The sequence below is a fragment of the Rhodoferax sp. SPJ4 genome, assembly GCF_058216275.1.
This window is the reverse complement of the sequence record NZ_JBYZMN010000001.1, coordinates 225124-281650: the sequence shown is the minus strand read 5'-3', so window position 1 is coordinate 281650 and position 56527 is coordinate 225124. Positions and strand designations below refer to the sequence as shown.

The window sequence follows — 56527 nt, the reverse complement described above, 5'->3', positions numbered from 1 at the left end:
GCCAGATCGCGGTGCTGGTGAAAGCCATTCAGACCGACACCCAGGACGCGGTGGCCGCCATGGAACGCTCCACCCGCGGTGTGGTCGAGGGGGCCAAGCTGTCCGACAACGCCGGTGCGGCGCTGTCGGAAATTGACGCCGTGTCACGCCGCCTGGCCGAGCTGATCGAACAGATTTCCAGCGCCACCGCCGAAGAGGCCAACTCGGCCAACGTGGTGGCCGGCAACATCCAGCACATTTTTGCGATGACCGAGCAAACCGGTGAAAGCACCCGCTCCACCGCCCAGCAGGTGCGTGACCTGGCCCGGGTGGCCGAGGAGCTGCGCCAGTCGGTCGCCCGGTTCAAGATCGTCTGACGCGGGTCCCCATGTTCACCCCTGCCGCCGACACCCCTTTGTCCACCGGACCCGACGCACACGACCTGGGCCCGCTGGCCTGGGTGCTGGACGAGCTGCGCAAGTCGCTGGACACGGCCACCAAGTCGCTGCGGCGCTTTGTGCGCGAAACCCACAGCCACGGTGCTTCCGACATCGAGGCCCTGGACCCCACCTCGCTGCGCCTGGCGCGGCAGCAGTTGCACCAGGCCGCCGGCGCGCTGACCATGGTGGGCCAGGCGGTACCGGCCATGGTGCTGGGCGCGATGGAGACCACGGTGCAGAAATGGGTGCAAGCCCCGCAGCTGTGCACCGAAGTCGCCGCCACCACCATCGAACAGGCCAGCTTTGCGCTGATCGAATACCTCGAGGGCGTGCTGGCCGGCCGGCCGGTCTCGCCGGTCGGGCTGTTCCCGCAGTACCGCGACGTGCAGGCCCTGGCCGGGGCCGACCGGGTCCACCCGGCCGACCTGTTTGCCACGCCCTGGGGCTGGGCCGACGCCAGCGCCCAATTGCCCGCCACCGCCCCCATCGCCTACAGCCCCGAGGCCAGGGCCCAGCTCGACCAGTCGGTGCTGCGCCTGGTGCGCGCCGACCCGCAGGCCGCCCGCCAGTTGTGTGAGCTGGCACTCGGCTTCGCCGCCGCCCAGCACAAGCCCGAGCCGCGCAGTTTCTGGCAACTGGCCGCCGGCATGGCCGAGGCCGTGGCCCTGGGTTTGTTGCCCATGGACGTCTACGCCAAACGCGCCGCCACCCGGCTGCTGTTGCAGTACGCCACGCTGGTGAAGGGCGACGACACGGTGTCCGATCGCCTGGCCCAGGACCTGCTGTTTTTCTGCGCCCAGTCCCAACCCGCGGCCGCCACCGACGCCCCGGTGCTGCAGGCGGTGCGCGCCGCCCACCAGGTGGCCGACACCGCCCCGGTGAACTACGCGGCGCCGGTGTTCGGCCGCTTCGACCCGACGCTGCTGATCCAGGCCCGCAAACGCATCGCCGCCGCCAAGGAGGCCTGGTCCCACCTGTCGGGGGGTGACGTGGCCAAACTGCGGCCGGTGGCCGACCAGTTCGGCCTGGTCGCCGATTCGCTGGTGCGGCTGCACCCGCCCAGCGCCAGCCTGGCCCAGACACTGACCTCGGCGATGGAAACCATCCTGCGCTCCGGTCAGCCGCCCAGCACCGAGCTGGCGATGGAAGTGGCCACCTCGGTGCTGTACCTGGAAGCCACCTTCGAAGACCTGGCCCCGCACACCACCCAGCTCACCGACCGCACCGCCCGGCTGGCCGAACGCCTGCAAGGCGTGCTGGCCGGCGGCGCCTCGCAGCCGCTGGAGCCCTGGATGGAGGAGCTGTACCGCCGCGTCAGCGACCGCCACACCATGGGCAGCGTGGTGGGCGAACTGCGCACCGCGATGTCGGAGCTGGAGGGTGCGCTCGACCAGTTTTTCCGCAACCCGCACGAAAAAGGCGGGCTGGCCCGGGTGCCAGCCCAGTTGACGCAGATGCGCGGCGTGCTGTCGGTGCTGGGCCTGGACCATGCCGGCCACGCGGTGCTGCGCATGCGCGACATGGTGGACGACATGCTGGCCACCGAGGTCGACCCGCAGCAAGCCAGCGCCCGCTTTGACCAGCTGGGCAACAACCTGGGTGCGCTGGGCTTTCTGATCGACATGCTGAACTACCAGCCCACGCTGGCCCGCAAGCTGTTTGTGTTTGACGAGGCCAGCGGCGAGCTGAAGCTGCTGATGGGACGGGCCGCCCCCGAGCACGAGACCCCGCCGCCCGCGCCAGCCGAAGCCCCGGCCGCCCTGGCCCGCGTGGCGCTGGCCACCGCCGCCCAGGCCGATGCGCCGGCCGCCACCCTCTCTGAACAACTCGGCAGCCTGGCCGCCCAGGCCAGACTGGCCGAACAACCGGCATTGGCCGCCGCCGCCCAGGCCGCGGCCCAAGCGGTGTCCGACCAGGGCGCGCAAGCCAGCGCCGCCGCGCTGCAGGAACTGGCCGCGGTGGCCGCCACCCCGCCTGCGGCCCCGGCCGCGCCGGTGGACGACGGCGTGGAAGAAGACGACCTGCGCGACATCTTTCTTGAAGAGGCCCGTGAGGTGCTGGCCCAGGGCCAGACGGCGGTGGCGGTCTTGCAAGCCAACCCGCAAGACCTGGACCAGCTGACCACGCTGCGCCGCAGCTTCCACACCCTCAAGGGCAGCTCGCGCATGGTGGGCCTGGGCGAGTTCGGCACCGCCGCCTGGCATTTGGAACAGCTGCTCAACACCTGGCTGGCCGACCAGCTGGCTGCCTCCCCGGCCTTGCTGACGGTGGCCGGCGAGAGCCTGAACGCCTTCGGCCACTGGGTCGACGCCATCGCCGCCGGCCAGGACGCCGGCTGGCAGGCCCAGCCCTTCCGTCTCAGCGCCGACGCGTTGCGCCTGCAAGGCCAGCAGCTGCCGCTGCTGGACGCGACACCGGCCGGCCAAACCGCCGGCGATGCCCCGCCCGCCGTGCCGGTGGCCGCGGCCCAATCTGGCGCGGTGCCCGACGACCTGCAGTTTGACCTGGGCGAGTTCGCACCAGCCACCGGCAGCGCGCCGCCGGCCGAGGCCCCGCCCGCCGCCACACCCGCGCTGGAACCCAGCGAAGACTTTGACCTCGACTTCGACGACGCGGTGGTCGCCCCTGACCTGGCCACCGCCGCCGAGCCGGCCGTCCTCAGCGAGCCGGATTTCGCCGCGCTGTTCGGCGAGCTGGACCTCAGCCTGCCCGCCCCTGCCGACGCCCCGCTGGTGATCGAGGACATCGACCTCGCCGGCCTGGCCGAGCTGGCGGCCGAGCCGGTGGTTTCCCTGCCACCCACGCCCGAAGCCGCCCCCGAAACCGCCCCTGAAACCATGCCTGAACCGGTGGCTGAAGTGGCTGCCGAAACGCAACCCGAGCCTGAAGAGACCGTGATGGCCGCGGCGGTTGACGACGGCCTGGACGACTTGCCGCTGCGCCAGGACGAACAGACCAAGGTCATCGACGGGCTGCGCATCAGCCTGCCGCTGTACAACGTCTACCTCAACGAGGCCGACGAGTGGTCGCGCCATTTGCTCACCGCGCTGGGCGAATGGGCGCTGGAGCTGCACCGGCCCATCCCGGCCGATGCGGTCGCCATGGCCCATTCGCTGGCCGGCAGCTCGGCCACCGTGGGTTTTGCCGCGCTCTCCGGCCTGGCCAAAACCCTGGAGCAGGCGCTGCAACACGCCCCGCCCGGCAGCCCGGGCAATGCCGCCCAGGCCCAGACCTATGTGGCGGCCGCCGAGGACATCCGGCGCCTGCTGCACCAGTTTGCCGCCGGCTTCCTGAAGGAACCCAACCCCGCCGTGCACGCGGCCCTGCGGGCGCTGGCCGAGGCCGTGCCCGCCGCCCCCGTGGCCGCGGTCGAACCCCTGCCCGACACCGCGCCGGCCGACCTGCCGGCTGTAGATGCCGCGCCGTCGGCGCTGGCCGATCGCCCCGCGCTGGAACCCCGCGCCGCCGTGCTGGACGCCGACGACGAACTGGACGCCACCGACGCGGTGGACATCGACCTCTTCCCCATCTTCGAGGAAGAGGCCATCGAGCTGCTGCCACAACTCAGCGCCGCGCTGCGCCAATGGACAGCCCGGCCCGACAACAGCAGCGCCCGCACCGAGGTGCTGCGGGTGTTGCACACGCTCAAGGGCAGTGCCCGGCTGGCCGGCGCGCTGCGCCTGGGCGAGCTGGCGCATTTGCTGGAGTCGGAAATCGAGTCGCTGGGCAGCGCCCCCGAAACCGAGGCCCTGCCGCCGCTGCTGCACCGCTTCGACACCTTGCAGGCCACCTTCGAGCAGCTGCGGGCGCAGGACGCCCAGCGCTACCAGGCCCTCAGCAGCGGCGAGCTGCCGGCCGCCGACAGCGAAGCCCTGTTGCCCGAGGCCGCGCCCCACCTGGGACCGGTCGCACCGCTGGGGGTGGAACTGCCGGCCGGTGCGGCCGCCAGCGCCCGCCAGGCCGCCTCGCACACGGTGCGAGTGCGGGCCCAGTTGCTGGAACGTTTGCTCAACCAGGCCGGCGAAATCATGCTCACCCGCACCCGCATGGCCGCGGAAATGGGCCAGCTGCGCGGTGCATTGAAAGAGCTGAGCGGCAACCTCGACCGGCTGCGCAGCCAGCTGCGCGACGTCGAGCTGCAGGCCGAAACCCAGATGGAGTCACGGCTGGCCCAGACCAAGGAGGCGCAGCAGGAATTCGACCCGCTGGAATTTGACCGCTACACCCGGGTCCAGGAACTCACCCGCATGATGGCCGAGTCGGTCAACGACGTCGGCACGGTGCAGCGCAACCTGCAACGCACGGTGGAGGTCAGCGAAGACGAGCTGGCCGCCCAGGCCCGCCAGACCCGCGAGCTGCAGCGCGACCTGCTGCGCACCCGCATGCTGGAATTTGAAGGCATCTCGGAGCGGCTGTACCGGGTGGTGCGGCAAACCTCCAAGGAAACCGGCAAACAGGTGGCGCTCGACATCGTCGGCGGCACCATCGAAATGGACCGTGCCGTGCTGGACCGCATGACGCCGGCTTTCGAGCACCTGCTGCGCAACGCGGTGGTGCATGGCATCGAGTCGCCCGAGCAGCGGCTGGCCAGCGGCAAGCCGGCCAACGGCCTGATCACCGTGCGCCTGCGCCAGGAAGGCAACGACGTCTCGGTGGAGTTCGAGGACGACGGCGCCGGCATCGACCTGGCCGCGGTGCGCCAGCGCGCCGAGGCGCTGGGACTGGCCCAGCCCGAGCACCTGGGCCAGCAGGACGCCGCGCTGCTGATTTTCCAGCCCGGCTTTTCCACCGCCCGCGAGGTCACCGAACTGGCCGGCCGCGGCATCGGCATGGACGTGGTGCGGGCCGAGGTCAACGCCCTGGGCGGCCGCATCGAAACCCACAGCCAGACCGGCCAGGGCACCCGCTTCCGGCTGGTGCTGCCACTGACCACCGCGGTGACGCAGGTGGTGATGCTGCGCATGGGCGCGCTGGCCCTGGGTGTACCGGCCGGCCTGATCGAGCTGGTGCGCCGCACCAACGCCGAAGAGCTGGCCGCGGCCTATGCCAGCGGCCAGATCGTGTTCGGTGGCGAGCAGGTGCCCTTCTTCTGGGGTGGCGCGCTGCTGCAAAGCTCGGCCCACAGCACCGAGGTGGGCAAAACCATTCCGGTGGTGGTGGTGCGAAGCGCTGGCCAGCGCGTCGCGCTGCATGTGGACGAGGTGCTGGGCAACCAGGAAGTGGTGGTGAAAAACCTCGGCGCCCAGTTGGCCCGTTTGCCCGGTTTGTCCGGCATGACGGTGCTGGCCTCGGGCACGGTGGCGCTGATCTACAACCCGGTGGCCCTGGCCACGGTCTACGGTGAGCAGGCCCGCCAGTGGATGGCCAGCATCGACACCCGCACCCCCGGCGACGCCGCGCCCGTCGTGGTACAGGCCCCGCTGGTGCTGGTGGTGGACGACTCCATCACCGTGCGCCGCGTGACCCAGCGTTTGCTGCAGCGCGAGGGCTACCGCGTGGCCCTGGCGGCCGACGGCATGCAGGCGCTGCGGGCACTGCAAGACGAGCGGCCGGTGATGGTGTTGTCCGACATCGAAATGCCACGCATGGACGGTTTCGATTTGCTGCGCGCCATCCGCAACGACGCCAGCCTGACCGGCCTGCCGGTGGTGATGATCACCTCGCGCATGGCGCAAAAGCACCGCGACCATGCCCGCGACCTGGGCGCCGACCACTACCTCGGCAAACCCTATGCCGAGGACGAGTTGCTGCGGCTGGTGAAGCGCTACAGCAGCGTGGAAAAAGTCGGCTGAACGGCCGGCAAACCCACCCCCCCAAAGGCCGTCAGTCGACGGCCTTTTTCACGACCGCGTAACGCCGCAAGGTCTCGGCCCGGGCCTCGGCATGGTCAACCAGCGGCCGCGGGTAGTCGCGGCCCAGCACCACACCGGCCGCCTGCAGGTCGATGGGCCGGGCGGTCCAGGGCGAATGCAGCGCGGTATTCGGCAGGCCGGCCAGCTGCGGCAGGTAGCGGCGGATGAACTTGCCGTCGGCGTCGAACTTCTCGCTCTGGCTGACCGGGTTGAAGATGCGGAAATAGGGCTGGGCGTCGCAGCCGCTGGAGCTGGCCCATTGCCAGCCACCGTTGTTGGCCGACAGATCAAAGTCGTTCAAATGGGTGGCAAAGTAGGCCTCCCCCCGGCGCCAGTCGATGCCAAGGTCTTTGACCAGAAAGCTGGCCACCACCATGCGCAACCGGTTGTGCATGTAGCCGGTCTGGTTGATCTGGGCCATGGCCGCGTCCACCAGCGGGTAGCCGGTGCGGCCCTCGCACCAGGCAGCGAAAAGCGCCTCGGCCTGCGGGCCCTGTTGCCACTGGATGGCGTCGTACTCGGGCTTGAAGGCGCGCTCGGTCACGTGCGGGAAATGGTGCAGGATCTGGAAATAAAAGTCCCGCCACACCAGCTCGCTGAGCCAGGTGCTGGCGCCGGCGCTGCCCTGCTGCACCCGCGCCCAGGCGGTGCGGGCCAGCTGGCGGATGGACACGGTGCCAAAACGCAGGTGCACGCTCAGGTAGCTGGGCCCCTTGATGGCCGGAAAGTCGCGGGTGTCCTGGTAGCGGTCCATGCGCTCGACGAACTCGGCCAGCAGCGCCTGACCGCCGGCCGCACCGGTGGGGATTTTCAGCTGGGCCAGGTTGGTGGGCTCGAAGCCCAATTCGGCCAGCGTGGGCACGGGCCGGCGCTCCCCCTCGGGCCGCGCCGCCAGCGCCGCCGCGTGGCGCGCCACCGGGTAGGCCTTCAGGTAAAACGGCGTGAGCTGTTTGAGCCAGTTGTTTTTGTACGGGGTGAACACGCCGTAAGGCCGGCCAGCCTGGGTCAGCACCTCGTCGCGCTCGAAGATGGTCTGGTCCTTGGTGGTGTGGAAAGCGATGCCGGTGGCGGCCAGCGCCTCCTTGACCTCGGCGTCGCGGGCCAAGGCCGGGGGCTCGTGGTCGTGGTTGGCAAACACCGCCTGCACGCCCAGCGCGCGGGCCAGCGCCGGCACGGCCTCGCGGGCCACCGCGTGGCGCACCAGCAGGCCAGCGCCCGGCTGGCCGGCCAGGGCCTGCAGCGAGCCGTCCAGGTCGACCAGCGACTCGCGGATGAATTCCACCCGGCGGTCGGCCCGCGGCAGCGCATCGAGGATGTCGCGGTCGAACACAAACACACAAAACACCTGCCGGCAGCGGCTCAGCGCCGCGTGCAAGCCAGCGTTGTCGTTGGCCCGCAGGTCGCGGCGGAACCACATCAGGCCCGTCGCCAGTTCTTTTTCCATGATCGCCCTTAAAATTCAGCCATGCCCGCCGATTCTGCCGCCATCAACCTGACGCATCATTTCCTGATCGCGATGCCCGGGCTGGAGGACGAGGCTTTCGCCCACAGCGTGGTCTATGTCTGCGAGCACACCGAGCGCGGCGCCCTGGGCCTGGTGATCAACAAGCCCAGCGACATCAAGCTGAAGAATTTGTTCGACCAGGTCGAGCTGCCCTTGCGCCGCGACGACCTCAGCGACAGCCCGGTCTACCAGGGCGGCCCGGTACAGACCGAGCGCGGTTTTGTGCTGCACGAGCCGCTGTCGCCGGTGACCACGCCGGCCACCGAATCGGCCTACGCCTCCACCATGGTGATTCCCGGCGGCCTGGAGATGACCACCTCGCGCGACGTGCTGGAAGCGCTGTCCACCGGTGCCGGCCCCAAGCGGGTGCTGGTCTCGCTGGGCTATTCGGCCTGGGGCGAAGGCCAGCTGGAATCCGAGTTGGCCGACAACAGCTGGCTGACCGTGGGCGCCGACGCCGCGGTGATCTTCGACACGCCGGTGGCCCAGCGCTACGACAAGGCGCTGGCCCTGCTGGGCCTGCAGCGCTGGATGCTGTCACCCGAGGCCGGGCACGCATGAGCGCCGCCGCGCCAGCCATTGCCAACGCCCCCGGGGTTCCCGACCACCTGCAAAGCTTTCTGGCGTTCGACTACGGGCTCAAACGCACCGGCGTGGCCAGTGGCAACCGGCTGCTGCGCAGCGCCACGCCGCAAGCCACCATCGCCGCCACGGGCGACGCCCGTTTTGCGCAGATCGAGGCCCGCATCCGCGAATGGCAGCCCGACGCGCTGGTGATCGGTGTGCCCTGCCACCCCGACGGTGCGGCCCATGAGAACACCGAGCGCGCCCGCAAGTTCGGCCGCCAGCTGCACGGCCGCTTCAAGCTGCCGGTGTTCGAGGTCGACGAGCGCTACAGCACCACCGAGGCCCTGGCCCAGGGCGCCCGCGACGCCGACGCCGCCTCGGCCTGCATCATTCTTGAACAGTTCTTGAGGACCCTGCCATGACCACCCCCTTGGCCCTGGACGCAGAGGCGCTGTATGCGGAACTGCTGAAGGGCGTGCGCACCTTGATGCGCCCCGACACCCGGCTGGTGGGCATCCATTCCGGCGGCGCCTGGCTGGCCGAGCGGCTGCAGCGCGACCTGGGCCTGCCCGGCCAGCCCGGCACCATCTCCTCGGCCATGCACCGCGACGACTTCGCCCGGCGCGGCCTGTCCGATGGCGGCCAGACCCAGCTGGGCTTTGAGGTCAATGGCGCCAACATCCTGCTGTTCGACGACGTGCTCTACACCGGCCGCACCATCCGCGCCACCCTCAACGAGCTGTTCGACTACGGCCGCCCGGCCAGCGTGAAGCTGGTGGTGCTGGTGGACCGCGGCGGCCGCGAGCTGCCCATCCAGGCCGACCTGGCGGCCGCCACCATGCCGCTGCCGGCCGGCCAGTCGCTGGACCTGGCGCGCGACGCCGACGGCCGTTTCAGCCTGCAGCTGCGAGACATCTGATGCTCTACAAACGCAACCCCCAACTCAACAAGCACGGCGAGCTGGTTCACCTGCTCTCCATCGAAGGCCTGCCCAAGGACATCCTGACCCACATCCTGGACACCGCGGCCAACTTCGTCAGCGTCAGCGACCGCGAGGTCAAAAAGGTGCCGCTGCTGCGCGGCAAAAGCGTGTTCAACCTGTTCTTCGAAAACAGCACCCGCACCCGCACCACCTTCGAGATTGCCGCCACCCGGCTCAGCGCCGACGTCATCAACCTGGACATCGCGCGCAGCTCGGCCAGCAAGGGCGAGTCGCTGCTGGACACGATTGCCAACCTCAGCGCCATGGCTGCCGACCTGTTCGTCGTGCGCCACAGCGAATCGGGCGCCCCCTACCTGATCGCCCAGCATGTGGCCCCCCATGTGCACGTGATCAACGCCGGTGACGGCCGCCACGCCCACCCCACCCAGGGCCTGCTGGACATGTACACCATCCGGCACTACAAAAAAGACTTTTCCAACCTCACCGTGGCCATCGTCGGCGACGTGTTGCATTCGCGGGTGGCCCGCTCCGACATCCATGCACTGACCACTTTGGGCTGCGCCGAGGTGCGGGTGGTCGGCCCCAAGACCCTGGTGCCCAGCGACATGGCACAGATGGGTGTGCGGGTCTGCCACACGCTGGAAGAAGGCATCAAAGGTTGTGATGTCATCATCATGCTGCGGCTGCAGAACGAGCGCATGAGCGGCGCGCTGCTGCCCTCGGCCCAAGAATTCTTCAAGCGCTTCGGCCTGACGCCGGAGAAACTGCAACTCGCCAAACCCGATGCCATCGTGATGCACCCGGGGCCCATCAACCGCGGCGTGGAGATCGACTCGGCGGTGGTCGACGGCCAGCAAAGCGTGATCCTGCCCCAGGTGACCTTCGGCATCGCGGTGCGCATGGCGGTGATGGGCATCGTGGCCGGCAATGCCGGCAACCCGCCGGTGGGCGCGGAGGTCACCCCATGAAAGTGCTGATCAAGGGCGGCCGGGTCATCGACCCCGCTTCCGGTTTCGACGCCGTGTGCGACCTGGCGCTGGCCGCCGGCCGCATCTTCGCCATCCAGCAAATCCCCGAGGGCTTTGTGCCCAACCGCACCATAGACGCCAGCGGCTGCGTGGTCGCGCCCGGCCTGGTGGACCTGGCGGCCCGGCTGCGCGAGCCCGGCCATGAACACGCCGGCATGCTGGAAAGCGAGATGGCCGCCGCGGTGGCCGGTGGCGTGACCAGCCTGGTCTGCCCGCCCGACACCCACCCGGTGCTGGACCAGCCCGGTCTGGTGGAAATGCTCAAGTTCCGCGCCGAAAAACTGCACCAGGCGCGGCTGTTCCCACTCGGCGCACTGACCCGCAAACTGCGCGGCGAAGAACTCACCGACATGGGCGAGCTCACGGAAGCCGGCTGTGTGGGTTTCAGCCAGGCCGAGGTGCCGCTGAGCAACACCCAGGTGACGCAGCGCGCGATGCAGTACGCCAGCACCTTTGGCTACACCGTGTGGCTGCGGCCGCAAGAAGTCTTCCTGGGCAAGGGCGTGGCCGCCAGCGGCCCGCTGGCCACCCGGCTGGGCCTGTCCGGCGTGCCGGTGGCGGCCGAAACCATTGCGCTGCACACCATTTTCGAGCTGATGAAAGCCACCGGCGCCCGGGTCCACCTGTGTCGCCTCAGCAGTGCCGCCGGCGTGGCCCTGGTGCGCCAGGCCAAGGCCGAGGGCCTGCCGGTGACCTGCGACGTGAGCATCAACTCGCTGCTGCTGACCGACGCCGACATCGGCTATTTCGACAGCCGGGCCCGGCTCAACCCGCCGCTGCGCCAGCAGCGTGACCGCGACGCCCTGCAGGCCGCGCTGGCCGACGGCACCATCGACGCGCTGGTGTCCGACCACACGCCGGTGGACGAAGACGCCAAGACCCTGCCCTTTGCCGAAGCCGAGCCCGGTGCCACCGGGCTGGAGCTGTTGCTGAGCCTGGCGCTCAAGTGGGCCGACGCCTCCACCACCGAGGGCCTGCACAAGGCCTTGCGGGTGCTGACCGTCGCCCCGGCCCGGGTGCTGGGCGAGTCCCTGGGCACCTTGCAGGCCAGCGCCGGCCGGCTGACGCCCGGCGGCATGGCCGACCTGTGCATCTTCGACCCGCGCGCCGAGTGGACAGTGACGCCGGCCGCGCTGCGCAGCCAGGGCAAGCACACCCCCTTTGGCGGCTACCAGCTGCCGGGCCGGGTGCGCTGCACCCTGGTGGGTGGCCACGTGGCCTTCGAGCGCTAAAGCCCGCCATGCAACCCACACCGGCGGCGGTGACCGCCCGGCCACCGATCTCGCGCTCGCCCCTGCGGGTGGCCCGCGCGCTGTGGCGTTTGCTGCGGGTGGGGCTGCACATCGGCCGGGGGCTGTGGACCATCAAGGTGCGCTTCCCCCAACTCACGCCGGTGGAAGAGCACCGCGAGGTGACGGCCTGGGCCCGGGCCCTGCTGGGCCATTTGGGCATCTCGCTGCAGGTGCATGGCCAGCCGGTAGAAACCGGGCCGGTGCTGCTGGCGGCCAACCACATCTCCTGGCTGGACATCGCGGTGGTGCATGCGGCACGCTACTGCCGCTTTGTGTCCAAGTCCGACGTCAAACACTGGCCGTTGATCGGCACCCTGGCCACCGCCGCCGGCACCTTGTATATCGAGCGTGAATCGCGCCGCGACGCGATGCGGGTGGTGCACCACATGACCGAGCGGCTGCAAGCCGGCGACGTGGTGGCGGTGTTCCCCGAGGGCACCACCAGCGACGGCATCACGCTGCTGCCCTTCCACGCCAACCTGTTGCAAGCAGCCATCTCGGCCCAGGCGCCGGTGCAGCCGGTGGCACTGCAGTTCACCGACAGTGCCACTGGCGCGCTGTCGCTGGCGCCCTGCTACATCGGCGACGACACGCTGGTGGTCTCGCTGTGGCGCACGCTCACGGCACCGGCCATCACCGCCCAGGTTTGGTTTGGCCAGCCCCAGCAGGCCGAGGGCCGCGACCGCCGGCAATGGGCAACCGACCTGCAGGCCGCGGTGGCCGCGCTGCGCCAGGGTTGAAAAACACCCGACCATGAAAAAAGGGGCCCGAGGGCCCCTTTGTCGTGTGGCGCCGGCGCTCAGAGGGGCGAGGCCAGACCCTGGGTCACCGAAGTCAGCAGCTGGGTGGGCAAGGCCGAGGCAATCGCCAGCGGGCCGGTGGAACCCATCAAGACATCGAGCGGCACCAGATCGGACAGCGCAGGCAGGGGTGGCAGTGCGGGCAAGCCACCGGCCGACTCACCGCCAGGAAGGGCCGGGGCGGCGCTGAGCAGGCCCGACAGGCTGCCCAGGTCACCGGCCGCCGGCAGGGCGTCCGCGCCGGGCAGAGCCGATTGGGAGGTCACGGGGTTGGCAGCCGACAGGCCACCCAGCAAACCAGCGAAGCCGCCCAATTCGGGCAGACCGGGCGCGGCGGGCAGGCCGGGCAAGGTGCCGGCATCGGCACCGGAGGGCAGGGGCAACCCACCCATGGCTGGCAAACCGCCGCTCAGCAAAGAAGTCAGCAGTTCGGTGCTGGGCAGGCCGGCAAGCAGGCCGCTCAACGCGTCCAGGCCGGGCAATGCCGAGGCGGCACCGCCCGCGTCAGCGGCGCCAGGCAGCGCAGGCAGGCCACCGCCGCCCAGGGCACCGGTCAAGCTGCCCAGGTCAGGCAGGCCGGGCAGGCCCGCGTCCGCACCTGGCAACGAAGGCACGCCGGGCAGGGTGGGCACCCCCCCCGTCAGCAGGCCGCCACCGTTGGCCACCAAGCCACCCAGGGCACCCAAGGGCCCCAGATCGTCGCTGGAGGAGGTGTACACATCGGGCTGGGAAGTCGGGGAGGAACTCATGTCGGGCGCTCTTGTCTTGAGTGAAGGGAGCAACCACTCTAGTTCAAAAGTATCGGTTTTTGATGAAGAGGCCCAATCCCCATGCCCGAACCATGTTGTAACACTCTTTGTGACAGCGAAGGCGGGATGTGAGTTAGGCGCTGAACAGGAAGTTCATCACATCGCCGTCCTTGACGATGTATTCCTTGCCTTCGCTGCGCATCTTGCCGGCATCTTTGGCGCCCTGCTCACCTTTGTACGCGATGTAGTCGTCAAAAGCGATGGTTTGCGCACGGATGTAGCCCTTCTCGAAATCGGTGTGGATCGCACCCGCCGCCTGCGGCCCGGTGTCGCCGACATGGATGGTCCAGGCCCGCACTTCCTTCACGCCAGCGGTGAAATAGGTTTGCAGGCCCAGCAGCTTGAAAGCAGAACGCACCAAGCGGTTCAGACCCGGCTCGGCCTGACCCAGTTCTTGCAGAAACATCTGCCGGTCTTCGTCGCTCATCTCAGACATTTCGGCTTCCAGCTTGGCACAGATGGCCACCACCGGCGCATGCTGCGCTTCGGCAAAGGCCTTCAGGCGGTCCAGTAGCGGGTTGTTCTCAAAGCCGTCTTCGGCCACGTTGGCCACGAACATCGCCGGCTTGGCGGTGATCAGGAAAAATTGCTGCAGCAGCGGCCGCTCTTCCTTGCTGAAGTCGATGGTTCGAACCGGTTTGGTGTCGTTCAGCGCGGTCTGGCATTTCTCCAGAATCGCCACCAGCTTGATGGATTCCTTGTCGCCCGAGCGCGCTGTTTTGGTGACCCGGTGAAGGGCTTTTTCAACCGCAGCCAGATCGGCCAGGCACAGCTCGGTCTGGATGACCTCGATGTCGGAAATCGGGTCGACCTTGCCGGCCACGTGGATCACGTTGGGGTCTTCAAAGCAGCGCACCACGTTGACGATGGCGTCGGTCTCGCGGATGTGCGCCAAAAACTTGTTGCCCAAGCCTTCGCCGGTGCTGGCACCGGCCACCAGGCCGGCGATGTCGACGAACTCCACAATGGCCGGCACCACCCGCTCGGGCTTGACGATGGCCGAGAGCTGGGCGAGCCGCGGGTCGGGCACCTCCACCACGCCCACATTGGGCTCGATGGTGCAAAAGGGGTAGTTCTCAGCCGCGATGCCGGCTTTCGTCAGCGCGTTGAACAGGGTGGATTTGCCAACGTTGGGCAGGCCAACGATGCCGCATTTCAAACTCATGGGAAGACTCCGGAACAGGTCGGCTAGTGTAAGTCAGGGCCTTGTGGCAACCAGCCCAGCCCGCCGACGGCCCGGTCCTGGGGACGGTGGTCCCTTGGCGGTCGTCCAGACCGGAAAGAAAAAAGCCGCTGGGGTGGGCCAGCGGCTGGGGGCTTGCCCTCGAAAGGGCAAAACAGAATCAGGCGCTCAGCGCGCGTAGGACTTGAGCGCAGGCTCGGCGTTCACCGCCGGGCTGAGCAGAATGCCGGGGCCGAAGCTGAAGCCGGCCATGCTGCCAAAGTTGATGGCAAACATCAGCGGGTCCACGCCGGGCATGAAGGGCTTGAAACAGACCGACAGGGGAATGCGCTTGGGATCGGCCGGACCGTCGTGGATGATGGCGTCCATGGCCAGCGCGTGAAACACCGCGTCCGAAGTACCAGCCAGCAGGTGGTCGGCGGTGTTCAGCGGGCAGACGTCCTGGCTGGCGATGCTGCGCACCTGCTTGGGGTCGACGCCAGGGCCGGCACGCAGGCTGGAGGTGCCGCTGGTGTCGAAGTTGGGGATCGCCACGTCGTCGGTGCGGGTGTAGAGCGCGGTGTAGGAGATGCCGGGGACGGTTTCAAAGTCCTTGTTCAGCGCGGTCATCCAGGCCGAGCCGGTGCGCAGCTGCCAGATGGCCGGGGCGCAATTGCCCTTGGCGCAGACCAGGTTGGCTTCCAGCGTGCCGTGGTTGACACCGGCCAGCGAGATCACGTCGTCGATCATCGGGCGAATGTCCGGCCAGAACTTGATCGACCAGCGCGGCAGGGCGCCGCCCATGCTGAAGCCGACGATTTGCACCTTGCGGTTGCCGGCCTTGGCATAGGTGGTGCGCACCGCGTGGGTCACGTATTCGGAGCCGATCTGCAGTTCCGACGAACCCAGCACCGGGATGTCGACCGCGCAATACGGGATGTTGGCCCGCTCCAGGAAGGGAATCCAGTTCCAGCCGTAGTTGCTCTTGACGGTCTGACCGGCACCGGCCACCAGCAGCACCGGGCTGCGGGTGGCGCGTTCGATGCCGCCACTGCAATGGATGCGCTCGTTGAGCGTCTGCTCCGGCGTTTCCAGCGGAAGGGGGGCGGCTTGAACAGCGGACAACCACAGCGCGCCGGTCAACGCGAACAAGGAGGCAAGGGTTTTCATGGTGGGTTCCCGGAGCATGGCGAATGCCAAAGCATTAACCATCTTACTCACGGGTCAATTTTATGACCACAGGGTAAACCAAAGGAACTCATCCTGGCCCCAACCCTGGCAAGGGGTCAAACCCGTAGCAGCCCTGTACCGGCTGTCCCACCCGCAGCCGGGTGGGACCAGGGCCCACCACGATGGCGTTCATGCCCCAGGTCAGCGCGCCCTGCATCCGGGTGTCGGCCCGGGACCGCATCAGCTGCGCCGTGACCGCGGGTGAGCGCTGGCCGGTGGCGGGGTTGATGTCGGGAATGCCGCAGCGCACACAGGGCTTGACCAGTTTCAGGCGGCTGCCGCCCTCGGTGTCAGGAAAGCTCAACCAGCTGATGTGGTCTTCGTCATGGGCGGGCACGCCGGCCAGTACCAGGTTGGGCCGGAACCGGTCCATGCCCACCGCGGCCTCGCCGGCGGCGGCCAGCCCTTGGTTCAACGCCTCCAGCGCGGCCACACTGCTCACCAGCACCGGGAAGCCATCGGCAAAGCGCGTCGAGGCCTCGGGGAAACCCGCCGTCCAGGTCGGGTTGCAAGGCCGGCGCCGCTGGTCATCGAAGCGCACCAGCCGCAAGGCCCCGTAGCGTCGCTGGAAATCCCCGGGCCCGTGGTCATGCCCCTGCGACAGCGCCTCGGTGAACCAATGCCCGGCCGCCGCCCCCATGTCCCAGGCCCCCACCGCGTCGTCCCAAACCCGCACCCGGACCGCGGGCCCGGTGGCCGCCAGTGGCACCGACAGCGGTGGCATGCCGGGCGCGTGCAAGTGCATCGCGTCGGGCCCCAGTTCGGGCCGCACCAGCGCCATCCGGGGCAGTTCTCGCTGCGAGACAAACTCGCCGCGCGCGTCAACCACCATCCAGGCCCGGTCCAGCGCCAAACCGGTGGGCCTCAGGACCGCACTGTCCAGCGCCAGGCCGGCACAGGATTTGATGGGGTAAACAAACAGCTGGGCGATGGTGGCCTCAAGGTCCACCAGGCCATCGTCGGGGGTTGGGGTCATGGCGCGCAATCAGGCTCGAAAGCCCAGGATGCTACCCGCGCCCAGATACCGCCGGCCCATAAAAAAACCGGGGCAAGCCCCGGTGGGTGCCGCACCGCGAACGGTGGCGACCAAAAAAATATCAGCTCAGCAACCGCCGGTGGCGTAGCACTTCAGTTCGGGCTCGGTGGCCGCCTTGGGAGCGAAGGCGATCGAATTGGCGAAAGACGTCATCATCTTGCCGGCAAAGTCGAGCGGGAAGCTGGTCATGTTGACGCCAGGCATCACCGGCTGCAAACACAGACCCAGGCCCTGGGCCTTGACGCGCGACGCCTTGGCCGTGCCAGGGTTGCGCAAGGCGTCCAGCACCAAGGCATAGGTCACCGGATCGGACGAGCCCAGAATGAAGTGGTCGGCCGTGTTCAGCGGACAGATGTCCTGGGTGGCGATGTTGACGCGGTTGCCGTTGCCCGTGCGCAGCGGGGACACGCCGATCTCTTCACTGACCGCGGGAACGGCGATGTCGTCGGTCCGGGTGTAGATGGTGGTGTAGTCGATGCCGGCAAAGGTTTCCCCGCCATCGTTCAGCGCCGCCAGCCACTTCGAGCCGACCTTGATTTGCTGCAGCGAGGTGGCGCAGGGCGTGGCGCAGACGCCGTTCAATTCGATCAGCCCATGGTTGGACGGGGCCAGAGCGATCAGCTCTTCCACCATGCCACGGGTTTCAGGGAAATACTTGAGCGACCAGCGCGGCATCGCACCGCCCTGACTGAAACCCACGATGGCGATCTTGGTCTGCGTGATGCCAAACATCTTGCGGATGGCATGGGTGATGTATTCGGACGAATTTTGCAGTTCGTTGGTGTTGTTGAACGGCAAGGTCACTGCACACCAGGGCTGACCGATCTTGTCGAACGCGGGAATGTAGCTCCAGCTGTACTCCGATGCCGGGGTCTGCGTGGCGCCTGGCACCAACAACACGGCGCGGCCGGCGTTGGGGCCGAAGTTGCCGCTGCAGGTGAGTGCGGCCTCCAGCAAATTGGGGTCGGTTTCCAGCGCGCGCGGCGCGGGTGTCGCCGGGGTGGTGGGCGCAGCCGCAGCCACCGTGACCGAGGCTGCCGTCGTCTTGCTGGAACCGGCCGTGGGTGCACCCCCGCCGTCACCACCACCACCGCAGGCCACCAACACCACACCGGCCACCAAAGCAAGGGCTGAATGTTTCAACATAACGAATCCTTAAGTTTTAAAAATAGTCCGACCGTTGGCAATTTTTCCATCATTGGTATTATTTTTTCTCGCGGGTTTATCCCTGAATCCAGCGAAATATCTGGGCAATTTCTGACAAATCGATGCCAATCTTGCCAGCTCACCGTGTCACGCTGGAGGGCCTTTGCGATCCAAAAAACCAGCCTTGTGGGGCTGGTTTTGGTGGCAATGGCGAGCCTCACTCGCGGTGAGGCATCACTTGGCGTAGTCGCGCAAGGCCGGCTCAGTGGTGCTCTTGGGCATCAGGCTGACCGAAGTGGCAAAGGTGAACATGGTCTTGGTGGCAAAGTTCAGCGGCAGCGTGCTCAGCTCCACGCCGGGAGCGGCCAGTTGCAAACACAGGTTCAGGCCCTGGGCTTTGACCCGCGCGGTGCTGGCCGGGCCGCTGTGCTGCAGGGCGTCCAGCGCGATCGCGAAAGGTACGGCGTCGTAGGAAATGGCCTGGAAATGGTCGGCGGTGTTGAGCGGGCAGACATCCTGGGTGGCGATGTTGGCGCGGGCACCGCCACCGGTGCGCAGGCTGGACACGCCGCTGGCCTCGTCAAAGTTGGGCACGGCCACGTCGTCGGTGCGGGTGTAGACCGAGGTGTAGTCAATGCCAGCAAAGGTTTCGCCACCGGCGTTCAGGGCGTCGATCCACTTGGCCCCCACCGCGATCTGGGTGAACGAGGTGATGCAACCCACCGCCGGCGTGGCGCACAACAGGTTGGTTTCAATCAGGCCGTGGTGTGAGGCGGCCACACCGATGTAGTCCTCCACCATGGCCCGGGTGTCAGGGAAGTACTTCAGCGGCCAGCGGCCCAGCGCACCGCCCTGGCTGAAGGAGATGATGGCGATTTTGGTCTTCGTCGTGTCGTGCATCTTGCGGATCGCATAGGTCACGTACTCGGACGCATTCTGCAACTCGCCGGTGTTCTTCAGCGGCAGTTCCACCGAACACCAGGGAATGCCCAGCCGGTCCAGCGACGGGATGTAGGTCCAGCTCAGTTCGCTTTCGGGCGTCATGGTGGCGGCCGGAATCAGCAGCACCGCACGGCCGCTGTCCTTGCCAAAGCCACCGCTGCAGCGCAACGCCGACAGCAGCTGGTTCTCGTCATTCAACAGGCCGGCCATCAGCGGCTTGCCGGACGGGCTGGCGGCGGGGGTGGCCACCTCGGTCGGGGTGCTCTCCACCGAGGCCGCCGCGGTCACCGTGGCCTTGGACGACACGGCGGCGGAGGTGGCATCGCCGCCACCGCCGCAGGCAGACAGCAGCAGGCCGACGGTCAATGCGCAAAGGGTCATTCTCAACATGGCAAAGCCTTTCAGGTAAATAAAAACAAAGGGTTGCTCACAAGCCTTGGAAACAGGCCATTACCGCCACTTGTGAGCACTTTTTCAGTACATTGAAACGGTCACGTACCGCCTACCGCAAGTTGCATGCGCGCTTGTGCCAACTGGCGTCAACTCACCCCGGAATGGCGAGAAACCCCCGGCCCCCAACGCCGCACCGTGCGGTTTGTCACGAACCGGCGTCCGAACTGTCGCCGCGACGACCATCGGGTCGGTTCGGCCAAGCACCCCAGCGAGGGGCGCGGCCCGGAAAGCCGTCCGCGGGCACCAGCATGGCGCCCGCACCGGCACCAACGTTGGGGGCATTCAAGCCCTCCTACAATTCCGCCATGACTTCTCGCGTGGATGTGTGTGTGCGCGGCGGCGGCATCGTCGGCATGGCCCTGGCGTTGCAACTCGCCAGCCAGCGCCTGCGCGTGGGCCTGGTCATGCGCACCGAGGCCCGCCCCGGCGACGTGCGGGCCTATGCGCTGAACGTCGCCTCCAAACAATTGCTCAGCGCGCTGCGGGTCTGGCCCGGTGAAACCGAGGCCACGCCGGTGCACCAGATCCAGGTCAGCGGCGACACCGACGGCCAGCTGGCTTTTGACCGTCAGGCCGTGGGCCAGGAGGCCCTGGCCTGGATCGTCGACGTGCCGGCGCTGGAGAAACAGCTTCAGCAGGCCGTCTCTTACCAAAGCCTGATCGAGGTCTGCCCCAACGAGGAAAGCGCCGCGCGGGCCGCCGCCCAGGCCGAGCTGACGGTGGTCTGCGAGGGCCGTGACAGCCTGGCCCGCCACCTGCTGGGCGTGCATTTCACCAGCCAGCCCTATGGCCAGAGCGCGGTGGCGGCGAGGCTCAGCGCCGCCCTGCCCCATGGCCAGATCGCACGCCAGTGGTTTGCCGATGGCGAGGTGCTGGCGCTGCTGCCCATGGACGGCCAGCAGCTGGCGCTGGTGTGGTCGGTGGCCCATGACCGGGCCCAGGCCCTGGTGCAGCAATCGACCGACGAATTCCAACTGGCGCTGACCCAAGCCACCGGTGGCGCGCTGGGTGAACTGACGCTGACCAGCGACCGTGCCAGCTGGCCGCTGAGCCTGGGCCAGGCCAGGCGCTGGGTCGGCCCCGGCTGGGCGCTGGCCGGCGACGCCGCCCACCACATCCACCCGCTGGCTGGCCAGGGCCTGAACGTGGGCCTGGCCGACGTGGCCGAGCTGGCCCGGGTGCTGCAGGCCCGCCAGGGCAGTGACTACTGGCGCCCGCTGGGCGACCTGCGGCTGCTGCGCCGCTACGAACGCGCCCGCAAGGCCGAGGTGGCCGCCATGGTGGGCCTGACCGACGGCCTGCAACGGTTGTTTTCGCAAGACCACCCGCGCTGGCGGCTGGCACGCAACACCGGCATGAACGCGGTCGCCCGCAGCGGCCCGCTGACCCGCTGGATCACCCGGCAGGCCATGGGCCTCTGAGCCCGGCCCGTCCTCTTTTTTTCACCACAGGCCTCCCATGCACTCCCTGACCCACCCCCTGCGCACCCTGGCCACGATCGCGCTGCTGGCCCTCGCCACACTGGGCAGCGCCCAGGCCCAGGAGGCAGCCATCCGTAAAAACCTGCCGGAGCGCCTGCCCAACCTGCCCAAGATCGACGAGGTGCGGCCCGCGCCGGTGGCCGGCCTGTACGAGGTGCGGGTCAATGGCAACGACATCTTCTACACCGACGGCCAGGCCAACTTCCTGATCCAGGGCCAGGTGATCGACACCCGGGCCCGCCGCAACCTGACCGAAGAACGCCTGGAGAAGCTCAGCGCGATCGACTTCGGCGCCCTGCCGCTGAAAGACGCCTTCGTGGTCACCCGGGGCGATGGCAAACGCAAGCTGGCGGTGTTTGAAGACCCCAACTGCGGCTATTGCAAGCGCTTCGAGCGCGACCTGCAAGGCGTGGACAACGTCACCGTCTACATGTTCCTCTACCCCATCCTGAGCCCGGACTCGACCGAAAAGTCCAAGGCCGTCTGGTGTGCGCCCAACAAGGCCAGTGCCTGGCAGGACATGATGGTGCGCGACACCCCACCGCCCGCCGGCAGCTGCGACAGCGCCGCCATCAACCGCAACCTGGCCTTCGGCCGCAAACACAAGATCACCGGCACACCCACGCTGATCTTTGCCGACGGCACCCGCGTGCCGGGCGCGATCAACGCGCAACAGGTGGAGAAATACCTGGCCGACGCCGGCAAGAACTGAGCCGCGGTGTTTGGCGCCATGGGCCCATCTGACACCGCTGTGCTGCTGAAGCGCCTGGGCTACGCCGGCCTGGTGCCCTTTGTGGTGCTGGCCGCGCTGCTGTGGCTGGTCAAACCCACGTTGCACCCCTTTGTGGCGATCGCGCTGACCGGCTATGCCGCCGTCATCGCCTCCTTTCTCGGGGGTATCCACTGGGGCCTGGGCCTGCTGGGCAAAGGAAAGCAGCCGGCCTTCCACTTCATGTGGGGCGTGTTGCCCTCGCTGGTGGCCTGGGTGGCGCTGGTGATGCCGGCCTACGCCGGCCTGCCGCTGCTGGCCTTGCTGCTGGTGGCCTGTGGCGTGGTGGACTACCGCACCTGGCCGGCCGCCGGCCTGGGCGCCTGGTTGCCGCTGCGCTTGCAACTGACCGCCGTCGCCACGCTGAGCTGCCTGCTTGGCGCCGCCGGCACCTGACCTTGTTCATGACCCCACCCCGCCCCCCTTTGTCTGACAAGCCCGGGCCGCAGTTCCAGGTGGAACTGGCCGACCCCCATGCCCACCTGTTTCGCGTGACCCTCACCGTGGCCCAGCCGGCGGCGCTGCAGCGGCTGTCGCTGCCGGTGTGGATTCCCGGCAGCTATTTGGTGCGGGAGTTCGCCCGCCACCTACAGCAACTGAGTGCCCGGCAGGGCCGGCAAACGCTGGGCATTCAGCAGCTCGACAAAAACACCTGGGAGCTGGCCACCAACCCGGCCAAACCGCTGGTGCTGAGCTACACCGTCTACGCCTTCGACAACTCGGTGCGCAGCGCCTGGCTGGACAGCCAGCGCGGCTTCTTCAACGGCACCAGCCTGTGCCTGCGGGTCCATGGCCAGGAAGACCGGCCCCATGGCCTGGACCTGCGCCCGCCCAAGGCCTTGCCCGGCTGGCAGGTGGCCACCGCGCTGCGCCCCAGCAAGGTCAACGCCCAGGGCTTTGGCCAGTACCAGGCCGACAACTACGACGAGCTGGTCGACAGCCCGGTGGAGATGGGCGCCTTCTGGCGCGCCGAGTTCAAGGCCGGTGGTGTGCCCCACCAGCTGGTGGTGGCCGGCGCCGCGCCCTCGTTCGACAGCGCCCGCCTGCTGGCCGACACGCAGAAGATCTGCGAGGCCGAAATCCGCTTCTGGCATGGCCGCAAAAAGCCGCCACACAACCGCTACGTCTTTCTGCTCAACGTGGTGGACGACGGTTACGGTGGCCTGGAGCATGGCCATTCCACCGCGCTGATCTGCGGCCGGCGCGACCTGCCCCGGCGGGGCGAGGCCAAGGCCCCCGAGGGCTACACCACGCTGCTGGGGCTGATCAGCCACGAGTATTTCCACACCTGGAATGTCAAGCGGCTGCGGCCGGCCGACTTTGCCCGCTACCACTACGACGCCGAGCAGTACACCCGGCTGCTGTGGTTCTTCGAAGGCTTCACCAGCTACTACGACGACCTGCTGCTGCGCCGCGCCGGCCTGATCGACAACCCCACTTATTTGAAGCTGCTGAACAAGACGCTGAACCAGGTGTTGCAGGGGCCGGGGCGCCAGGTGCAGTCGGTGGCCGAGGCCAGCCTGGACGCCTGGGTCAAGTACTACCGGCCCGACGAGAACACCGCCAACGCCACCGTCAGCTACTACGCCAAGGGCGCGCTGGTGGCCTTGTGCCTGGACCTGACATTGCGCACGGAGGGCCGCACCACGCTGGACGCGGTGATGCGCGGCCTGTGGGCCCGCTGCCACGCCGGCCCCATGACCGAGGCCGACCTGTTGGCCGAGCTGGCCGAACGCGGCGGCCGCTCGTTTGAGGCCGAGCTGGCGGCCTGGGTCCACGGCACCGGCGAGTTGCCGGTGGCCGAGCTGCTGCAGGCCCATGGCGTGGCGGTGCACCAAGACCCCCCGCAACTGGCCCAGCGGCTGGGGCTACGGGTGGCCGAATCGAACGGTGTCACCGTCAAGGTGGTGCTGCGCGGTGGCGCGGCCGAACAGGCCGGCCTGGCCGCCAACGACGAGTGGCTGGGCATCGAGCTGCCGGCCACCAAGGGCCAGCCCACCGAAGGCTGGCGCTTGAACAAGCTGGACGACCTGCTGCTTTACGCCGGCGCCGCGCCGCGTGTGCTGGCCCTGGTGGCGCGCGACCGCCGCCTGCTGCGCCTGCCCTTGGCCCTGCCTCCGGCCGACGCGGTGCGCACCGTGCGGCTGGCGGTGAACGACCTTGCCGCACTGGACGCCTGGCTGGTCGCCGCCGATCCGGCGTGACGCCACTGCGGGCTATAGTCAAAGGCTGTGTCCAACCCTTCTGATCAAACGACCATGAGTTTTGAAACCATCCTGGTGCGCACCGAGGCCGACAAGGTCGGTGTCATCACCCTCAACCGCCCCAAGGCGCTGAACGCCCTCAACGACCAGCTGATGGACGAGCTGGGCCAGGCCCTGACCGCGTTCGACGCCGACCCGGCGATCGGCTGCATCATCCTCACCGGCAGCGAAAAGGCCTTTGCCGCCGGGGCCGACATCGCCGCCATGGCGCACCTGGATTTCGAGACCTGCTACCGCGGCGACTTCATCACCCGCAACTGGGAAAAAATCCGCGCGGTGCGCAAACCCGTGATCGCCGCGGTGAGCGGCTTCGCGTTGGGCGGCGGCTGCGAGCTGACCATGATGTGCGACTTCATCATCGCCGCCGACAACGCCAAGTTCGGCCAGCCCGAGGTCAAGCTGGGCGTGATTCCCGGCGCCGGGGGCACCCAGCGCCTGCCGCGCGCGGTGGGCAAGAGCAAAGCCATGGACCTGTGCCTGACCGGCCGCATGATGGACGCCAACGAGGCCGAGCGCGCCGGCCTGGTGAGCCGTGTCGTGCCGCTGGCCAGCCTGATGGACGAGGCCCTGGCCACCGCCATCCTGATCGCCGACCAGCCCCGGCTGGCGGTGTACGCCGTCAAGGAATCGGTCAACCGCGCCTTCGAGGGCGGCTTGAGCGACGGCGTGATGTTCGAGCGCCGGCTGTTCCACGCGGTGTTCTCCACCGCCGACCAGAAAGAAGGCATGGACGCCTTCCTGGCCAAGCGCAAGCCCAGCTTCCGCCAGGGCTGAGGCCGTCAGCGCACGGGCTGGCCCAGCCGGGCCAGCTCGGCCTGCAGCGCCGCCAGCGCAGCCGGGTCCACCGGCCCGCTGCGCACCGAGGCTGTGGTGCCCTCACCCACCGTCCAGCGCGCCACATTCCCCGTCACCGCCAGCCGGGCCAGCCGCACCCCGGGCCGGCCCAATTCCAGCACCAGATCGGCGGGGCCTTCCGGCGCATCGGGCGACGCCACCAGACCCATCACCACCGCCTGCAACCGGGCGTTCAGGCCGACCGCCTGGCTGCGTGGCCAGGCCCTTATTTCACCGCCGGACAGCACCCGCACCTCCGTCCAGCCAGCCCACAGCGCGGCATCGGGCAGCGCCGTCAGAGCCGCGCCCGCCACCGGTGCCGCTGCCGGCCGGGGGGCGCGCGCCATGCGTTCGACCGACGCCACCGCAGCCTCTGAAGAAGGGGTGGCGGGTGTGGCTTTGGCCAGTGCGGTGGTGGGCTCGGCCGCCGGGGCCGGGGCAGCGGCATCGGCCACTGCCGTGGGGGGAGCGGCCGGCGGTGCGGGAGGGCGCACGGCCTCACGGCTCCGGGGCGGTATGGGGGTGGGCTCGGCCGCCGGCGTGTCGGCTTTGGCTGGCTTCGCGGCGGATGACGCCGAGGGTGGGGGCGACGACGGGGGGGCCATGGCCACCTCCGCCCCACGCGAGCGCGCCGGCGTGGCGTCCGGCAGCGGCTGGCCGTGCCACAGCAGCGTCACCAGACTGGCCAGCGCCAGGCTGGCCAACGCCGCCGACCAGGGGGCCGCGGTCGGGCCGGTGGGCCACAGCCGTGCCCACCAAGACGGGCGTGGCGCCCGAGGTGCCACCGCCGCGTGGGCGGCCCGTTGGATGGCCGCCCGCAGCGCCGGGGCAACAGCCGGCGCCGCGTCGGGTGCGTGGTCCAGGGCTTTTTTCAGCCGGGCGTCGCGCAAAGCGGTCATGGCCGGCCCTCCAGCACCACCAGGTAGGCCTGCATGCAGCCGCGCAGCTTTTGCAGCGCGTAACGCAGCCGGCTCTTGGCGGTTTCAAACCCCAGGCCCAGGCGCTGGGCCAGGTCTTCCACGCTGGCGCCGTCTTCGTGGTGCAGCAAAAAGGCCGCGCGTTGCAGCGCTGGCAACGCGTCCAGGCAGTGCAGCAGTTGCTGGCCGGCGGCGCGCCAGAAGGCCAGGTCTTCGCTGGACGGATGGGCCGCGTCGAGCGCGCCCTGCAGCCAGTCCAGCGGGTCGCCGCCGGCCTCGTCGTCCGCGCCCTGCAGCGCGTCCAGCCCCAGCTCGCGGCCGCTGACACGCAGCCGGTCCATCGCCAGGTTGTGGGCGATGGTGAAGGCCCAGGTGCGCCAGGCCGCACCCTCGGCCCGGTAGCTGTCGCGGGCATTGACGATGCGCAGCCAGGTGTCCTGGAACACCTCGTCGGCCTGGGCCGCCAGCCCGGCGCCCAGCAGGCGCCGCACAAAGCGGTGCAGCGCGCCCTCGTGGCGGGCGTACAGCACATCGAAGGCCGCCGTGTCGCCACGGGCGTAGGCCAGCATCAGGTCGTGGTCGGGCATGGCGGCCAGGGGCATGGACAGATTTTCACACCACCTGTCACGGCGCTCGGTGGGCTTCGGGGTTAATCCGCAGCGGTTTTTTTCACCCCCTCTGCGGTGCCAGGCCGTGTCAGCCCTGTCCCATCACTTCAGGAGTTGTTCCATGCCCGCCTCTCAACTGCACCACCCCCGGCCATTTGCCGTCCGCCCGCTGTGCGCGCTGCTGAGCCTGCAGCTGCTGCTGTCGGCCTGCAGCGCCACCGCCATGTCCCAGACCACCGACGAGGCGGGTTGGGCGCCCCGCAAGCCGCTGCCACAGACCCCCTACCCCACGCCCTGGGCCGTGCCCAATTTCGAAGCGCCATCGGCCACCCATTGCGCCCGCCCGCTGCAAACCCGCGAGTTACCCGGCATCACACCCGAGGTGTCCCACGGCAATCCCTGGCCCGCACCGGCCAAGCGCATGGCACCGGATGGGGAGGCGCTGGCCCGCGGTGCGGCCAAGGGCGCCGTGGCCGATGGCGCGGCCACGGCGCTGGCCAAGTCAGACCATGCGCCCGAGCGCCGCCGGGCCGAGCCGGCCGCGGCCCCGGCAGCGCTGTCCAGCCACCAGCCCCCGGTGCCGCGCCAGACACCGGAGACCGTCACCGCCGGCATGGTGGACGACAACGCCGACTTCGGTGCCTACCTGGCGTTCCGCCAGCGCACGCCGGTGGCCCACCGTGCCCGCGACATCCGCGAACGCCACCTGCTGCAGGTGCGCGACGCGGCCGGCCGCGGCGTGCCCGACGCCGAGGTGCGGGTGCAGTCAGACCAAGGCGCGGCCATGTGGGCCCGCACCGACGCCGCCGGCCAGGCCTGGCTGCACCCCAATGCCTTTGATGCCGCCCGGGCCAGCCGCTACCAGGTGACGGTGCGCCAGGGCGGGCGGCAGGCCGGCGCGGTGCTGCAGCGCGGCCAGAAGAGTGCGGTGGAAGTGGTCTTGCCCGGCACCACCCCGCCGGCGCGGACCCGGCTGGACCTGGTGTTTCTGGTCGACGCCACCGGCTCCATGGGCGACGAGATCGACAAGCTCAAGGCTTCGCTGCAGGCCATCGTCGCCGACGTGGCGGCGCTGCCCAGCCAGCCCGACCTGTGCCTGGGCCTGGTGGCCTACCGTGACAAGGGCGACGCCTTTTTGCTGCGCAGCCACGACCTCACCAACGACCTGCCCGGCTTCCAGGGCGCGTTGAATGCCTTGCAGGCGGCCGGCGGCGGCGACTACCCCGAGGCCATGAACGAGGGCTTGCATGACACCGTGCACCAGCTCCACTGGCGCGGCGACGGCACCACCCGGCTGGTGGTGTTGCTGGCCGACGCCCCGCCCCACCTCGACTACGGCGGCCCGCAGTACGACGAGGGCATGCTGGCCGCCCTGGGCAAGGGCATCAAGGTCTTCAGCGTGGGCGCCAGCGGGCTGGACAAGCAGGGCGAGGTCATCCAGCGCCAGATCGCGCAGTACACCGGGGGTCGGTTTGTCTTTCTCACCTACGACCAGGCCCGCCACCCGGCCAGCGGCCCGGGCCGCGAAACGGTGCACGACGTGCGCAACTACTCGGTGGACACCCTGGACCGGCTGATCGTGCGCCTGGTGGGCGAAGAGCTGGGAAAATTGCCGCGGGGCGGCTGAGGCTGGCCAGACCGCCGCGCGGTGGGCTATAATTTTGGGCTGTCACCGGCAATCACCTTGCCGATGCACAGATTGGCGCTTTAGCTCAGTCGGTTAGAGCGATGGAATCATAATCCACAGGTCCGCGGTTCGAATCCGTGAAGCGCCACCAAACAACGTCCTTGTGCCCTGGGCACTCAGACAAAAAAAGCCACCCTCGCGGTGGCTTTTTGCTTTCAGAGCGTCGCCGCCAGCCGGGTCCCCATGTCGATGGCGCGCTTGGCGTCCAGCTCGCCGGCCTCGAACGCACCGCCAATCAGGTGCACCGCCACCCCCGCTTGTTGCAGCGGCGCCAGCAGCTCCCGCAAGGGCTCCTGGCCGGTGCACAGCACCAGGGTGTCGAATTCCAGCACCTCGGCGTCCTTTCGGTCCGGGCCATGGCTCACGGCCAAGCCCACGCCCTCGCCCGAAGGCAGCGGGCCGATGCGCTCGTAATTGACGCCGCTGACCATCTGCACGTTCTTGGTCTTCAGCGTGGCGCGGTGAATCCAGCCGGTGGTTTTGCCCAGGGATTGGCCGGTTTTGCCGGTTTTGCGCTGCAGCAGCGTGACCTCGCGGACGGCCGGTACCGGCTGGGGCTTGACCAGCCCGCCACGGTGGGCCTGCGGGTCGCCCACACCCCACTCCTGCAGCCAGGCGGTGGTGTCCAGCGTGGTGGAAGCATGGCCCTGGTCGGCGCCATGCGAGAGGTATTCCGCCACGTCAAAGCCAATGCCGCCCGCGCCCAGGATGCCCACGCGCTGGCCCACCGGCTTCTTGTTCAGCAGCACGTCGATGTAGCTCAGCACGGCGGGATGGTCCTGCCCGGGGATGCGTGGGTTGCGCGGGGTGATGCCGGTGGCCAGCAGCACGCCGTCAAAGCCCTGCGCAATCAGCTCGGGCGCGCCTACGCGCCGGCCCAGGTGTTGCTGCACACCGGTCTTGTCGATCTGGCGGGCAAAGTAGCGCAGGGTCTCGTGGAACTCCTCTTTGCCCGGAATGGTTTTGGCCATGTTGAACTGGCCGCCGATGGCGGGCGCCGAATCAAACAGGTGGACCTCGTGGCCGCGCTGCGCCAGCGTGGTGGACGCTGCCAAGCCGGCCGGCCCGGCGCCGACCACCGCGAAGCGCTTTTTCTGCAGCGCGGGCGCCATCACCAGCTCGGTCTCGTGGCAGGCGCGTGGGTTGACCAGACAGCTCGCGATTTTGTTTTTGAAGGCGTGGTCCAAACAGGCCTGGTTGCAAGCGATGCAGGTGTTGATCTCGTCGCTGCGGCCGCTGGCGGCCTTGACCACAAACTCAGGGTCGGCCAGAAAGGGCCGCGCCAGGCTGACCATGTCGGCGTCGCCGCGCGCCAGGATGTCCTCGCCCACGTCGGGCGTGTTGATGCGGTTGCTGGTGACCACCGGGATCAGGTTGCCCTCGGCGCGCAAGGCGTCGCGCAGCTTGCGGGTGACCCAGGTGAACGCGCCACGGGGCACGCTGGTGGCGATGGTGGGAATGCGCGCCTCGTGCCAGCCGATACCGGTGTTCAGGATGGTGGCCCCGGCGGCGCTGATGGCGCGGGCGAGCGCCAGCACCTCGTCCCAGCTGCTGCCCCCGGGAATCAGGTCGATCAGGCTGATGCGGTAGATCAGGATGAAGTCCGGCCCTACCGCTTCGCGGATGCGGCGCACGATCTCCACCGCCAACCGCATGCGGTTGGCATAAGCGCCGCCCCATTCGTCGCTGCGCTGGTTGGTGTGGTTGACCAGAAACTGGTTGATGAAATAGCCCTCGCTGCCCATGACCTCGACACCGTCGTAGCCGGCATCCCTGGCCAGTTTGGCGCAGCGCACAAAGGCGCGGATCTGGCGCTCGATGCCGCGCACCGACAGCTCGCGCGGTGTGAACGGCGAGATCGGGCTCTGCAGCCGGCTCGGCGCCACGCAAAACGGGTGGTAGCCGTAGCGGCCGGTGTGCAGTATCTGCAGCGCAATCTTGCCGCCCTCGGCGTGCACCGCCCGCGTCACCTCCTGGTGGCGCTTGGCCGCGCCCGAGGTGGCCAGCGTGCCGGCAAACGGTTTGGCCCAGCCCTCTATGTTGGGCGCAAAACCGCCGGTCACCATCAGCCCCACACCGCCGCGGGCCCGCTCGGCATAGAACGCGGCCATGCGGGGAAAGTGCTTGCGGCCGTCCTCCAGGCCGGTGTGCATGCTGCCCATCAGCACCCGGTTCTTCAGCTGGGTGAAGCCCAGGTCCAGCGGGCGCAGCAGGTGGGGGTAGGGAGAGGCCGTCATGGAGGGGCTTGCCGTGGGCGGGTCAGGCGATCTGGAAATGCTCGGCCTTCATCTGCATCACCGCGCCGGTGGGTGCCAACGCGCCCTTGCGGTGCGCATCGGCCCTTGGCAACAGGCGCGCAAAATAGAACTCGGCGGTCTGGATTTTGGCAGTGTAGAAATCGGCGGATTCTGTGCCTTTGCCATTGCGCAGCAACTCTGTGGCCTTGACCGCCTGCTGCAGCCAGGCGTGGGCCATCATCACATAGCCCGAGTACATCAGGTAATCCACGCTGGACGCGCCCACCTGCTCGCGGTCGCGCGCCGAGCGCAACATGATGCGGGTGGTCATCAGGTTCCACTGCACCGCCCGGTGGACCAGGCTGCGTGCCATCCGGCCGAGCGGACCGGACGCGAACACATGGCCCTTGGCCAGGCCCAGCATGGTGCCGGTGAAGTCGCGCACACATTTGCCCTTGGTGCTGAGCAGCACCTTGCGGCCCAGCAGGTCCAGCGCCTGGATGCCGGTGGTGCCTTCGTAGAGCGTGGAGATGCGGGCGTCGCGCGCGATCTGCTCCATGCCATGTTCGCCAATGTAGCCATGGCCGCCAAACACCTGCATGCCCAGGTTGGCCGCCTCCAGCCCCATCTCGGTCAAAAAGCCTTTCAGGATGGGGGTGTAGAAACCAAGCTCATTGTCGTGGTGGGCATAGGCCTCGGGCTTGCCATCGGCCACCGCATTGAACATCTTGTCGGCGATTTTGGCCGCCGCGTACACCATGGCGCGCCCACCCTCGGCAATGGCCTTTTGGGTTAACAGCATGCGGCGCACGTCGGGGTGCCAGATCAGCGCGTCGGCCACCTGATCAGGCTCCTTCTTGCCCGACAGCGCCCGCATCGAGCGCCGCTCCTTGGCATAGGGCAAGGCGCCCTGAAACGACAACTCGGCATGCGCCACGCCCTGAACAGCCGTGCCAATGCGCGCGGTGTTCATGAAGGTGAACATCGCCTCCAGGCCCTTGTTGGGTTCGGAAATCATGTGGCCGATCGCGCCGTCGAAGTTCAGCACCGCCGTGGCGTTGCCGTGGATGCCCATCTTGTGCTCCAGCGAACCGCAGTTCACGCCGTTGCGGTCGCCCAGCGTGCCATCGGCGGCGACCACGCGTTTGGGCACCACAAACAGCGAGATGCCACGCGTGCCCGACGGTGCCCCTGGCAGCCGGGCCAGCACGATGTGGACGATGTTCTCGGCCAGGTCGTGGTCGCCCGAGGAGATGAAGATCTTGGTGCCGGTGAGGGCGTAGCTGCCATCGGCCTGCGGCTCGGCCCGGGTCTTGACCTGGGCCAGGTCGGTGCCGCACTGGGGTTCGGTCAAGCACATGGTGCCGGTCCATTCGCCCGACACCAGGCGGGGCAGGTAGTTTGCCTTGATGGCGTCGCTGCCGAACTGCAGCACGGTGTTGATGCAGCCAATGCTCAGGCCGGGGTACATGGTGAACGACCAGTTGGCGGCACCCATCATCTCGGACTTGAACAGGTTGAGCGACATCGGCAAGCCCTGGCCACCGTATTCGGTGGGGAAAGACAGGCCTTGCCAACCGCCGGCCACGAACTCGGCATAGGCTCCCTTGAAACCCTTGGGCGTGGTGACGATGCCGTCCTTCAGCTGGCAACCTTCCTGGTCGCCGGTGATGTTGAGCGGCGACAGCACCTCCTCGCACAGCGTGGCCGCGCCCTCCAGAATGGCATCCACCATTTCGGGCGTGGCTTCGGCGCCGTTGGACAGCGACTGGTAATGGGCCGGGTAGTCCAGCACGTCGTTGATCAGGAAGCGCATGTCGCGCAGCGGGGCTTTGTACTGTGGCATGGCAATTACCTTTCGATGATGGCGACGACGCCCTGGCCGCCGGCAGCGCAGATGGAAATCAGGCCGCGGCCCGAGCCCTTTTGCGCCAGCATCTTGGCCAGCGTGGCGACGATGCGGCCGCCGGTGGCGGCGAAGGGGTGGCCGGCGGCCAGCGAGCTGCCGTTGACGTTGAGTTTGCTCATGTCGATCGCGCCCAGCGGCTTGGCCAGGCCCAGCTTGTCGCGGCAGAAGGCTTCGTCCTGCCAGGCGTCCAGCGTGCACAGCACCTGGGCGGCAAAGGCCTCGTGGATCTCGTAGTAGTCAAAGTCCTGCAGCGTCAGGCCGGCGCGGGCCAGCATGCGCGGCACGGCGTAGGCCGGAGCCATCAGCAGGCCTTCTTTCTTGTCGAAGAAATCCACCGCGGCGACTTCACTGAACGTGAGGTAGGCCAGCACCGGCAGATTGCGGGTAGCCGCCCATTCCTCGCTGGCCAGCAGAACGGCCGAGGCGCCGTCGGTCAGCGGGGTGGAGTTGCCGGCGGTCAGCGTGCCCTGGCCGGGCGCCACCTTTTTGTCGAACACCGGTTTGAGCGAGCGCAGCTTCTCGATGCTCAGATCGGCGCGCAGGTTGTTGTCGCGGGTGACGCCTTTGAAGGTGGTCATCAGGTCGTTGAAGAAGCCCTGCTCGTAGGCTTTGGCCAGGTTCTGGTGGCTCTTGAGCGCCAGTTCGTCCTGGGCCTCGCGGGTCACGCCCCAGGTGCGGGCCATCTGTTCGGCGTGCTCACCCATGGACAGGCCGGTACGCGGCTCGCCGTTGCGCGGCAGCGAGGGCTTGACCAGCATGCTGGGGCGCAGGCGCAGGGCGGTAGCCAGGCGCTGGCCGCCGGTCTTGGCGCGCGACAGGTCGAGCAGGATCTTGCGCATCTTCTCGTTCAGCGCGATCGGCGCGTCGGACGTGGTGTCCACACCGCCGGCAATGCCGCTCTCGATGTGGCCCAGCGCGATCTTGTTGGCCACCAGCATGGCCGCTTCCAGCCCGGTGCCGCAGGCCTGCTGCAAATCGAACGCCGGGGTTTCGCGGGCCAGCGTGGTCGACAGCACGCATTCGCGCACCAGGTTGAAGTCACGCGAGTGCTTCATCACCGCGCCGGCGGCCACGTCACCCAGGCGCTCGCCATGCAGGTTGAAGCGGTCCACCAGGCCTTGCAGCGTGGCGGTGAGCATGTCCTGGTTGGAGACATGCGAGTACACCGTGTTGGAACGGGCGAAGGGGATGCGGTTGCCACCAAGGATGGCGACGCGACGGACGGTGGTCATGGGGTGACTCCTGGGGTTGGGAGAATGTCGGTGAAGGGGATGGCGGGGCCGTCAGAAACGGAGCTGGCCACGCAAATGGGGTTTCTGGCCCTTGGCGTCGCGCACCTCGAACAGCGCGCCGTGGCTGGCACGCTGGGTCCACAGCGTGGCCTTGCCCGGCAGGAACAACGGGGTCTTGAACTCGACGTTCAACTCGGCCTGTTGCAAAGCCTGGGCCGGCAACAGGCAGGCGGTGGCCCGCGCGCTGGTCCACATGCCGTGGGCGATGGCGCGCTTGAAGCCGAACAGCTTGGCGGTGAGCGCCGTCAGGTGGATGGGGTTACGGTCGCCGGACACGGCGCCATAACGGCGGCCCAGGTTGGCCGCAGCCACAAACTCGGCCTGGCAGGACAGCGGCGCATCGAGTTCAATCTGGCCGGCATAAGGCGCGCCGGAGGCCGGCTTCACACCCACCCGCAGCAAGGTTTGCGTGGCGGTCCAGACCAGGTCGTCGCCGCGCAGGATGCGCAGGTGCAGGTCGAACACCTGGCCTTTTTCGTGGGCAAACAAATCGCCGGTTTGCAGCTCCACCCGCACCGCATCGCCGGCGCGCAGAGGCTGGTGCTGGGTGATGGCGTTGGCCAGGTGCACCGTACCCAGTGCGGGCCAAGGGCAGTCGGGCGAGCTGATGTAGTGGGTGACCAGCGGAAAGGTCAGCATCTGCGGGTAGATCAGCGGCACGCCGTCGGCCGGCTTGAAGCCGCAGATCGCGCCGTAGCGGGCGACATGCGCGCCGTCCACCACCACGCGGGGCATGACCAGGGTCACCGGGGGCAACGCGGCAATGGTGCCGGGCCGCTTGGAGCCCGTGCCCACCGCGCGGAAGAAGGTGGTGGCCAGGCCGGGGGCCTGGGTGATTTCCAGGGTTTTCATGCTCAGGCGCCGATCAGGCTTTGGCCACAGACCCGCACCACGTTGCCGGTCAACCCAGCCGAGGCCGGGGATGCCAGCCAGGCAATTGCTTCGGCCACGTCCACCGGCTGACCACCCTGGCCCATGGAATTCATGCGCCGACCGGCCTCGCGGATGGCCAGCGGCACGGCTGCGGTCATCTGGGTTTCGATGAAGCCCGGCGCCACCGCGTTGATGGTGATGCCCTTGGGCGCCAGCACCGGGGCCTGGCTTTGCACCATGCCGATCACGCCGGCCTTGGACAGGGCGTAGTTGGTCTGGCCCAGGTTGCCGGCAATGCCGGAGATGGACGACACACAGACGATGCGGCCACCGGCCTTGAGCGCGCCAGAAGCCACCAGCGCCTCGTTGATGCGCTCCTGGGTGGACAGGTTGACGTTGACCACAGAATGCCAGAGGTGCTCTTTCATGTTGGCGATGGTCTTGTCGCGGGTGATGCCGGCGTTGTGCACCACCACGTCCCAGCCGCCGTCGGCCAGCGCCGCGTCCACCAGGGCCTGCGGCGCCTCTTTGGACCCGATGTCCAGTGCCAGCGACTTGGCGCCCAGCCGTGCGGCCACCTCGTCCAGACCGGCCTGGGCCTGCGGCACGTCCAGGCAGATCACCTGCGCACCGTCGCGGGCCATCACCTCGGCGATGGCCGCGCCAATGCCACGCGAGGCGCCAGTCACCAGGATTTTTTGGCCGGCCAGCGGGCGGGCCCAGTCGATGGCCTGCGAGGCAACCGATGTCGGCACACCGACGCGGACGACCTGGGCCGACACATAGGCACAGCGCGGCGACAGCAGAAAGCGCAGCGTGCTCTCCAATTGGTCTTCGGCGCCTTCGGCCACGTAGACCAGCTGCACGGTGATGGCGCGCTTGAGTTCCTTGGCCAAGGCCCGGGTCAGGCCCTCCAGGGCCCGCTGCACCGTGGCCTGGCGCGGCGAGGCGCAGGCTTCCGGCGGCCGGCCCAGCACCACCACCCGGCCACAGGGCAGGACCGAGCGGGCGGCGTCGTGGAAGAACTGGTAGAGCGCGTCCGACTCTTCGCTGGACTGGAGGCCGCTGGCGTCGAACACCAGCGCCTTGACCTTCTCGCCAGGCTGGTCGCCCAGGCCCCAGCGGCCGGACATCAAACCGGCCTGGCTGGCGGCCTGGGTCCACTGGGGCACGCTGCGGTGGGCCACGGTTTGCACCGCCATGGCCTTGAAGCAGCGGGCCAGCGCAGCCAGCAGCTGGGGGTTGCCGCCAGCGCCCAGCAGCACGCCGCCTTTGACCACAGGCTGGTCAGGCCGGTAACGCTCCAAAGGCAGGGGCTGGGGCAGGCCCAGCGCCGCCACGAGGCGAGCGCCCAAGGGGGAATTGGCAAAACCAAGGTAAGAATCGGTCATCGGAAAGCCTCAAGTGGTCGTTGCTGCGGATTGTGTACAGTTGTACACTAAATTGCAACCAAGCTGAATCGGGTCTAGTGCCCATGCTCTAATTGCCCAGAGAAAAGCAGCGGAAAACCCCATCCGGGTGCCACACTCGGCTGTACACAGAAAACGCCCAAGCCCTGCCCATGCCCGCCACCGCCGTCCTTCGCCGTAAGACCAAAGTGGACTTGACGCGCACCGAACGCAAGGATTTGACGCGCAGCAACCTGCTGCAGGCGGCGCTGACGTTGATTGGCGAGGGCCGCAGCTTCACCAGCCTGGGCATCCGCGAGATCGCCCGCGAGGCGGGTGTGGTGCCCAACGCCTTCTACCGCCACTTTCGCAACACCGACGAACTGGGCCTGGCACTGGTGGAAGAGGTCGGTATCACGCTGCGGCGCCTGCTGCGCGAGGCGCGCCAGCCGAATGCCCGCCAAAGCGACGTGTTGCGGCAGTCGGTGCAGGTCTACCACCAGTACGTGTTGCACAACCGGCTGCAGTTCTTGTTCATCTCCAGTGAGCGCGCCGGCGGCAGCCGCATCCTGCGCATGGCGATTCGCAACCACGTTAGCCATTTCACCAACGAGATGGCGCAGGACATCCGCCGGCTGGGCCTGTTTCCCGAGATGTCCACCGCCAGCCTGCAACTGGTGTGTGGGCTGATCGCCACCAGCATGCTGGCGGCCGCTCCGGAAATCCTCGACCTGCCGGCCGAGCAGCCTTTGCTGGAAGCCGAGATGACCGAGCGCTTTGTGCAGCAACTGCAAATCATCCTGCTGGGCGCTGCGGGCTGGAAAGACAAGCCCATGGCGGGCTCGGCCGACTGAGCGGCGGCCCCGCGACGGGGGGAGAGACCTTCCCGGAATGCCGCAAGCCGGGGCTGCGTTCGATAGCGCACTGACATCGCCGCCGTCCCCGCGCAAAGTGCTTGTGGGGTGTTTCCCCCATGCCACCGAGGACCCCCCACCATGACCCCCACACGCGCCCTGCTGGGCATTTTGGGCCTGTGCCTGCTGGGCGCCGCGGCCGGCTGCGCAGTCAACTGCCCATCGCCCACCTCGCTGATGGTCCCCAACGACGACGCCATCACCGCCGCCGTCCAGCAGCGGCTTGGCGACAGCCGGTCGGTCCAGGGCGCGGCGGTGCATGTGGAGACCCTGGACGGTTCGGTGGCACTTTCGGGCATGACCGCCAGCGCCGGCGAACGCTCCCAGGTGGAGGCGCTGACCCGCTCGGTCAAAGGCGTGCGCACCGTCAGAAACCGCCTGGCCATTCAGCCCTGAGGCCGCGCCCTGGGTGCGGCAACGCACAGACCGTGCTGGCGTGCCACGCCAAAGTGGAGATCGGGCCAGTGCACCATGCCCGGCCCGTCACCAAGGAACACGCATGAACTGGGACCGCATTGAAGGCAACTGGAAACAGGTGGCAGGCCACGCCAAACAACAGTGGGGCAAATTGACCGACGACGACCTGATTGCCGTGGCGGGCCAGCGGGAGCGGCTGTCCGGCAAGATCCAGGAACGCTACGGCGTGCTGAAGGACGTGGCCGACCAGCAGCTGACCGACTGGCAGCAGCGCGCCAGCGACGCCTGGTTCACCATGCAGCGCCATGTGAAATGACAGCGCCTCCCGCGCTGGCCCATGGCCAGGGCGGGACCGGTCAGCGCGGCGGCTAAAATCAGGGGCATTCAGCCTCTGGAAGACACCATGACCCGCTGCCACTTTCGGTTTGTTTCTCCCGCGCTCCCGTCCTTGCGCCTGGCCACATTGGCACTGGGCGCTGCCCTGCTGGGCGGCGTTTCCTGGGCTCAGCTGCCGGTGCGCGAATTCCCCAAAACAGCCCTGCGTGGCGAGATGCTGGTGACCCAGCCGCCGCTGGTGACCCTCAACGGCCAGCCGCGCAGCCTGTCACCGGGCGCCCGCATTCGCGGTGCCGACAACGGCCTGGTGATGTCCGGCGCCATCGTCGGCCAGCCGGTGCTGGTGAACTACCAGCTTGACCCCCAAGGCCAGGTGCGCGAGGTCTGGATTCTGAATGCCCAGGAGGCCCGTGAGCGCCGGCCGGGCATGGGCCCCAGCATCAACTGGATCACGCTGGGCGACGCCCAGCCGCCGCACGACGACGGCAAAACCCCCTACAACCAGCTGCCGGGCTTCCCCAAGCAGTGAGCTTCTGGCATCTGCCCGCGCCCCTGCCATGGGGGCGTGGCCAAGCCGCCCCTTTTCCGAAAGCGCACCCCATGAGCAAAAAAGTGTTTGTCAAAACCTTCGGCTGCCAGATGAACGAGTACGACTCGGACAAGATGGTCGACGTGTTGCACGCCGCCGAGGGCTACGAGGCCACACAGAACGTGGACGAGGCCGACCTGATTTTGTTCAACACCTGTTCGGTGCGCGAGAAGGCGCAGGAAAAGGTGTTCTCCGACCTGGGTCGCATCAAGCATTTGAAGAAAAAAGGCGTGCAGATCGGCGTCGGCGGCTGTGTGGCCAGCCAGGAGGGTGCGGCCATCATCGAGCGCGCACCCTATGTGGACGTGGTGTTCGGCCCCCAAACCCTGCACCGCCTGCCGGAGATGCTGGCCGCCCGCACCGCGTTGCAGCGGCCGCAGGTGGACATCAGCTTCCCCGAGATCGAGAAGTTCGACCACCTGCCACCGGCGCGCGTGGAAGGCGCCACCGCCTTTGTGTCCATCATGGAAGGCTGCTCCAAATACTGCAGCTACTGCGTCGTGCCCTACACCCGCGGCGAAGAGGTGAGCCGGCCCTTCGAGGACGTGCTGGTCGAGGTGGCGGGCCTGGCCGACCAGGGCGTGAAGGAAGTGACGCTGCTGGGCCAGAACGTCAACGCCTACCGCGGCAGGATGGGCGACACGGCTGACATTGCCGACTTCGCCACGCTGATCGAGTACGTGGCCGAGATCCCCGGCATCGAGCGCATCCGCTACACCACCAGCCACCCCAACGAGTTCACCCAGCCGCTGATCGACGTCTACGCCAAGGTGCCGCAGTTGGTGAGCCATTTGCACCTGCCGGTTCAGCATGGCAGCGACCGCATCCTGATGGCGATGAAGCGCGGCTACACCGCGATGGAATACAAGTCCACGGTGCGCAAGCTGCGCGCCATCCGGCCGGAAATGTCGTTGTCCAGCGACTTCATCGTTGGTTTCCCCGGCGAGACCGACGAGGACTTTGCCAAGCTGATGAAGCTGGTGACCGACGTCGGCTACGACAGCTCCTTCAGCTTCATCTTCAGCCCCCGCCCCGGCACACCGGCGGCCAACCTGGCCGACGACACGCCGCACGCCGTCAAGCTGGCGCGGCTGCAGCAGCTGCAGGCCACGCTGGACGCCAACGTGGTGCGCATCAGCGCCAGCCGGCTGGGCACGGTGCAAAAGGTGCTGGTGGAAGGCCATGCCCGCAAAGACAGCACCAAGCTGTTCGGCCGCACCGAATGCAACCGCGCGGTGGTGCTGGAAGGCCCGGACCGGCTGATCGGCCAGATGGTGGAAGTGCGCATCACCGAGGCGCCGCAGCGGGTGCTGCACGGCGAGGTGCTGACCCGCGAAGCCACGCTGGCCTGACGGGCAACCCCGGCGCACCAGGCGCCGGTGGTGGGCTCAGAAGGGCATGCGCGGCATGCCGCCGCCCTTCATGCCGCCCATGCGTTTCATCATCTTCATCAGGCCGCCGCCCTTCATCTTCTTCATCATGCCCTGCATCTGGTCGAACTCGTTGAGCAAACGGTTGACCTCTTGCACATGGACGCCGGCGCCGGCGGCGATGCGGCGCTTGCGGGTGGCCTTGATCAGGTCAGGCTTGCGGCGCTCCAGCGGCGTCATGCTCTGGATGATGCCTTCCTTGCGGCGGATGTCTTTCTCGGCGCGGTCCATGTCGACCTGACCGGCCTTGGCCGCCATCTGCGCCGGCAGCTTGTCCATCAGGCTGGACAGGCCACCCATCTTCTTCATCTGCTGGATCTGGCTCAGGAAGTCGTTCAGGTCGAAACCATCGCCGCTCTTGACCTTGGCGGCCAGCTTTTGCGCGGCCTCCATGTCCACGCCCTGCGTGACCTGCTCGACCAGGGCCACGATGTCGCCCATGCCCAGCACCCGGCCGGCATGGCGCTCGGCGTCGAACACCTCCAGGCCGTCGATCTTCTCGCTGGTGCCGGCGAACTTGATCGGCGCGCCGGTGATGTGCCGCACCGACAGCGCCGCACCGCCGCGTGAATCGCCGTCGGTCTTGGTCAGGATGATGCCGGTCAAAGGCAGCGCGTCGCTGAAGGCCTTGGCGGTGTTGACCGCGTCCTGGCCCTGCATGGCGTCCACCACGAACAGCGTTTCCACCGGCTTCAGCGCGGCGTGCAAGGCCTTGATTTCCAGCATCAGCGCCTCGTCGATGGCCAGCCGGCCGGCGGTGTCGACCAGCAGCACGTCGAAATAATGTTTGCGGGCGTAGTCCAGCGCCGCATGGGCGATGTCCACCGGCTTTTGCTCGGGCGTGCTGGGGAACCACTCGGCACCGGCCTGGGCGGTGACGGTCTTCAGCTGCTCGATGGCGGCCGGGCGGTAGACGTCGCCAGAAACCGTCAGCACCTTTTTCTTGCGCTTCTCGATCAGGTGCTTGGCCAGCTTGGCGGTGGTCGTCGTTTTACCCGCGCCCTGCAGGCCGGCCATCAGGATCACCGCCGGCGGCTGGGCCGCCAGGTTGATGTCGGCCACGCCCTGGCCCATGGTGGCGGCCAGCTCGCGGTTGACGATGCCCACCAGCGCCTGACCGGGCGACAGCGAACCCAGCACCTCCTGGCCCAGCGCCTTGTCTTTCACCCGGGCAATGAAATCACGCACCACCGGCAGCGCCACGTCGGCCTCCAGCAGCGCCATGCGCACCTCGCGCAGCATGTCCTGCACATTGGATTCGGTGATGCGGGCTTGGCCTCGCATCTCTTTGACGAGGCGCGAGAGTTTGTCGGTGAGGGTGGAGGCCATGGTGGTGTCCCCAGGTGGACTGGGGCTTCGCTAAACTGTGACCATGATTTTAACGACTGGGCCCGTCTGGGGCTGGGCACTGACCGGCATCACCTTGCTGGCCTATGCGCTGCCCGCCACTGCCGGCGAGCGGCTGGGCAACCCACGCAGCCAGCAGGCCCTGTTGCTGGCCTGGTTGCTGCACGCCTTGACGCTGGCCATGAGCTTCCTCGGTGCGGTGCCGCGTTTCGGCTTTGCACCGGCCTTGTCGGGCACGGCCTGGCTGGTGCTGGCGGTGTACGGCGTGGAGCGCCAGGTGTTCCCGCAGTTGCGGGTGGGCCCAACGCTGGCGCTGCTGGGCGGGCTGGCGGTGCTGCTGGCCGCGCTGTTCCCCGGGGCGGCGCTGCACGAGAGCAAGTCGGCCTGGCTGCCGCTGCACTGGCTGCTGGGCATCGCGTCCTACGGCTTGTTCGCTGCTGCGGTGGTGCAGGCCTGGCTGATGCAGCGGGCCGAGAAATCCATGCGCTCGGGCGCCGGCCTGGCCACCGGCGTGCCGCTGCTGACGCTGGAACGGCTGACCTTCCGCTTCGTCGGCGCCGGTTTTGTGCTGCTGTCGGCCACGCTGGCGGCCGGCCTGCTGTTCAGCGAATCGCTGTACGGCACCGGCAAGGCCTGGCACTGGGACCACAAGACGGTGTTTTCGGTGCTGTCCTGGGCCGCCTTCGCGGTGCTGCTGCTGGGCCGGGCCCGCTTCGGCTGGCGCGGCCGCAAGGCGGTGCGCATGCTCTACGTCGGCAGCGGGCTGCTGCTGTTGTCTTATGTGGGCTCGCGTTTTGTGCTCGAGGTGGTGCTGGGACGGGCGACATGAAATACCTGGTGCTGCTGCTGGTGGTGCTGGGCGGGGTCTGGCTGTGGCGCAGCCAGCGCCGGGAAGACGCCGACGAGCGTGCGGCCGCCAAGGCCCAGGCCCGTGCGGCCGAGCCGCCGCCGCTGCTGCCCATCGTGGCCTGCCCGGTGTGTGGCCTGCACCTGCCGGAAAACGACGCCGTGCCAGGCAAGCTGGCGCTGTACTGCAGCGCCGCCCACCGGCAACAGGCCGAGCCCTGAGCCCTGGCGCCGGGGCCATCCCCTCTGATTTGCCATGCTCACCCGCCCTCTGAACAGCGACGACTCGGCCCTGGGCCGGCTCTGGCACGGCTTCATGACGGCCCGCGCGATGATCGCGCTGGCCTTGCTGGGCCTGCATGTCTATTTCTACCTGGTGGTGCACACCACCAACGCCTGGGTGGTGGTGGTCTGTGGCCTCTACCTGATGGCCTGCCTGGCGGTACGCCTGCTGTCCCAGGGGCCCGAGCCCGGCCGGGCCTTCGACCTGCAGTGGCCATTGACCATCGGCATCGACCTGGTGGTCTATGCCACGCTGCAGACCATCCAGTCGGCCGGCATCAACTACACCGCGCTGTTTGCGCTGCCAGTGCTGCTGGGCGCGGTGCTGGGCTCGCGCCTGCTGGGCCTGGCCACCGCCGCCGCGGTGACCTTGTTTTTGCTGGTCGAGGCCAGTTGGCCGATGCCGCTGCCGAGCGGCACCGACGCGCCCGCGCGCTTCCTGCAGGCCGGCCTGGTGGGCCTGGGCCTGATGTTCGAGGCCTTTCTGGCCAACGAGATCGCCACCCGGCTGGTGCGCGAAGAGCGCGCCGCCCGCCTGAGCCAGCTGGCCACCCGGACCCAGGTGCGGGTCAATGAACTGGTGATTGAAAGCCTGGCCGACGGCGTGCTGGTGGTCGACCAGGACGAGGTGGTGCGGGTCGCCAACCCGGCCGGTCGCCGCATGCTGGCCCTGGGCGGTGCCAGCCAGTTGCCGGCGCCCGGCCTGCCGTTTTTCCTGACGGCCGCGCCCGGCTGGCAAGGCCTGGCCGAAATTGCCCGGTTGACGATGGCGCGGCGGGCGCCACAAGTCATTGACGCCGCCATCGAGGGCCCGGCGGGCGCACACCAGCGGGTGCGGGTGCGCACCCGGCTGACCGCCTTGCACGAGAACGACGCCGACGTGTTGTGTGTGGTGTTCCTGGAAGACCTGCGTGAACTGGAGGCCAGAATCCGCACCGAAAAGCTGGCCGCCATGGGCAGGATGTCCACCGCCGTGGCCCATGAAATCCGCAACCCGCTGGCCGCCATCGCCCAGGCCAACGCGCTGCTGGCCGAAGACCTGACGTCGGGGCCGCACCGCCAGCTCACCGGCATGATCCAGCAGAACGCCCAGCGCCTGGACCAGATCGTCGACGAGGTGCTCAACATCGCCCGCATCCAGCAGCCCGACCCGGTCACACCCTATGTCTCGCTGGACGAGGTGGTGACCCGCTTTTGCCATGGCTGGGCTGGCCAGGTGGCGGCGGGCGAGCGCCTGCGGCTGCAACTGGCCACGCCGGCCCGGGTGGTCTTCAACCCCGACCACCTGCGCCGGCTGCTGGTGAATTTGCTGGACAACGCCTGGCGCTATGCCGCCGCGCGGCCGGGTGCCATCGTGGTGGGCAGCCGTTTCAATGCCCAGCACCAGGCCGAGCTGTCGGTGTGGAGCGACGCCCCGCCGCTGGAGGCCTCGGTGCAACGCCATTTGTTCGAGCCCTTCTTCTCCTCGGAGAGCCGCTCCACCGGCCTGGGCCTGTACATTTGCCGTGAGCTGTGTGAACAGCATGGCGCCACCATCGCCTACCGGCGCGGCCCGCTGCAGCAGGTGGAAGGCAACGACTTCTTTGTCACCTTCCGCGCCAGCGAGTCCGCACTCGCGCTGGACGACGCCATCATCGCCATCGACACCCAACAGTCCCTGCTCTGACCATGCCCATCACCGCCATGCCCGGCGCCCGCATCCTCGTCATCGACGACGAGCCCGACCTGCGCACGCTGTACGAGCTGACCCTGCTGCGCGAAGGCTATGGCGTCGAGGCCGCCGAAAGCGTGGCCGCGGCCCGGCGCATGCTGGCCGACGGCAGCTTCGACGCGGTGATCACCGACATGCGTTTGCCCGACGGCAGCGGGCTGGACGTGTTGCGGGTGCTGGCCCAGCAAGGCCGGGCCGAACGCTGCGTGATGATCACCGCCTACGGCTCGCCCGAAAACGCGGTCGAGGCCTTGAAGGCCGGCGCCTTCGACTACCTGACCAAACCGGTCGACCTGAAGCAGTTCCGCAGCGTGGTGGCCTCGGCCATCGAGCAGGGCAAACCAGCCCGCACCAGCCTGCGCCGCAACACCCCGCCCAAGCCGCGCAGCGAGCCGCAGCCCACGCCCTCGCCCGGCGGGGCGCTGGACAAGCTGGTGGGCGAATCGGCCACCATGCGCAGCGTCAAGTCGCGCATCGCCAAGGTCGCCGGCAGCATGGCGCCGGTGATGGTCTGCGGCGAGTCCGGCACCGGCAAGGAGCTGGTGGCCCGTGCCATCCATGCCTGCAGCCACCGCGGCCAGGGGCCGTTTGTCGCGGTGAACTGCAGTGCCATTCCGGAGAACCTGCTGGAGGCCGAATTCTTCGGCGCCCGCAAGGGCGCCTACACCGGCTCGGTGCAGGACCGCGAGGGCTATTTCCAGGCCGCCGGCGGCGGCACCCTGTTCCTCGACGAGGTGGGCGATCTGCCGCTGGCCATGCAGGCCAAATTGCTGCGCGCCATCCAGGAGCGTCAGGTGCGGCCGGTCGGCTCGACCCAGGAGGAAGCGGCCGACGTGCGCATCGTCAGCGCCACCCACAAGGACCTGGACGCCGAGGTGGCGGCCGGCCGCTTCCGGCAAGACCTGTACTACCGTCTGAACGTCATCGACATCGACCTGCCACCGCTGCGCGAGCGGCGCGACGACATCCCGGCGCTGTGTGACGCGCTGCTGCGCAAGATCGCCGCCGAGTCGGGTGTGCCCAGCCCGCCGCTCAGCGACCGGGTGCTGCAGCAGCTGATGGGACATCGGCTGACCGGCAATGTGCGCGAACTGGAAAACCTGTTGCACCGGGCGGTGGCCCTGGGCGACGACGAGGGCCTGTTGCCCGAGGGGGAACCCGCGGCCGCAGAAAGCCCCGCCGCCCCGGCGGACGGGCCCGTTGCCGCCTCTGCGGCCCCACCGGTGGTGGTGCCGGCCGACCTGCAGGCCTGGCTGGACCAGCAGGAACGCGCCATCCTGCTGCAAGCCCTGCAGGACAGCCAGTTCAACCGCACGCTGGCCGCCAGCCGGCTGGGCCTGAGCCTGCGCCAGATGCGCTACCGCATCGCCCGGTTGGCCATTCCCGTGCCCCATGGTGACGACGCCGGCGATGACAAGCCCTGAAGCCGCCTCTCCCCCGGCCCGACCGCTGTGGCGCGACGGCTGGTACCGCTGCGCACACGCCCTGCCCTCTCCCAACTTCGGCCCCCGGCCGCCCGGCCAGGCCATCGACCTGGTGGTGGTGCACTCCATCAGCCTGCCGCCGGGCGAGTACGGCGGCGGCAACGTGCTGCGTTTGTTCACCAACACCCTGGACTGGGACGCCCATCCCTATTACCAAGGCATCCGCGGCCTGCAGGTGTCGGCGCATTTCTTCATCGCCCGCACCGGTGCGCTGTGGCAATTTGTCAGCTGCGACGACCGGGCCTGGCATGCCGGCGCATCGCAGTTCGGCGGCCGTCCCAATTGCAACGACTATTCGGTGGGCATCGAGCTCGAAGGCCTGGAGGGCGAGGCCTTCGAGGCCGCGCAGTACGAGAGCCTGGCCAGCGTCTGCGCGGCACTGGCCATGGCCTACCCGCTGGGCCATGTGGTGGGCCATGAGCATGTGGCCCCGGGCCGCAAACAAGACCCCGGCGCCGGCTTCGACTGGCCGGGTTTGCAGCGCGCCCTGGGCTGGGCCGATCGGTGTTTTCCCCAGCCTGACCAGCCGGACGGCGCGACACCGGCCTGATCGCCGGCCTGAACCGCCCTCCCGCGTCGGTCCAGCGCGAGGCCTCGGCCCCAACAACAACGCGGCTTTGGCGCGCAAATCGGCCGCCAAGCCGCGCCAATTCTGGCCCTCGCCGGCCCTGACCGCACAGCACAAGGCACGGCGGGCCGTTGGCCAGTTTGCGGGCCGGCTCAGCGGACAAAATTCGCCCCTCAGCGGGCCCGACCGTGTTCGCGGCGATACACTACAGGTAGTGGCTTGTGCCGCCGCTACACCCCATATATAGTGTTTGTCATCCCACTGAGACAGACTTCAAAAAGAACACTTGGGAAGCGGCATTCGACCAGGCCGCGGCCCCATTCCCCAAGAACAACGACCGAGAGGACACCATGCAAATTGCCCCATCCAGCCCCGCCCCCCACCTGGCGCGCGCCACCAGCGACACGCCCTCTGCCCACACGGGTACCGTCAGCCCCTCGGTGCTGACGAACTACCAAATCATCCGCCGCAACGGCGCGGTGGTGGCCTTTGAGCCCAGCAAGGTGGCGATCGCGATGATGAAGGCCTTTCTGGCGGTGCACGGCACCCAGGGCGCCGCATCGGCCAGCGTGCGCGAAACGGTGGACGGCCTGACCCAGGCCGTGACCCGCGCGCTGGTGCGTTCGCGTCCCGGCGGCGGCACCTTCCACATCGAAGATGTGCAAGACCAGGTGGAACTGGGCCTGATGCGCGGCGGCCACCACGAGATCGCCCGCGCCTATGTGCTGTACCGCGAAAAGCGGGCCCAGGAGCGCGCCAAGCAGGCCGCCCCAGTGGCCAGCAACACCCCGGTGCTGCATGTGATCGACGGCGGCCAGCGGGTCGCGCTGGACATGGGCCACCTGACCCAGTTGATCGAATCGGCCTGCGAAAACCTGGGCAAGGACGTCAGCGCCGCGCCCATCCTGAGCGAAACCCTGCGCAACCTGTACGACGGTGTGCCCATGGACGAGGTCTACAAGGCCTCCATCCTGGCCGCGCGCACGCTGATCGAGAAAGACCCCGACTACACCTATGCCACCGCCCGTTTGCTGCTGCACACGGTGCGCCGCGAGGTGCTGGGCGGCGAGGTGCTGCAGCAGGACATGCACACCCGCTACGCCGAGTATTTCCCCGGCTTCATCAAGACCGGCGTGGAAGCCGAGCTGCTGGACGAGCGGCTGATGCAGTTCGACCTGCAGCGCCTGGGCGACGCGCTCAAGCCCGAACGCGACCTGCAGTTCGACTACCTGGGCCTGCAGACGCTGTACGACCGCTACTTCCTGCACGTCAAGAAGACCCGCATCGAGTTGCCGCAGTCCTTCTTCATGCGCGTGGCCATGGGCCTGGCGCTGGGCGAGATCGACCGCGAAGCCCGCGCCATCGAGTTCTACGAGGTGCTGTCCAGCTTTGACTTCATGTCCAGCACGCCGACGCTGTTCAACAGCGGCACGCTGCGTTCGCAACTCTCCAGCTGCTACCTGACCACCGTGCCCGACGACCTGGACGGCATTTACGAGTCGATCAAGGAAAACGCGCTGCTGAGCAAGTTCGCTGGCGGCCTGGGCAACGACTGGACCCGCGTGCGCGCCCTGGGCAGCCACATCAAGGGCACCAACGGCGAGTCGCAAGGCGTGGTGCCTTTCCTGAAGGTGGTCAACGACACCGCGGTGGCGGTGAACCAGGGCGGCAAGCGCAAGGGCGCGGTCTGCACCTACCTGGAAAGCTGGCACCTGGACATCGAGGAGTTCCTGGAGCTGCGCAAGAACACCGGCGACGACCGCCGCCGCACCCACGACATGAACACCGCCAACTGGATTCCCGACCTGTTCATGCGCCGGGTCATGGAAAAAGGCAGCTGGACGCTGTTCTCGCCCAACAACGTGCCCGACCTGCACGACAAGTTTGGCGCCGATTTCGAGAAGGCCTATGTGGCCTACGAGGAAAAGGCCGCGCGGGGTGAAATCAAGCCATCCAAGACGGTGCAGGCCTCGGACCTGTGGCGCAAGATGCTGACCATGCTGTTCGAGACCGGCCATCCCTGGATCACCTTCAAGGACGCCTGCAACGTGCGTTCGCCGCAGCAGCATGTGGGCGTGGTGCACTCGTCCAACCTGTGCACCGAGATCACGCTCAACACCAGCGACACCGAAACCGCGGTCTGCAACCTGGGCTCGGTCAACCTGCCCCGCCACCTGAAGGACGGCCAGATCGACCACGACAAGCTGAAGAAGACCATCACGGTGGCGATGCGCATGCTCGACAACGTGATCGACATCAACTACTACGCCGTCAAGAAGGCCCGCGACTCCAACATGCGCCACCGCCCGGTGGGCCTGGGCGTGATGGGCTTCCAGGACGCGCTGTACGAGCTGCGCATCCCCTACGCCTCGGACGACGCGGTGACGTTTGCCGACCAGTCGATGGAAGCGGTTTGCTACCACGCCTACTGGGCCTCGACCGAACTGGCCAAGGAGCGCGGCAAGTACTCCAGCTACAAGGGCTCGCTGTGGGACCAGGGCGTGCTGCCGCTGGACACGCTGAAGCTGCTGGAACAGGCCCGTGGCGGCTATGTGGAAGTCGACCAGTCGGCCACGCTGGACTGGGAGGCGCTGCGCGCCAAGATCGCCGTGGACGGCATGCGCAACTCCAACTGCGTGGCCATCGCCCCCACCGCCACCATCTCCAACATCATCGGCGTGGACGCGTCCATCGAGCCCTGCTTCGGCAACCTGTCGGTCAAGTCCAATTTGTCGGGCGAATTCACCGTCATCAACCACTACCTGGTGCGTGACCTCAAGCGCCTGGGCCTGTGGGACGACGTGATGGTGATGGACCTGAAGCACTTCGACGGTTCGCTGCGCCCCATCGACCGCGTGCCGCAAGATGTGAAGGCCTTGTACGCCACCGCCTTCGAGGTGGAAACCACCTGGCTGGTGGAGGCCGCGGCACGGCGCCAGAAGTGGATTGACCAGGCCCAGTCGCTCAACATCTACATGGCCGGCGCCTCCGGCAAGAAGCTCGACGACACCTACAAACTGGCCTGGCTGCGTGGCCTGAAAACCACCTACTACCTGCGCACCCAGAGCGCCACCCACGCCGAAAAATCCACCGTGCAATCGGGCCGCCTCAACGCGGTGTCGAGCGGCGATGGTGGTGGCATGAGTGCCCTCGACAAGGCGGCAGCCGCCGCGCAATCGCAGATGGGCCACACCGACAACACGCCGGCCACCGACATCAAGTTTTGCGCCATCGATGACCCGGGCTGTGAAGCCTGCCAGTGAGGTCCGCACGCGCGCCACAGGCCGGTGTTTTTTCAGGTCGGTGGTGCGATGCACTGCCGCAACAAAAATGCGCTGCGGTGTGAATGAACACTTTTCATTTCGCACTGCAGATCACATAATTCGAGAAATGGAATTTCTATGCTGACCTGGGACGACGAAGTCAAGCCCACACCGCTTCAAGCACGCGCCGGCACACCGCATGCCGACCAGCCGGCTGCCCCCGTGTCACCGCTGAATTCAGCCGCCCCCCGCAGTTTTGACGACGCCGCACTGAAGGCCTCCACCGCCGCCAAAGCCGCTGCGGTGGTGATGGTCAAACCGGCCGCCGGCCACCGTGTCAACGCGGCCGACAAACGCATCATCAACGGCCAGACCGACGTCAACCAGCTGGTGCCGTTCAAGTACAAGTGGGCCTGGGAAAAATACCTCGCCACCTGCGCCAACCACTGGATGCCGCAAGAGGTCAACATGACGCGCGATATCGCGCTCTGGAAAGACCCGAACGGCCTGACCGAAGATGAGCGCCGCATCATCAAGCGCAACCTCGGCTTCTTCGTCACCGCCGATTCGCTGGCTGCCAACAACATCGTGCTGGGCACCTACCGCCACATCACCGCGCCCGAGTGCCGCCAGTTCCTGCTGCGCCAGGCCTTTGAAGAGGCCATCCACACCCACGCCTACCAGTACATCGTCGAGTCGCTGGGTCTGGACGAAAGCGAGATCTTCAACGCCTACAACGAGGTGGCGTCGATCCGCGAAAAAGACCAGTTCCTGATCCCCTTCATCGATGCCATCAGCGACCCGAATTTCCACACCGGCACCCACGAGACCGACCAGACGCTGCTGAAGAGCCTGATCGTTTTCGCCTGTCTGATGGAAGGCCTGTTCTTCTACGTCGGCTTCACGCAGATCCTGGCCCTGGGCCGGCAGAACAAGATGACCGGTGCGGCCGAGCAGTACCAGTACATCCTGCGCGACGAGTCCATGCACTGCAACTTCGGCATCGACCTGATCAACCAGCTCAAGCTGGAGAACCCCGGCCTGTGGACGCCCGAGTTCAAGGCCGAGATCAAGGCCTTGTTCCTGAAGGCGGTGGAGCTGGAATACAAGTACGCCGAAGACACCATGCCGCGTGGCGTGCTGGGCCTGAACGCCTCGATGTTCAAGGGCTACCTGCGCTACATCGCCAACCGCCGGGCCCAGCAGATCGGCCTGGAGCCGCTGTTCCCCAACGAGGAAAACCCTTTCCCGTGGATGAGCGAAATGATTGACCTGAAGAAGGAACGCAACTTCTTCGAAACCCGTGTGATCGAGTACCAATCGGGCGGCGCCCTGTCCTGGGACTGAAAAGGCCGCCGCTTCCTTCATGCACCATCCCACACCACCCCGTCACCACCGTGCCGCAGAGCCCGGGTGGATGGGGTGTTCCCGTGTTTATGGCGCTGGGCAAGGCCCCAACGCCATGAATCGCTCCACGCCTTCCAACGCGCGTGGAGTGCTCTTTGTAACTTGATCAAGGAGAAAACAAATGGCAACTGCAAAAAAACCGGCCGCAAAGAAGGCCGCACCCGCGAAAAAGGCGGCCGCTCCCGCGAAGAAAGTAGCCGCCAAGAAGGCAGCCCCGGCCAAGAAGGCCGCGCCCGCCAAAAAGGCAGCCGCTCCTGCAAAGAAGGTAGCCGCCAAGAAGGCAGCCCCGGCCAAGAAGGCCGCGCCCGCCAAAAAGGCAGCCGCTCCTGCGAAGAAGGTAGCCGCCAAGAAGGCAGCCCCGGCCAAGAAGGCCGCGCCCGCCAAAAAGGCAGCCGCTCCTTCGAAGAAGGTAGCCGCCAAGAAGGCAGCCCCGGCCAAGAAGGCCGCGCCCGCGAAGAAGGCCGCTCCGGCCAAAAAAGCAGCTGCGCCCAAAAAGGCCGCTGCCAAGAAGCCCGCCGCCAAGAAAGCAGCCAAAAAGCCGGCCGCCAAGAAAGCCGCGAAAGCACCCGCTGCCAAGCCTGCCGCTGCACCCGCCGCGCCGGCTGCCCAGACCACGCTGAACCCCCAGGCGGCCTGGCCGTTCCCCACCGCCAGCAAGCCCTGATTCGTCAGCGCCCTGTGCCCAGAGCCCGATGCCACAAGCATCGGGCTTTTTTCTTTTGGGGGACTACAAGGCCAGGGCCGCGCGGTCCAAAGGGTGGTTCTGCGCCCCCAGGCTGGCCACCTTGACCGCCCCCACTTGGTTGCCCAAGGCGGCGCTGCGCTGCAACGACCAGCCCCGCTCCAGGCCGTACAGCAAGGCGCTGCGAAAGGCGTCGCCGCAACCGGTCGGGTCCAACACAGCCGTGGGCCGATGGGCCGGCAAGGCCTGCGCCACGCCCGCCTCCCACACCACACAGCCCTGGCCACCGTCGGTGACCACCAGCCCGCGCAGCCGCCGCGACAGGGCCGCGCAGTCCAGGCCCAGGCGCCCGGTCAACAAACGGGCCTCGTAGGCGTTGACCGCCATCCAGCTCGCCGCCTCGGTCAGCCGCCGCAGGTCGGTCGGGTCCAGCTGGGTGCAGGCCTGCCCGGGATCGAACACGAAGGGAATGCCATGCGCCGACAAGACCCGGGCGTGGCGCAGCATGGCCTCTGGCTGGTCGGGCGAAACGCTGGCAATGGCGATGTCGCTGCGGCCCTGCCAGTCCACCGCACCGCCATGGGCCATGGCCCCGGGGTGGAACACCGTGATCTGGTTGTGCTCGCGGTCGGTGGTGACCACCGCCTGGGCGCTGGCGGCATGGTCAACCTGCCGCACAAAGTCGGTGGCGATGCCCTGCCGACGCAGATGGGCCAGGTAGTCGGCGCCGTCGTGGCCCAGCGTGGCCACCGGAAGCGCCGTGCCACCGAGCTGCTGCAGGCCGTATGCGATGTTGCCGGCACAGCCGCCGAACTCGCGCCGCAGCGTGGGCGAGTGGAAGCACACATTGAGCTGGTGCAGCGCGTCGGGCAGCAGGTGGTCGGCAAAGCGGCCATCAAAGGCCAACAGCGTGTCGTACGCCAGTGCACCGCAGATCAGCGCGGCCATGGTCTCGGCGTCACGGGTAAAAGGCCAGCACCCGGTAGCCGGCCACATTGGCACTGGCTGGCCCGTCGGCCAGCGCCACGGTGAGGCTGGCGACCGATTCCCCGCCGGCGGCCAGCACCGGGCTGGCCGCGCCCCAATCGGCAGGCCGCAGGACGCGACGGATCACCGCCTGGTCGTTGCTGTCGGTCAGCGTGAGTTCGATCGCCGGCAAGGCCAGCGGCACGGCGGCGGTGTTTCTCAAGCCCACGTTCAGCCGGTAGCGCTGGGGCTCCAGCTTCACAAAGGCCGAGCTGTCGATGACCATGGCCTCGATCTGCCGCCAGGGCTGCAGCGTGCAGCCCAGCGGCGCACACAAGGCCAGCAGCAGCGGCTCGGCCCATGGCAGCTGGGCGGCCAGCCGGTCGCGCTCCTGCACCAGCACCTGCAGGCCCAGCGCCAGCGCCAGCAGGCCACTGCCCGCCGCCAACGCGATGCGCACCGGCTGGCCCTGCCAGAAGGCGCGGCGGTCGGCGGCGCGCTCAAAGGCCAGTGGCTCGACCAGGGTGCCGTCAACCGGCGGTGGCAAGGTGGTCGCGGGGCTGGATTCGGGCCACAGGCTGTCGTCGCTGAGTTCGCTCGGCACGGCCACCGCTTCAGCCTCGTCGCCGATCTGGTCAATGGCATCGGCGGGGGGCGGCGCGTCGGCGCTGGCGGTGGCCGGCATCGAGGCCATGCGCTCGGTGGCACTGGCCGCCTGCGCCTCGGCCATCGGCGGCGCGGGCGGGTTGGGCACCGTGACGGTGGCCGCAACCGCCGCGGGCTCTGCGGCCGGCGTTTGCATCTGCAAATGGGCGTCAAACACCTTGGCGCATTGCCCGCAGCGCACCCAGCCATCAGAAATGCGCAGCTGGTCGGGAACCACCCGGAACAGGGTGCCGCAGGTGGGGCAGCTGGTGACCAGGTTCATCGGTGCGGCGAGGGGGAGCTCGCGGGTCGGGCTCGGGCTGAGCGGGAGGCTCAGTTTAGCGTGGCCGTCATCAGTATCCAGCCGTCTTCGCTGTCTGCCACCCGCAGCTGCGCATAGGGCGCATAAGCCTCGGTCAGCTCCTCGGCCTGGCGGGCCAGGATGCCGGCCAGCACCAGCGCGCCGCCCGGCGCCACATGGGCACACAACAGCGGCGCCAGCACCTTCAGCGGGGTGGCCAGGATGTTGGCCAGCACCGTCTGGTACCGGCCCTGGGCGCGGTCGGGCAGGCCGGCGCTCAGGGTCACGCCATTGGCCAAGGCATTGGCTTTGGTGGCCTCGACCGCGGCCGGGTCGATGTCGACCGCGTCGACCATGCCAGCACCGAACTTGGCCGCACCAATCGCCAGGATGCCCGAACCACAGCCGTAGTCCAGCGTGCGGCCCAAACCGGGCGAGGCGTTCGCACCGCCGTGGCCGGCAATCCAGCGCAAACACATCCGGGTGGTCGGGTGGGTGCCGGTGCCAAAGGCCAGGCCAGGGTCCAGTCGCATGACCTGGGTGGCCTGGGCCGGCGGCTCGTGCCAGGTGGGCACGATCCAGAACGTGGGGGTGATCTCGACCGGCGCGAACTGCGACTGCGTCAGCCGCACCCAGTCTTCGTCGGGCACGGCCACCACGCCGCGCACCAGGCAGTCGGCAAAGAAGTCTTGCGCCGCCAGCAGCGCCCCGGCCTCCTGGGCCAGGGCCTGCGACGGAAACAGCGCCCGCAGATGGGAGCGCTGCCAGCCGTCTTTCGGCGGCGGCATGCCGGGCTCGCCGAACAAGGCCTGCTCGGCCTCGGTCTGGGCGTCGGCGTCTTCGACGCTGACGCTCAGCGCATCGAGCGCCTCCAGCGCGTCACTGACGGCCTCGACCCGGTATTCCGGGCATTGCAGCAGCAGCTCGAACATGGCCGGCCTCACCGGGCCCGCTGCGCCAGCCACTCTTCGAGGTAGTGGATGTTGGTGCCGCCGGTGACGAAGTTGGCGTCCACCATCAGCTCGCGGTGCAGCGGGATGTTGGTGTTGATGCCCTCGATGACCGTCTCGGCCAGCGCGGTGCGCATGCGCGCCAGCGCCTGCTCGCGGGTGTCGCCGTGGACGATGATCTTGCCGATCATCGAGTCGTAGTTGGGCGGCACAAAGTAGTTGGTGTAGGCGTGTGAATCCACCCGCACCCCCGGGCCACCGGGCGCATGCCAGGTGGTGATGCGGCCGGGCGATGGCGTGAACTTGTACGGGTCTTCGGCGTTCACACGGCACTCGATGGCATGGCCACGGATCTCGATCTGGCGCTGGGTGAAGGGCAGCTTTTCGCCGGCTGCCACCATGATCTGCGTCTTCACGATGTCGATGCCGGTGATCAGCTCCGTCACCGGGTGCTCCACCTGGACCCGGGTGTTCATCTCGATGAAGTAGAACTCGCCGTTCTCGTACAGGAACTCGAAGGTGCCGGCACCCCGGTAGCCGATCTTCTTGCAGGCGGCGGCGCAGCGGTCACCGATGCGCTCGATCAGCTTGCGGGCGATGCCGGGCGCGGGCGCCTCTTCGATGATCTTCTGGTGGCGGCGCTGCATGGAGCAGTCGCGCTCGCCCAGCCAGACCGCGTTGCGCTGCTGGTCGGCCAGGATCTGGATTTCAATGTGGCGCGGGTTCTGGAGAAACTTCTCCATGTAAACCTCGGGGTTGCCAAAGGCCGCACCGGCCTCGGCCTTGGTGGTCTGCACCGCATGGATCAGCGCCGCCTCGGTGTGCACCACCCGCATGCCACGCCCTCCGCCGCCGCCGGCGGCCTTGATGATGACCGGGTAGCCCACCGCCTTGGCGATGCGCCGGATGGCCACCGGGTCGTCGGGCAAGGCGCCTTCAGAGCCGGGCACACAGGGCACACCGGCCTTGATCATGGCCTGCTTGGCCGACACCTTGTCGCCCATCAAACGGATGGACTCGGGCGTGGGGCCGATGAACTGGAAGCCGCTTTTCTCCACCCGCTCGGCGAAGTCGGCGTTCTCGCTCAGGAAGCCATAGCCGGGGTGGATGGCCTCGGCGTCGGTGACTTCGGCCGCCGAGATGATGGCCGGCATGTTGAGGTAGCTCAGGCCGGAAGGCGCAGGGCCGATGCACACCGCCTCGTCGGCCAGCTTGATGTACTTGGCCTCGCGGTCGGCTTCGGAATACACCATCACCGCCTTGACGCCCAGCTCCCGGCAGGCGCGCTGGATGCGCAGGGCAATCTCGCCGCGGTTGGCGATCAGAATCTTCTTGAACATGCCGGGTTCACTCGATCACGAACAGCGGCTGGCCGTATTCCACCGCCTGGCCGTTGTCGGACAGGATCTGCACCACGGTGCCGCTCTTGTCGGCCTCGATCTCGTTGAGGATCTTCATCGCCTCGATGATGCAGATGGTCTCACCTTCTTTGATGGTGCTGCCGACCTCGACAAAGGGCTTGGCGCCCGGGCTGGCCGAGCGGTAAAAAGTGCCGACCATGGGCGACTTGACCACATGGCCGGACGGCGCGGCTGCCGCGGCGGGCGTCGCCTCGGCCGCCACCGGCATGGGTACAGCGACCGGGGCCGGCGCCGCCTGCGGCGGAGCCATTTGGTAGGCCACGGGGGCGCCGTAACCGCCCTTGACGATGCGCACCTTGCCCTCGGCTTCGGTGATTTCCAGCTCGGAAACGTTGGATTCCGACACCAGGTCGATCAGGGTTTTGAGTTTTCGCAGGTCCATGAAATTTCCAATCGCTCCAGTGGGCTGTTGCAGCCAAATCTCATTATTTTTTGTGATCGCACGCTTACCGCAGCGATTTCACACCAAGTACGGATGCTAACCGCATTCCGGATGACGCCAAAGACTGTTCATTCCGGCGGGTTTGTGCTACCCGTTGGGCTTGCATCCACCACACACGGCCGATGCAAACAGGCCACCGGGCCGGGGCGGGCCCGGCGGGTGGCTGGCGCGGATTGTACCGGCCCGCCTCCACCGTTTGGCTGAGCAGGCGGTCTGGTCGCCCGTCCGCTCAGCCCACGCGGCCGGACGGGGCCCACTGCAGCAGTTCGGCCTCGCTGACTTTGCCCATCTTGCGGTGCAACACCGCACCGCGGGCGTCCAGCACCACGGTGTAAGGCAGGCCGCCGGTGCTGTTGCCCAGCGTGCGGCCCAGCTCGGTGCCCCCCAGGCCGGCCAGCCCAACGGGGAAATCGAGCGGTGTTTTCTGCAGGAAGTTGCGCACCGAACTGGGCTGGTCAATGGCCAATCCCAGCATTTGCAAGCCGTTCGCACTGTGTTCGCGGTAAAACCGGTTCAGCAACGGCAGTTCCTCGATGCAGGGCGGGCACCAGGTGGCCCAGAAGTTGACCAGCAACGGTTTGCCGCGCAAGGACTGCATGGCCAGCGTGCCACCGGCGGGCGTGTCAAAGCTGAGCGCCCACAACGCGGCCTCGGGGCCGTCCACCGCCGACGCGCCTTGGGTGCTGGGTCCCAAGTGCCACCAGGCCAGGCCCACACCGGCCGCGGCGGCGGCCACTGCAGCGCCCACCAGCAGGCCGCGGCGGCCCGAATCGGCGACAGGGGAAGACTCGGACGGCAACAAATCGGGGGGGCTCATGCGGGCGACTCGGCAAGCAGGTGGTTCAAGGCGGCCAGATCGCCACGGGGGCGACGGCCTTGGGCGTCGGGGTGCAGGGCGCCGCGCAGGTCATCATAGCCATAGACCAGCAGGTGCACGCCCACCGTTTCGCCCAGCTCCCGGCAGGGCGCGCCCAGGCTCAGCGCCTCCACCGACTCGCCGCGGAAACCGCTGACGGTGCGGGCCTCGTAGTCCACCCGGTGGTCGATCAGCGCGATGTCCACCTCCTTGGGGTCGTCGCAGAAC

Annotated in this window: 49 protein-coding genes and 1 tRNA gene (2 of these 50 running past the window's edge); 28 read left to right on the top strand and 22 right to left on the bottom strand. The window is 68.0% G+C overall.

Annotation, left to right across the window (positions count from 1 at the left end):
- Together AC4BAR_RS01280 and AC4BAR_RS01275 are read left to right on the top strand one after the other, a co-directional pair.
- Positions 1–356, top strand: the 3' portion of a protein-coding gene (locus AC4BAR_RS01280) for a methyl-accepting chemotaxis protein (protein ID WP_490626010.1). The gene continues 1915 nt to the left of window position 1, outside the view; only the last 356 of its 2271 coding nucleotides appear in the window; the start codon falls outside the window, past its left edge; the stop codon is at positions 354–356.
- Between the two features lie 11 nt (positions 357–367).
- The gene (locus AC4BAR_RS01275) at positions 368–6211 is read left to right on the top strand and encodes a hybrid sensor histidine kinase/response regulator (RefSeq protein WP_490626009.1); all 5844 of its coding nucleotides are present in this window, start codon (positions 368–370) and stop codon (positions 6209–6211) included.
- 31 nt (positions 6212–6242) lie between these two features.
- Here AC4BAR_RS01275 and AC4BAR_RS01270 read toward each other — a convergent pair whose 3' ends face one another.
- Positions 6243–7715, bottom strand: coding sequence for a cryptochrome/photolyase family protein (locus tag AC4BAR_RS01270; protein ID WP_490626008.1), 1473 nt, complete (start codon positions 7713–7715; stop codon positions 6243–6245).
- A gap of 21 nt (positions 7716–7736) precedes the next feature.
- Between AC4BAR_RS01270 and AC4BAR_RS01265 the strand changes: the two genes are divergently transcribed.
- The 6 genes from AC4BAR_RS01265 to AC4BAR_RS01240 are packed head-to-tail and all read left to right on the top strand — an operon-like array spanning position 7737 to position 12345.
- Positions 7737–8336 (top strand): YqgE/AlgH family protein, encoded by a 600-nt coding sequence (locus tag AC4BAR_RS01265; RefSeq protein ID WP_490626007.1) that lies wholly within the window; start codon positions 7737–7739, stop codon positions 8334–8336.
- Positions 8333–8764 (top strand): Holliday junction resolvase RuvX, encoded by a 432-nt coding sequence (ruvX, locus tag AC4BAR_RS01260; protein WP_490626006.1) that lies wholly within the window; start codon positions 8333–8335, stop codon positions 8762–8764. Before AC4BAR_RS01265 ends, ruvX begins: the two co-directional genes overlap by 4 nt.
- Positions 8761–9261 (top strand): bifunctional pyr operon transcriptional regulator/uracil phosphoribosyltransferase PyrR, encoded by a 501-nt coding sequence (gene pyrR, locus AC4BAR_RS01255; RefSeq protein ID WP_490626005.1) that lies wholly within the window; start codon positions 8761–8763, stop codon positions 9259–9261. Before ruvX ends, pyrR begins: the two co-directional genes overlap by 4 nt.
- Positions 9261–10253: an aspartate carbamoyltransferase catalytic subunit gene (locus AC4BAR_RS01250; RefSeq protein ID WP_490626004.1), complete on the top strand. Its 993-nt coding sequence runs from the start codon at positions 9261–9263 to the stop codon at positions 10251–10253. Before pyrR ends, AC4BAR_RS01250 begins: the two co-directional genes overlap by 1 nt.
- On the top strand, positions 10250–11545 hold the full coding sequence (locus AC4BAR_RS01245) for a dihydroorotase (RefSeq protein WP_490626003.1): 1296 nt from the start codon (positions 10250–10252) through the stop codon (positions 11543–11545). The genes AC4BAR_RS01250 and AC4BAR_RS01245 overlap by 4 nt, the downstream gene beginning before the upstream one ends.
- Positions 11546–11553: 8 nt before the next feature.
- A complete protein-coding gene (locus AC4BAR_RS01240) occupies positions 11554–12345 on the top strand; it encodes a lysophospholipid acyltransferase family protein (protein ID WP_490626002.1) in 792 nt (263 codons plus the stop codon).
- Between the two features lie 59 nt (positions 12346–12404).
- Here the strand turns inward: AC4BAR_RS01240 and AC4BAR_RS01235 are convergent, their stop codons facing one another.
- The 6 genes from AC4BAR_RS01235 to AC4BAR_RS01210 all read right to left on the bottom strand — a co-directional run bounded on the left by AC4BAR_RS01235 (position 12405) and on the right by AC4BAR_RS01210 (position 19120).
- Entirely contained in the window at positions 12405–13154 is a 750-nt protein-coding gene (locus tag AC4BAR_RS01235; protein ID WP_490626001.1) for a hypothetical protein, read from the bottom strand.
- Between the two features lie 133 nt (positions 13155–13287).
- A complete protein-coding gene (gene ychF / locus AC4BAR_RS01230; RefSeq protein WP_490626000.1) occupies positions 13288–14379 on the bottom strand; it encodes a redox-regulated ATPase YchF in 1092 nt (363 codons plus the stop codon).
- Between the two features lie 186 nt (positions 14380–14565).
- Entirely contained in the window at positions 14566–15546 is a 981-nt protein-coding gene (locus tag AC4BAR_RS01225; RefSeq protein ID WP_490625999.1) for a lipase family alpha/beta hydrolase, read from the bottom strand.
- Between the two features lie 88 nt (positions 15547–15634).
- Complete coding sequence (locus tag AC4BAR_RS01220) at positions 15635–16582, bottom strand: MOSC domain-containing protein (protein WP_490625998.1); 948 nt, start codon at positions 16580–16582, stop codon at positions 15635–15637.
- Between the two features lie 126 nt (positions 16583–16708).
- Positions 16709–17788 (bottom strand): esterase/lipase family protein, encoded by a 1080-nt coding sequence (locus AC4BAR_RS01215; protein WP_490625997.1) that lies wholly within the window; start codon positions 17786–17788, stop codon positions 16709–16711.
- 234 nt (positions 17789–18022) lie between these two features.
- Positions 18023–19120 (bottom strand): hypothetical protein, encoded by a 1098-nt coding sequence (locus AC4BAR_RS01210; protein WP_490625996.1) that lies wholly within the window; start codon positions 19118–19120, stop codon positions 18023–18025.
- A gap of 368 nt (positions 19121–19488) precedes the next feature.
- On the opposite strand from AC4BAR_RS01210, the gene AC4BAR_RS01205 reads away from it, so the two are divergent.
- The 5 genes from AC4BAR_RS01205 to AC4BAR_RS01185 are packed head-to-tail and all read left to right on the top strand — an operon-like array spanning position 19489 to position 24471.
- Entirely contained in the window at positions 19489–20604 is a 1116-nt protein-coding gene (locus AC4BAR_RS01205; RefSeq protein WP_490625995.1) for an FAD-dependent monooxygenase, read from the top strand.
- A 37-nt stretch (positions 20605–20641) separates the two neighbouring features.
- Entirely contained in the window at positions 20642–21376 is a 735-nt protein-coding gene (locus tag AC4BAR_RS01200) for a DsbC family protein (protein WP_490625994.1), read from the top strand.
- An 18-nt stretch (positions 21377–21394) separates the two neighbouring features.
- Positions 21395–21829 (top strand): DUF3429 domain-containing protein, encoded by a 435-nt coding sequence (locus AC4BAR_RS01195; protein ID WP_490625993.1) that lies wholly within the window; start codon positions 21395–21397, stop codon positions 21827–21829.
- Positions 21830–21837: 8 nt separating this feature from the next.
- A complete protein-coding gene (locus AC4BAR_RS01190; RefSeq protein ID WP_490625992.1) occupies positions 21838–23637 on the top strand; it encodes a M61 family metallopeptidase in 1800 nt (599 codons plus the stop codon).
- A gap of 54 nt (positions 23638–23691) precedes the next feature.
- Positions 23692–24471, top strand: a complete 780-nt coding sequence (locus AC4BAR_RS01185; RefSeq protein ID WP_490625991.1) for an enoyl-CoA hydratase — start codon at positions 23692–23694, stop codon at positions 24469–24471.
- A gap of 5 nt (positions 24472–24476) precedes the next feature.
- On the opposite strand, the gene AC4BAR_RS01180 is transcribed toward AC4BAR_RS01185, so the two are convergent.
- A complete protein-coding gene (locus AC4BAR_RS01180) occupies positions 24477–25430 on the bottom strand; it encodes a hypothetical protein (protein WP_490625990.1) in 954 nt (317 codons plus the stop codon).
- Positions 25427–26050 (bottom strand): sigma-70 family RNA polymerase sigma factor, encoded by a 624-nt coding sequence (locus AC4BAR_RS01175; protein ID WP_490625989.1) that lies wholly within the window; start codon positions 26048–26050, stop codon positions 25427–25429. The genes AC4BAR_RS01180 and AC4BAR_RS01175 overlap by 4 nt, the downstream gene beginning before the upstream one ends.
- 127 nt (positions 26051–26177) lie before the next feature.
- Here AC4BAR_RS01175 and AC4BAR_RS01170 point away from each other — a divergent pair, with 127 nt between their 5' ends.
- Together AC4BAR_RS01170 and AC4BAR_RS01165 are read left to right on the top strand one after the other, a co-directional pair.
- Positions 26178–27683: a vWA domain-containing protein gene (locus AC4BAR_RS01170; protein WP_490625988.1), complete on the top strand. Its 1506-nt coding sequence runs from the start codon at positions 26178–26180 to the stop codon at positions 27681–27683.
- A gap of 74 nt (positions 27684–27757) precedes the next feature.
- Positions 27758–27834: transfer RNA gene (locus AC4BAR_RS01165), tRNA-Met, on the top strand.
- 64 nt (positions 27835–27898) lie between these two features.
- On the opposite strand, the gene AC4BAR_RS01160 is transcribed toward AC4BAR_RS01165, so the two are convergent.
- Genes AC4BAR_RS01160 through AC4BAR_RS01140 form a run of 5 tightly spaced genes read right to left on the bottom strand, consistent with a single transcriptional unit; the run spans position 27899 to position 35445 of the window.
- Positions 27899–29980, bottom strand: a complete 2082-nt coding sequence (locus AC4BAR_RS01160; protein WP_490625987.1) for an oxidoreductase — start codon at positions 29978–29980, stop codon at positions 27899–27901.
- 22 nt (positions 29981–30002) lie between these two features.
- The gene (locus tag AC4BAR_RS01155) at positions 30003–31826 is read right to left on the bottom strand and encodes an acyl-CoA dehydrogenase C-terminal domain-containing protein (protein WP_490625986.1); all 1824 of its coding nucleotides are present in this window, start codon (positions 31824–31826) and stop codon (positions 30003–30005) included.
- 5 nt (positions 31827–31831) lie between these two features.
- Positions 31832–33121: an acetyl-CoA C-acetyltransferase gene (locus tag AC4BAR_RS01150; RefSeq protein ID WP_490625985.1), complete on the bottom strand. Its 1290-nt coding sequence runs from the start codon at positions 33119–33121 to the stop codon at positions 31832–31834.
- A 51-nt stretch (positions 33122–33172) separates the two neighbouring features.
- Entirely contained in the window at positions 33173–34033 is an 861-nt protein-coding gene (locus tag AC4BAR_RS01145; RefSeq protein WP_490625984.1) for a MaoC family dehydratase, read from the bottom strand.
- A gap of 2 nt (positions 34034–34035) precedes the next feature.
- Positions 34036–35445, bottom strand: a complete 1410-nt coding sequence (locus AC4BAR_RS01140; RefSeq protein ID WP_490625983.1) for a 3-oxoacyl-ACP reductase — start codon at positions 35443–35445, stop codon at positions 34036–34038.
- Positions 35446–35651: 206 nt separating this feature from the next.
- Here AC4BAR_RS01140 and fabR point away from each other — a divergent pair, with 206 nt between their 5' ends.
- The 5 genes from fabR (at position 35652) to miaB (ending at position 39050) form a co-directional block, all read left to right on the top strand.
- Entirely contained in the window at positions 35652–36296 is a 645-nt protein-coding gene (gene fabR / locus AC4BAR_RS01135; RefSeq protein ID WP_490625982.1) for an HTH-type transcriptional repressor FabR, read from the top strand.
- Between the two features lie 141 nt (positions 36297–36437).
- Complete coding sequence (locus AC4BAR_RS01130; RefSeq protein WP_490625981.1) at positions 36438–36752, top strand: BON domain-containing protein; 315 nt, start codon at positions 36438–36440, stop codon at positions 36750–36752.
- 103 nt (positions 36753–36855) lie between these two features.
- On the top strand, positions 36856–37089 hold the full coding sequence (locus tag AC4BAR_RS01125; RefSeq protein WP_490625980.1) for a CsbD family protein: 234 nt from the start codon (positions 36856–36858) through the stop codon (positions 37087–37089).
- An 87-nt stretch (positions 37090–37176) separates the two neighbouring features.
- Positions 37177–37638 (top strand): hypothetical protein, encoded by a 462-nt coding sequence (locus AC4BAR_RS01120; RefSeq protein WP_490625979.1) that lies wholly within the window; start codon positions 37177–37179, stop codon positions 37636–37638.
- Between the two features lie 71 nt (positions 37639–37709).
- On the top strand, positions 37710–39050 hold the full coding sequence (miaB, locus tag AC4BAR_RS01115) for a tRNA (N6-isopentenyl adenosine(37)-C2)-methylthiotransferase MiaB (protein ID WP_490625978.1): 1341 nt from the start codon (positions 37710–37712) through the stop codon (positions 39048–39050).
- 36 nt (positions 39051–39086) lie between these two features.
- On the opposite strand, the gene ffh is transcribed toward miaB, so the two are convergent.
- Positions 39087–40457, bottom strand: coding sequence for a signal recognition particle protein (ffh, locus tag AC4BAR_RS01110; RefSeq protein ID WP_490625977.1), 1371 nt, complete (start codon positions 40455–40457; stop codon positions 39087–39089).
- Between the two features lie 43 nt (positions 40458–40500).
- Between ffh and AC4BAR_RS01105 the strand changes: the two genes are divergently transcribed.
- The 8 genes from AC4BAR_RS01105 to AC4BAR_RS01070 all read left to right on the top strand — a co-directional run bounded on the left by AC4BAR_RS01105 (position 40501) and on the right by AC4BAR_RS01070 (position 50700).
- Entirely contained in the window at positions 40501–41304 is an 804-nt protein-coding gene (locus tag AC4BAR_RS01105; RefSeq protein ID WP_490625976.1) for a cytochrome C assembly family protein, read from the top strand.
- Entirely contained in the window at positions 41301–41543 is a 243-nt protein-coding gene (locus tag AC4BAR_RS01100) for a PP0621 family protein (protein WP_490625975.1), read from the top strand. Before AC4BAR_RS01105 ends, AC4BAR_RS01100 begins: the two co-directional genes overlap by 4 nt.
- 34 nt (positions 41544–41577) lie before the next feature.
- The gene (locus tag AC4BAR_RS01095; RefSeq protein WP_490625974.1) at positions 41578–43269 is read left to right on the top strand and encodes an ATP-binding protein; all 1692 of its coding nucleotides are present in this window, start codon (positions 41578–41580) and stop codon (positions 43267–43269) included.
- A 2-nt stretch (positions 43270–43271) separates the two neighbouring features.
- The gene (locus tag AC4BAR_RS01090; protein WP_490625973.1) at positions 43272–44738 is read left to right on the top strand and encodes a sigma-54-dependent transcriptional regulator; all 1467 of its coding nucleotides are present in this window, start codon (positions 43272–43274) and stop codon (positions 44736–44738) included.
- On the top strand, positions 44725–45348 hold the full coding sequence (gene ampD, locus AC4BAR_RS01085; RefSeq protein ID WP_490625972.1) for a 1,6-anhydro-N-acetylmuramyl-L-alanine amidase AmpD: 624 nt from the start codon (positions 44725–44727) through the stop codon (positions 45346–45348). Before AC4BAR_RS01090 ends, ampD begins: the two co-directional genes overlap by 14 nt.
- A 368-nt stretch (positions 45349–45716) precedes the next feature.
- Positions 45717–48629: a ribonucleoside-diphosphate reductase subunit alpha gene (locus AC4BAR_RS01080; RefSeq protein WP_490625971.1), complete on the top strand. Its 2913-nt coding sequence runs from the start codon at positions 45717–45719 to the stop codon at positions 48627–48629.
- Between the two features lie 138 nt (positions 48630–48767).
- Complete coding sequence (locus AC4BAR_RS01075) at positions 48768–49976, top strand: ribonucleotide-diphosphate reductase subunit beta (RefSeq protein ID WP_490625970.1); 1209 nt, start codon at positions 48768–48770, stop codon at positions 49974–49976.
- Positions 49977–50157: 181 nt separating this feature from the next.
- Positions 50158–50700 (top strand): histone, encoded by a 543-nt coding sequence (locus tag AC4BAR_RS01070; protein ID WP_490625969.1) that lies wholly within the window; start codon positions 50158–50160, stop codon positions 50698–50700.
- 63 nt (positions 50701–50763) lie between these two features.
- On the opposite strand, the gene AC4BAR_RS01065 is transcribed toward AC4BAR_RS01070, so the two are convergent.
- The 7 genes from AC4BAR_RS01065 to AC4BAR_RS01035 form a co-directional block, all read right to left on the bottom strand.
- A complete protein-coding gene (locus AC4BAR_RS01065) occupies positions 50764–51666 on the bottom strand; it encodes a carbohydrate kinase family protein (RefSeq protein WP_490625968.1) in 903 nt (300 codons plus the stop codon).
- A gap of 10 nt (positions 51667–51676) precedes the next feature.
- Positions 51677–52612, bottom strand: a complete 936-nt coding sequence (locus tag AC4BAR_RS01060; RefSeq protein WP_490625967.1) for a zinc-ribbon and DUF3426 domain-containing protein — start codon at positions 52610–52612, stop codon at positions 51677–51679.
- A gap of 50 nt (positions 52613–52662) precedes the next feature.
- Positions 52663–53562, bottom strand: a complete 900-nt coding sequence (gene prmA / locus AC4BAR_RS01055; RefSeq protein ID WP_490625966.1) for a 50S ribosomal protein L11 methyltransferase — start codon at positions 53560–53562, stop codon at positions 52663–52665.
- An 8-nt stretch (positions 53563–53570) separates the two neighbouring features.
- Positions 53571–54920 (bottom strand): acetyl-CoA carboxylase biotin carboxylase subunit, encoded by a 1350-nt coding sequence (accC, locus tag AC4BAR_RS01050; protein ID WP_490625965.1) that lies wholly within the window; start codon positions 54918–54920, stop codon positions 53571–53573.
- Between the two features lie 7 nt (positions 54921–54927).
- Complete coding sequence (accB, locus tag AC4BAR_RS01045; RefSeq protein WP_490625964.1) at positions 54928–55383, bottom strand: acetyl-CoA carboxylase biotin carboxyl carrier protein; 456 nt, start codon at positions 55381–55383, stop codon at positions 54928–54930.
- Between the two features lie 289 nt (positions 55384–55672).
- A complete protein-coding gene (locus tag AC4BAR_RS01040) occupies positions 55673–56260 on the bottom strand; it encodes a TlpA family protein disulfide reductase (protein ID WP_490625963.1) in 588 nt (195 codons plus the stop codon).
- Positions 56257–56527 carry the final stretch of a hypothetical protein gene (locus AC4BAR_RS01035; protein WP_490625962.1) on the bottom strand. Its footprint extends 323 nt past the window's final position, so the window shows 271 of its 594 coding nt (coding positions 324–594); the start codon falls outside the window, past its right edge; its stop codon occupies positions 56257–56259. Before AC4BAR_RS01035 ends, AC4BAR_RS01040 begins: the two co-directional genes overlap by 4 nt.

Excerpts from the sequence above, each read along its gene's own strand:
- AC4BAR_RS01170 (WP_490625988.1), top strand. The coding sequence starts at position 26,178 with ATGCCCGCCTCTCAACTGCACCACCCCCGGCCATTTGCCGTCCGCCCG.
- ffh (WP_490625977.1), bottom strand. The coding sequence starts at position 40,457 with ATGGCCTCCACCCTCACCGACAAACTCTCGCGCCTCGTCAAAGAGATG.
- AC4BAR_RS01275 (WP_490626009.1), top strand. The coding sequence starts at position 368 with ATGTTCACCCCTGCCGCCGACACCCCTTTGTCCACCGGACCCGACGCA.
- AC4BAR_RS01240 (WP_490626002.1), top strand. The coding sequence starts at position 11,554 with ATGCAACCCACACCGGCGGCGGTGACCGCCCGGCCACCGATCTCGCGC.
- AC4BAR_RS01225 (WP_490625999.1), bottom strand. The coding sequence starts at position 15,546 with ATGAAAACCCTTGCCTCCTTGTTCGCGTTGACCGGCGCGCTGTGGTTG.
- AC4BAR_RS01210 (WP_490625996.1), bottom strand. The coding sequence starts at position 19,120 with ATGTTGAGAATGACCCTTTGCGCATTGACCGTCGGCCTGCTGCTGTCT.
- AC4BAR_RS01200 (WP_490625994.1), top strand. The coding sequence starts at position 20,642 with ATGCACTCCCTGACCCACCCCCTGCGCACCCTGGCCACGATCGCGCTG.
- AC4BAR_RS01100 (WP_490625975.1), top strand. The coding sequence starts at position 41,301 with ATGAAATACCTGGTGCTGCTGCTGGTGGTGCTGGGCGGGGTCTGGCTG.
- AC4BAR_RS01145 (WP_490625984.1), bottom strand. The coding sequence starts at position 34,033 with ATGAAAACCCTGGAAATCACCCAGGCCCCCGGCCTGGCCACCACCTTC.
- AC4BAR_RS01180 (WP_490625990.1), bottom strand. The coding sequence starts at position 25,430 with ATGACCGCTTTGCGCGACGCCCGGCTGAAAAAAGCCCTGGACCACGCA.
- AC4BAR_RS01220 (WP_490625998.1), bottom strand. The coding sequence starts at position 16,582 with ATGACCCCAACCCCCGACGATGGCCTGGTGGACCTTGAGGCCACCATC.
- AC4BAR_RS01160 (WP_490625987.1), bottom strand. The coding sequence starts at position 29,980 with ATGACGGCCTCTCCCTACCCCCACCTGCTGCGCCCGCTGGACCTGGGC.
- AC4BAR_RS01215 (WP_490625997.1), bottom strand. The coding sequence starts at position 17,788 with ATGTTGAAACATTCAGCCCTTGCTTTGGTGGCCGGTGTGGTGTTGGTG.
- AC4BAR_RS01105 (WP_490625976.1), top strand. The coding sequence starts at position 40,501 with ATGATTTTAACGACTGGGCCCGTCTGGGGCTGGGCACTGACCGGCATC.
- AC4BAR_RS01125 (WP_490625980.1), top strand. The coding sequence starts at position 36,856 with ATGAACTGGGACCGCATTGAAGGCAACTGGAAACAGGTGGCAGGCCAC.
- accC (WP_490625965.1), bottom strand. The coding sequence starts at position 54,920 with ATGTTCAAGAAGATTCTGATCGCCAACCGCGGCGAGATTGCCCTGCGC.
- AC4BAR_RS01190 (WP_490625992.1), top strand. The coding sequence starts at position 21,838 with ATGACCCCACCCCGCCCCCCTTTGTCTGACAAGCCCGGGCCGCAGTTC.
- AC4BAR_RS01265 (WP_490626007.1), top strand. The coding sequence starts at position 7,737 with ATGCCCGCCGATTCTGCCGCCATCAACCTGACGCATCATTTCCTGATC.
- AC4BAR_RS01040 (WP_490625963.1), bottom strand. The coding sequence starts at position 56,260 with ATGAGCCCCCCCGATTTGTTGCCGTCCGAGTCTTCCCCTGTCGCCGAT.
- miaB (WP_490625978.1), top strand. The coding sequence starts at position 37,710 with ATGAGCAAAAAAGTGTTTGTCAAAACCTTCGGCTGCCAGATGAACGAG.
- ruvX (WP_490626006.1), top strand. The coding sequence starts at position 8,333 with ATGAGCGCCGCCGCGCCAGCCATTGCCAACGCCCCCGGGGTTCCCGAC.
- ampD (WP_490625972.1), top strand. The coding sequence starts at position 44,725 with ATGACAAGCCCTGAAGCCGCCTCTCCCCCGGCCCGACCGCTGTGGCGC.
- AC4BAR_RS01090 (WP_490625973.1), top strand. The coding sequence starts at position 43,272 with ATGCCCATCACCGCCATGCCCGGCGCCCGCATCCTCGTCATCGACGAC.
- AC4BAR_RS01120 (WP_490625979.1), top strand. The coding sequence starts at position 37,177 with ATGACCCGCTGCCACTTTCGGTTTGTTTCTCCCGCGCTCCCGTCCTTG.
- AC4BAR_RS01070 (WP_490625969.1), top strand. The coding sequence starts at position 50,158 with ATGGCAACTGCAAAAAAACCGGCCGCAAAGAAGGCCGCACCCGCGAAA.
- AC4BAR_RS01185 (WP_490625991.1), top strand. The coding sequence starts at position 23,692 with ATGAGTTTTGAAACCATCCTGGTGCGCACCGAGGCCGACAAGGTCGGT.
- AC4BAR_RS01075 (WP_490625970.1), top strand. The coding sequence starts at position 48,768 with ATGCTGACCTGGGACGACGAAGTCAAGCCCACACCGCTTCAAGCACGC.
- AC4BAR_RS01245 (WP_490626003.1), top strand. The coding sequence starts at position 10,250 with ATGAAAGTGCTGATCAAGGGCGGCCGGGTCATCGACCCCGCTTCCGGT.
- AC4BAR_RS01065 (WP_490625968.1), bottom strand. The coding sequence starts at position 51,666 with ATGGCCGCGCTGATCTGCGGTGCACTGGCGTACGACACGCTGTTGGCC.
- accB (WP_490625964.1), bottom strand. The coding sequence starts at position 55,383 with ATGGACCTGCGAAAACTCAAAACCCTGATCGACCTGGTGTCGGAATCC.
- AC4BAR_RS01270 (WP_490626008.1), bottom strand. The coding sequence starts at position 7,715 with ATGGAAAAAGAACTGGCGACGGGCCTGATGTGGTTCCGCCGCGACCTG.
- AC4BAR_RS01235 (WP_490626001.1), bottom strand. The coding sequence starts at position 13,154 with ATGAGTTCCTCCCCGACTTCCCAGCCCGATGTGTACACCTCCTCCAGC.
- ychF (WP_490626000.1), bottom strand. The coding sequence starts at position 14,379 with ATGAGTTTGAAATGCGGCATCGTTGGCCTGCCCAACGTTGGCAAATCC.
- AC4BAR_RS01155 (WP_490625986.1), bottom strand. The coding sequence starts at position 31,826 with ATGCCACAGTACAAAGCCCCGCTGCGCGACATGCGCTTCCTGATCAAC.
- AC4BAR_RS01175 (WP_490625989.1), bottom strand. The coding sequence starts at position 26,050 with ATGCCCCTGGCCGCCATGCCCGACCACGACCTGATGCTGGCCTACGCC.
- AC4BAR_RS01130 (WP_490625981.1), top strand. The coding sequence starts at position 36,438 with ATGACCCCCACACGCGCCCTGCTGGGCATTTTGGGCCTGTGCCTGCTG.
- AC4BAR_RS01140 (WP_490625983.1), bottom strand. The coding sequence starts at position 35,445 with ATGACCGATTCTTACCTTGGTTTTGCCAATTCCCCCTTGGGCGCTCGC.
- AC4BAR_RS01080 (WP_490625971.1), top strand. The coding sequence starts at position 45,717 with ATGCAAATTGCCCCATCCAGCCCCGCCCCCCACCTGGCGCGCGCCACC.
- AC4BAR_RS01195 (WP_490625993.1), top strand. The coding sequence starts at position 21,395 with ATGGGCCCATCTGACACCGCTGTGCTGCTGAAGCGCCTGGGCTACGCC.
- pyrR (WP_490626005.1), top strand. The coding sequence starts at position 8,761 with ATGACCACCCCCTTGGCCCTGGACGCAGAGGCGCTGTATGCGGAACTG.
- AC4BAR_RS01250 (WP_490626004.1), top strand. The coding sequence starts at position 9,261 with ATGCTCTACAAACGCAACCCCCAACTCAACAAGCACGGCGAGCTGGTT.
- AC4BAR_RS01150 (WP_490625985.1), bottom strand. The coding sequence starts at position 33,121 with ATGACCACCGTCCGTCGCGTCGCCATCCTTGGTGGCAACCGCATCCCC.
- AC4BAR_RS01205 (WP_490625995.1), top strand. The coding sequence starts at position 19,489 with ATGACTTCTCGCGTGGATGTGTGTGTGCGCGGCGGCGGCATCGTCGGC.
- AC4BAR_RS01060 (WP_490625967.1), bottom strand. The coding sequence starts at position 52,612 with ATGAACCTGGTCACCAGCTGCCCCACCTGCGGCACCCTGTTCCGGGTG.
- AC4BAR_RS01095 (WP_490625974.1), top strand. The coding sequence starts at position 41,578 with ATGCTCACCCGCCCTCTGAACAGCGACGACTCGGCCCTGGGCCGGCTC.
- prmA (WP_490625966.1), bottom strand. The coding sequence starts at position 53,562 with ATGTTCGAGCTGCTGCTGCAATGCCCGGAATACCGGGTCGAGGCCGTC.